This window comes from Thermoanaerobaculia bacterium, from assembly GCA_018057705.1.
Classification (GTDB): Bacteria; Acidobacteriota; Thermoanaerobaculia; order Multivoradales; family JAGPDF01; genus JAGPDF01.
The window spans coordinates 44408-101087 of sequence record JAGPDF010000003.1 but is presented as its reverse complement, the minus strand read 5'-3'; the positions used below and the strand labels follow the sequence as shown (position 1 = coordinate 101087).

General features: G+C 68.2%; 50 protein-coding genes (1 of these 50 only partly in view). 24 read left to right on the top strand and 26 right to left on the bottom strand.

Going from position 1 to position 56680, the window contains the following annotated elements:
- On the bottom strand, positions 1 to 961 hold the 5' portion of the coding sequence (locus tag KBI44_01770; GenBank protein ID MBP9143188.1) for a restriction endonuclease. It extends 350 nt beyond the left edge of the window; the window shows 961 of its 1311 coding nt (coding positions 1-961); the start codon lies at positions 959 to 961; its stop codon lies beyond the left edge, outside the window.
- A 98-nt stretch (positions 962 to 1059) separates the two neighbouring features.
- Between KBI44_01770 and KBI44_01765 the strand changes: the two genes are divergently transcribed.
- Positions 1060 to 1626 carry a sigma-70 family RNA polymerase sigma factor gene (locus KBI44_01765; protein ID MBP9143187.1) on the top strand — a complete coding sequence of 189 codons (567 nt, stop codon included), beginning with the start codon at positions 1060 to 1062 and terminating at the stop codon, positions 1624 to 1626.
- 3 nt (positions 1627 to 1629) lie between these two features.
- On the opposite strand, the gene KBI44_01760 is transcribed toward KBI44_01765, so the two are convergent.
- Genes KBI44_01760 through KBI44_01750 form a run of 3 tightly spaced genes read right to left on the bottom strand, consistent with a single transcriptional unit; the run spans position 1630 to position 5362 of the window.
- A complete protein-coding gene (locus KBI44_01760) occupies positions 1630 to 2883 on the bottom strand; it encodes a hypothetical protein (GenBank protein ID MBP9143186.1) in 1254 nt (417 codons plus the stop codon).
- Entirely contained in the window at positions 2880 to 4115 is a 1236-nt protein-coding gene (locus KBI44_01755) for a hypothetical protein (protein ID MBP9143185.1), read from the bottom strand. Before KBI44_01755 ends, KBI44_01760 begins: the two co-directional genes overlap by 4 nt.
- Positions 4112 to 5362: a hypothetical protein gene (locus tag KBI44_01750; protein ID MBP9143184.1), complete on the bottom strand. Its 1251-nt coding sequence runs from the start codon at positions 5360 to 5362 to the stop codon at positions 4112 to 4114. The genes KBI44_01755 and KBI44_01750 overlap by 4 nt, the downstream gene beginning before the upstream one ends.
- A 170-nt stretch (positions 5363 to 5532) precedes the next feature.
- On the opposite strand from KBI44_01750, the gene KBI44_01745 reads away from it, so the two are divergent.
- The gene (locus KBI44_01745) at positions 5533 to 6078 is read left to right on the top strand and encodes a hypothetical protein (GenBank protein MBP9143183.1); all 546 of its coding nucleotides are present in this window, start codon (positions 5533 to 5535) and stop codon (positions 6076 to 6078) included.
- 291 nt (positions 6079 to 6369) lie between these two features.
- On the opposite strand, the gene nrfD is transcribed toward KBI44_01745, so the two are convergent.
- From nrfD to KBI44_01710, 7 genes are all read right to left on the bottom strand, one after another.
- The gene (nrfD, locus tag KBI44_01740) at positions 6370 to 7602 is read right to left on the bottom strand and encodes a polysulfide reductase NrfD (protein ID MBP9143182.1); all 1233 of its coding nucleotides are present in this window, start codon (positions 7600 to 7602) and stop codon (positions 6370 to 6372) included.
- Complete coding sequence (locus KBI44_01735) at positions 7599 to 8459, bottom strand: 4Fe-4S dicluster domain-containing protein (GenBank protein ID MBP9143181.1); 861 nt, start codon at positions 8457 to 8459, stop codon at positions 7599 to 7601. The genes nrfD and KBI44_01735 overlap by 4 nt, the downstream gene beginning before the upstream one ends.
- A gap of 7 nt (positions 8460 to 8466) precedes the next feature.
- Entirely contained in the window at positions 8467 to 9027 is a 561-nt protein-coding gene (locus KBI44_01730) for a cytochrome c3 family protein (protein ID MBP9143180.1), read from the bottom strand.
- A 31-nt stretch (positions 9028 to 9058) separates the two neighbouring features.
- Positions 9059 to 10255 carry a response regulator gene (locus KBI44_01725; protein ID MBP9143179.1) on the bottom strand — a complete coding sequence of 399 codons (1197 nt, stop codon included), beginning with the start codon at positions 10253 to 10255 and terminating at the stop codon, positions 9059 to 9061.
- Positions 10252 to 11079, bottom strand: a complete 828-nt coding sequence (locus KBI44_01720) for a response regulator (GenBank protein ID MBP9143178.1) — start codon at positions 11077 to 11079, stop codon at positions 10252 to 10254. The genes KBI44_01725 and KBI44_01720 overlap by 4 nt, the downstream gene beginning before the upstream one ends.
- Complete coding sequence (locus KBI44_01715; GenBank protein ID MBP9143177.1) at positions 11076 to 12593, bottom strand: HAMP domain-containing protein; 1518 nt, start codon at positions 12591 to 12593, stop codon at positions 11076 to 11078. The genes KBI44_01720 and KBI44_01715 overlap by 4 nt, the downstream gene beginning before the upstream one ends.
- Before the next feature lie 314 nt (positions 12594 to 12907).
- Positions 12908 to 14158, bottom strand: coding sequence for an alpha/beta hydrolase (locus KBI44_01710; GenBank protein ID MBP9143176.1), 1251 nt, complete (start codon positions 14156 to 14158; stop codon positions 12908 to 12910).
- A gap of 157 nt (positions 14159 to 14315) precedes the next feature.
- Here KBI44_01710 and KBI44_01705 point away from each other — a divergent pair, with 157 nt between their 5' ends.
- The 6 genes from KBI44_01705 (at position 14316) to KBI44_01680 (ending at position 19004) form a co-directional block, all read left to right on the top strand.
- On the top strand, positions 14316 to 15254 hold the full coding sequence (locus KBI44_01705) for a cytochrome C-binding protein (GenBank protein MBP9143175.1): 939 nt from the start codon (positions 14316 to 14318) through the stop codon (positions 15252 to 15254).
- A 25-nt stretch (positions 15255 to 15279) separates the two neighbouring features.
- Positions 15280 to 16248 carry an MBL fold metallo-hydrolase gene (locus KBI44_01700; protein MBP9143174.1) on the top strand — a complete coding sequence of 323 codons (969 nt, stop codon included), beginning with the start codon at positions 15280 to 15282 and terminating at the stop codon, positions 16246 to 16248.
- Between the two features lie 88 nt (positions 16249 to 16336).
- Positions 16337 to 16801 carry a hypothetical protein gene (locus KBI44_01695; protein MBP9143173.1) on the top strand — a complete coding sequence of 155 codons (465 nt, stop codon included), beginning with the start codon at positions 16337 to 16339 and terminating at the stop codon, positions 16799 to 16801.
- Between the two features lie 150 nt (positions 16802 to 16951).
- A complete protein-coding gene (locus KBI44_01690) occupies positions 16952 to 17392 on the top strand; it encodes a hypothetical protein (GenBank protein ID MBP9143172.1) in 441 nt (146 codons plus the stop codon).
- Positions 17389 to 18363 (top strand): polysaccharide deacetylase family protein, encoded by a 975-nt coding sequence (locus tag KBI44_01685; GenBank protein MBP9143171.1) that lies wholly within the window; start codon positions 17389 to 17391, stop codon positions 18361 to 18363. Before KBI44_01690 ends, KBI44_01685 begins: the two co-directional genes overlap by 4 nt.
- 104 nt (positions 18364 to 18467) lie before the next feature.
- On the top strand, positions 18468 to 19004 hold the full coding sequence (locus KBI44_01680) for a YcxB family protein (GenBank protein MBP9143170.1): 537 nt from the start codon (positions 18468 to 18470) through the stop codon (positions 19002 to 19004).
- A gap of 65 nt (positions 19005 to 19069) precedes the next feature.
- On the opposite strand, the gene pepT is transcribed toward KBI44_01680, so the two are convergent.
- Both pepT and KBI44_01670 read right to left on the bottom strand, forming a co-directional pair.
- On the bottom strand, positions 19070 to 20320 hold the full coding sequence (pepT, locus tag KBI44_01675; protein MBP9143169.1) for a peptidase T: 1251 nt from the start codon (positions 20318 to 20320) through the stop codon (positions 19070 to 19072).
- A 57-nt stretch (positions 20321 to 20377) separates the two neighbouring features.
- Positions 20378 to 20803: a putative toxin-antitoxin system toxin component, PIN family gene (locus KBI44_01670; GenBank protein ID MBP9143168.1), complete on the bottom strand. Its 426-nt coding sequence runs from the start codon at positions 20801 to 20803 to the stop codon at positions 20378 to 20380.
- Between the two features lie 372 nt (positions 20804 to 21175).
- On the opposite strand from KBI44_01670, the gene KBI44_01665 reads away from it, so the two are divergent.
- A complete protein-coding gene (locus KBI44_01665) occupies positions 21176 to 21940 on the top strand; it encodes a class I SAM-dependent methyltransferase (protein ID MBP9143167.1) in 765 nt (254 codons plus the stop codon).
- A 108-nt stretch (positions 21941 to 22048) separates the two neighbouring features.
- On the opposite strand, the gene KBI44_01660 is transcribed toward KBI44_01665, so the two are convergent.
- Positions 22049 to 23059: a DUF4397 domain-containing protein gene (locus tag KBI44_01660; GenBank protein MBP9143166.1), complete on the bottom strand. Its 1011-nt coding sequence runs from the start codon at positions 23057 to 23059 to the stop codon at positions 22049 to 22051.
- 403 nt (positions 23060 to 23462) lie between these two features.
- Here KBI44_01660 and KBI44_01655 point away from each other — a divergent pair, with 403 nt between their 5' ends.
- Together KBI44_01655 and KBI44_01650 are read left to right on the top strand one after the other, a co-directional pair.
- A complete protein-coding gene (locus tag KBI44_01655; protein ID MBP9143165.1) occupies positions 23463 to 25136 on the top strand; it encodes an SDR family oxidoreductase in 1674 nt (557 codons plus the stop codon).
- 63 nt (positions 25137 to 25199) lie between these two features.
- Positions 25200 to 26735, top strand: a complete 1536-nt coding sequence (locus KBI44_01650; protein MBP9143164.1) for a CSLREA domain-containing protein — start codon at positions 25200 to 25202, stop codon at positions 26733 to 26735.
- 115 nt (positions 26736 to 26850) lie between these two features.
- Here the strand turns inward: KBI44_01650 and KBI44_01645 are convergent, their stop codons facing one another.
- Positions 26851 to 27228, bottom strand: coding sequence for a cupin domain-containing protein (locus KBI44_01645; GenBank protein MBP9143163.1), 378 nt, complete (start codon positions 27226 to 27228; stop codon positions 26851 to 26853).
- A gap of 177 nt (positions 27229 to 27405) precedes the next feature.
- Here KBI44_01645 and KBI44_01640 point away from each other — a divergent pair, with 177 nt between their 5' ends.
- The gene (locus KBI44_01640) at positions 27406 to 28440 is read left to right on the top strand and encodes a hypothetical protein (protein ID MBP9143162.1); all 1035 of its coding nucleotides are present in this window, start codon (positions 27406 to 27408) and stop codon (positions 28438 to 28440) included.
- Positions 28441 to 28458: 18 nt separating this feature from the next.
- Here KBI44_01640 and KBI44_01635 read toward each other — a convergent pair whose 3' ends face one another.
- On the bottom strand, positions 28459 to 29613 hold the full coding sequence (locus KBI44_01635; GenBank protein MBP9143161.1) for a hypothetical protein: 1155 nt from the start codon (positions 29611 to 29613) through the stop codon (positions 28459 to 28461).
- 135 nt (positions 29614 to 29748) lie between these two features.
- On the opposite strand from KBI44_01635, the gene KBI44_01630 reads away from it, so the two are divergent.
- The 3 genes from KBI44_01630 to KBI44_01620 all read left to right on the top strand — a co-directional run bounded on the left by KBI44_01630 (position 29749) and on the right by KBI44_01620 (position 32645).
- The gene (locus KBI44_01630; protein MBP9143160.1) at positions 29749 to 31011 is read left to right on the top strand and encodes a vanadium-dependent haloperoxidase; all 1263 of its coding nucleotides are present in this window, start codon (positions 29749 to 29751) and stop codon (positions 31009 to 31011) included.
- A 192-nt stretch (positions 31012 to 31203) separates the two neighbouring features.
- Entirely contained in the window at positions 31204 to 31776 is a 573-nt protein-coding gene (locus KBI44_01625; GenBank protein MBP9143159.1) for a hypothetical protein, read from the top strand.
- A gap of 203 nt (positions 31777 to 31979) precedes the next feature.
- Positions 31980 to 32645, top strand: a complete 666-nt coding sequence (locus tag KBI44_01620; GenBank protein MBP9143158.1) for a class D sortase — start codon at positions 31980 to 31982, stop codon at positions 32643 to 32645.
- A 43-nt stretch (positions 32646 to 32688) separates the two neighbouring features.
- Here KBI44_01620 and KBI44_01615 read toward each other — a convergent pair whose 3' ends face one another.
- From KBI44_01615 to KBI44_01600, 4 genes are all read right to left on the bottom strand, one after another.
- A complete protein-coding gene (locus KBI44_01615) occupies positions 32689 to 33825 on the bottom strand; it encodes a DUF4388 domain-containing protein (GenBank protein ID MBP9143157.1) in 1137 nt (378 codons plus the stop codon).
- Between the two features lie 187 nt (positions 33826 to 34012).
- Entirely contained in the window at positions 34013 to 34495 is a 483-nt protein-coding gene (locus tag KBI44_01610) for an EVE domain-containing protein (GenBank protein ID MBP9143156.1), read from the bottom strand.
- A gap of 55 nt (positions 34496 to 34550) precedes the next feature.
- Positions 34551 to 36656 carry a M56 family metallopeptidase gene (locus KBI44_01605; protein ID MBP9143155.1) on the bottom strand — a complete coding sequence of 702 codons (2106 nt, stop codon included), beginning with the start codon at positions 36654 to 36656 and terminating at the stop codon, positions 34551 to 34553.
- On the bottom strand, positions 36649 to 37098 hold the full coding sequence (locus KBI44_01600) for a BlaI/MecI/CopY family transcriptional regulator (protein MBP9143154.1): 450 nt from the start codon (positions 37096 to 37098) through the stop codon (positions 36649 to 36651). Before KBI44_01600 ends, KBI44_01605 begins: the two co-directional genes overlap by 8 nt.
- 368 nt (positions 37099 to 37466) lie before the next feature.
- Between KBI44_01600 and KBI44_01595 the strand changes: the two genes are divergently transcribed.
- Both KBI44_01595 and KBI44_01590 read left to right on the top strand, forming a co-directional pair.
- Complete coding sequence (locus tag KBI44_01595) at positions 37467 to 37664, top strand: hypothetical protein (protein MBP9143153.1); 198 nt, start codon at positions 37467 to 37469, stop codon at positions 37662 to 37664.
- 334 nt (positions 37665 to 37998) lie between these two features.
- The gene (locus KBI44_01590; protein MBP9143152.1) at positions 37999 to 38688 is read left to right on the top strand and encodes a hypothetical protein; all 690 of its coding nucleotides are present in this window, start codon (positions 37999 to 38001) and stop codon (positions 38686 to 38688) included.
- Between the two features lie 333 nt (positions 38689 to 39021).
- On the opposite strand, the gene KBI44_01585 is transcribed toward KBI44_01590, so the two are convergent.
- Positions 39022 to 39954, bottom strand: coding sequence for a transposase (locus tag KBI44_01585; GenBank protein ID MBP9143151.1), 933 nt, complete (start codon positions 39952 to 39954; stop codon positions 39022 to 39024).
- Between the two features lie 360 nt (positions 39955 to 40314).
- On the opposite strand from KBI44_01585, the gene KBI44_01580 reads away from it, so the two are divergent.
- Complete coding sequence (locus KBI44_01580; GenBank protein ID MBP9143150.1) at positions 40315 to 41631, top strand: GTPase; 1317 nt, start codon at positions 40315 to 40317, stop codon at positions 41629 to 41631.
- Positions 41632 to 41677: 46 nt separating this feature from the next.
- Here KBI44_01580 and KBI44_01575 read toward each other — a convergent pair whose 3' ends face one another.
- The gene (locus KBI44_01575; protein ID MBP9143149.1) at positions 41678 to 42892 is read right to left on the bottom strand and encodes a GGDEF domain-containing protein; all 1215 of its coding nucleotides are present in this window, start codon (positions 42890 to 42892) and stop codon (positions 41678 to 41680) included.
- Positions 42893 to 43039: 147 nt separating this feature from the next.
- Here KBI44_01575 and KBI44_01570 point away from each other — a divergent pair, with 147 nt between their 5' ends.
- The 5 genes from KBI44_01570 to KBI44_01550 all read left to right on the top strand — a co-directional run bounded on the left by KBI44_01570 (position 43040) and on the right by KBI44_01550 (position 46513).
- Entirely contained in the window at positions 43040 to 44113 is a 1074-nt protein-coding gene (locus KBI44_01570; GenBank protein MBP9143148.1) for a DUF2911 domain-containing protein, read from the top strand.
- Between the two features lie 45 nt (positions 44114 to 44158).
- Complete coding sequence (locus KBI44_01565) at positions 44159 to 44344, top strand: CPXCG motif-containing cysteine-rich protein (protein ID MBP9143147.1); 186 nt, start codon at positions 44159 to 44161, stop codon at positions 44342 to 44344.
- Between the two features lies 1 nt (position 44345).
- Positions 44346 to 44732: a hypothetical protein gene (locus tag KBI44_01560; GenBank protein ID MBP9143146.1), complete on the top strand. Its 387-nt coding sequence runs from the start codon at positions 44346 to 44348 to the stop codon at positions 44730 to 44732.
- Between the two features lie 267 nt (positions 44733 to 44999).
- On the top strand, positions 45000 to 45707 hold the full coding sequence (locus KBI44_01555) for a sigma-70 family RNA polymerase sigma factor (GenBank protein MBP9143145.1): 708 nt from the start codon (positions 45000 to 45002) through the stop codon (positions 45705 to 45707).
- Complete coding sequence (locus KBI44_01550; GenBank protein MBP9143144.1) at positions 45704 to 46513, top strand: hypothetical protein; 810 nt, start codon at positions 45704 to 45706, stop codon at positions 46511 to 46513. The genes KBI44_01555 and KBI44_01550 overlap by 4 nt, the downstream gene beginning before the upstream one ends.
- Here the strand turns inward: KBI44_01550 and KBI44_01545 are convergent.
- The 3 genes from KBI44_01545 to KBI44_01535 form a co-directional block, all read right to left on the bottom strand.
- Complete coding sequence (locus KBI44_01545; GenBank protein ID MBP9143143.1) at positions 46510 to 49086, bottom strand: CHAT domain-containing protein; 2577 nt, start codon at positions 49084 to 49086, stop codon at positions 46510 to 46512. The two genes, KBI44_01550 and KBI44_01545, sit on opposite strands and share 4 nt — an antisense overlap.
- Positions 49087 to 49218: 132 nt before the next feature.
- Positions 49219 to 51030 (bottom strand): hypothetical protein, encoded by a 1812-nt coding sequence (locus tag KBI44_01540; GenBank protein MBP9143142.1) that lies wholly within the window; start codon positions 51028 to 51030, stop codon positions 49219 to 49221.
- A 76-nt stretch (positions 51031 to 51106) separates the two neighbouring features.
- Positions 51107 to 53395 (bottom strand): hypothetical protein, encoded by a 2289-nt coding sequence (locus KBI44_01535; GenBank protein MBP9143141.1) that lies wholly within the window; start codon positions 53393 to 53395, stop codon positions 51107 to 51109.
- A gap of 327 nt (positions 53396 to 53722) precedes the next feature.
- Between KBI44_01535 and KBI44_01530 the strand changes: the two genes are divergently transcribed.
- A complete protein-coding gene (locus KBI44_01530) occupies positions 53723 to 54796 on the top strand; it encodes a hypothetical protein (protein ID MBP9143140.1) in 1074 nt (357 codons plus the stop codon).
- A gap of 121 nt (positions 54797 to 54917) precedes the next feature.
- On the opposite strand, the gene KBI44_01525 is transcribed toward KBI44_01530, so the two are convergent.
- The gene (locus tag KBI44_01525) at positions 54918 to 56354 is read right to left on the bottom strand and encodes a glutamine synthetase (protein MBP9143139.1); all 1437 of its coding nucleotides are present in this window, start codon (positions 56352 to 56354) and stop codon (positions 54918 to 54920) included.
- Between the last annotated feature and the right edge of the window lie 326 nt (positions 56355 to 56680).

The following is a 56680-nucleotide window of genomic DNA, read 5'->3' as shown; positions in this document are numbered from 1 at the left end:
GTGGAATGTGCTGCTCCTCGAAATCGTCGAGACTCGAAACGTAGTGAACCGCTTCGAGCGTGGGCAGGTCGGCCGGAGCGGGTAGCAGGTTGTCCACCACCAGGAGACTCCTGGCGGCGTGGTAGTCGAGGTCGAACTCTCTGGGAAAGCAGTCGGGATACTGCGACTGCGAAAGGACGAGATCGCAGTACTCCGCCACCGCGTCCGGGACGAGCGCAAGATAGGCGGCACGGATGGCGTCCACGGCGTCGTTCGTCGCCGCCTTCCGCGCCAGGAAGTCGCGCCGGCGAAGCTCCCAGGCCGCAACGTTGAATGCATGCGCCTCGGTGCGGAGAGCGACCATCTCGAAGTGCTTTCTCGAGGACTCGGCGTCGGCGTTCCGGAGCTCTTCCGCGATCTTTGCCCAGCGGGCGTGGTCGGTCTCGAACCGAGCGCGGCAGCCGGCGATCGTTCGCGCCCTGCGAGCGGGGAGGACGCGGTCGAGGATGCCCAGCGCAGGCAGGTAGGCAAGGTCGGTGGCCTGCGGCTCAGGCGGTAGTTCGCGCGAGTCCGCCGGCGCCGGAAGGGGCGCGATCTCGGGTCGCTTCTCGTCGAACGTGCCCTTCTCCTTGAGCTTCGTCCAGTCGACGGGGTCGTAGACGGCGAGCGCGAACTTGAGCAGCGAGTCGACCTGGACGAGCTCCTGTCGCTTGAGGTCGCTCCTCGCAGCGGCAAGGGCCCGTCTTGCGTCCGCGGAGCGCCTGCCGTGAAGCCGGGCCGCCTGCTCCCGCCGGCGGCCCTCGACCACGTGCCAGCGAGCGTCCCAGTCCGCCGCCTGGACCTCGGCTTTTCGCCGGACGACCTCCTCGCTTCTGCCGCGAATCAGGCGGTGCTTGCCCAGCCCGTCGTGCCGGAGCTCCAGGGCACACGAGGGGGGGCCCGGGGAGTCGCCGCTGACCGTGAAGGGTCCGATATGGCTCACATACGAATAGAACGATCGACGGCGCCGAATCGAACAGATTGAGGCGGAATGGGTGCCCTTCGCGTAGAGTCCGCACGGGGGACCGATTGGAGCCGGCGATGGAACTCGAAGGGCCTGGGGGAGGGGCGGGAGAGCATCTGCGGCGGGCGCAGCGGGCGATCCTCTCGCTCTTGCCGTTCGTCGAGCGCTTCGCGCGGGGACGGCTCCCCCAGCGGGCGCGACGGCGCATGGAGACCGACGACCTGGTCCAGGAGACGCTGGTGAATGTGCTCCGTCAGCTCGGAGAGCTCGACACCGCCGATCCTGAGAAGCTCCGCAACTACCTCCTGCTGGCGATCCGCAACCGGGTGCGGGACGAGATCCGGCGCGCCGAGCGGGGCGAGGTTCGCAACGGGGCCTTGGCGGAAGGTCCGGACTTCGCCCCCAGCCCACTCGACGACACGATCGAATCCCAGGAGCGCCGTCAGTACCGCGCTGCGCTGGTGAAGCTCCCCGAGGCCGACCGCGACCTGATCATCGGGCGCATCGAGCTCGGCCTGCCGTTCGAGGAGCTGGCGCTCGCCACCGGGCACCCCACAGCCGCCGCCGCCCGCATGGCCACGAAGCGCGCCAGCCTGCGCCTGGCACGTGAGCTGGGCGAGCTCCAGGCGCCCCAGCGGACCTGACCCTCACGGCGTCACCGCCGACCAGCGCTCGGTGTTTTCCGACAGATCGAAGCCGTCCCAGAACAGGACCTCTCGGTTGGAGAAACAGAGGAGGCGGAGCGACTGGCTGCACGGTGTGCTCCAGAAGGCGCTCCATTCGGCGCCGTAGGCGAAGTCGGAAACCCCGTAGTCGCCGTCATCGCCGGGATCGGAAGATGTCCAGCCGTCGCAGTTGATTCCCGAGGAGGAGCCACCACCGAAGCTGCCGGACCAGTGCCAGTTGAGCTGCGCCAGATACTGCCCCTGCTCGTCGACGTGGAGGGTGTTGGCGGAGCCGCTCGTGAGCAGGTCGGCCTTCGAGTTGGCGAGCCGGAAACCGTCCACCCGGCGCAACGGCGTGTCCTCGAGCGTCAGGCGACTGCTCGCCGCGACCGGATCGGTCGACAGCCAGGCGACGAATGCCTCGGGCGAGGGCAGATGAGCCGCCGCGGCGAGATTGCGGCAGATCGCATCGCCGGCAGCGAGACCGGTCGCCGCGCCGGCTTCGGGCCACGCGCCCAGATTGCCGCTGCCTAGCGCTGAGGTCGAAAAGACCAGCGCCGCCGGCACCCAGGGGACCGGAGTGACCTCGCTCGTTCCGGACTCGACGCAAAGCAGCCGCCGCAGGCGATCGCAGTCGTTGGTGAGGTCGGAAGTCCACCAGTAGACCGAACGCTCGGGCGTTCCCGTCTTTCCCGTAGCACCATTGGTGCCGACGACCCAGCCGGCGCAGGTCCAGTCGGAGGCGGTTCCGTCCTGTCCGGTTCCGGTCCAGTAGTTGCCGGAGTCCTGCGAGAGCTCGTTGCCCAATTCGTCGAAGTGGATCGGCTGGTAGATCTCCGGGTGGAGCGGGTCGGTCAGCTCATCGACCGTTCCAGAAAACCGGCCGACACCGTCGTAGCGGTACCACGGGCCCGCCGGTACCGGTGTCCCGACGCAACCGGTGCCCTTTCGTCCGGTCTGTCCCTGCACGTGGCAAAAGGCGTCCGTCGAAGCCGTCGATAGCCAGGCGCGAAAGCCCGAGAAGTTCGGTAGACCCCCCAGGAGCGCGCGATTCTTGCAAATGAGGTCGCCTGCAGCGAGTCCGGAGAGCCCGCCGGAATCGGACCAGGAGGTGAGGTTGCCGTTGCCGGCGACCGAAGTGACGAAAGCCCGGCGCTTGACCGCACTGGCGGGAGCGGCGAGAGCGATAGCGAGAGCGAGAGCGAGAGCGAGAGCGAGAGCGAGAGCCACCCTCACGGCACCACCGCCGACCAGCGCTCGGTGTTCTCGGACAGATCGAAGCCGTCCCAGAAGAGGACCTCGCGGTTCGAGAAGCAGATGAGGCGCTTCTCGGTGCCGCTGCATGTGCCTTCGTCCCGGTCGGTCCAGGTGCCATCGTAGGCGCGGTAGAGCAAGCCGTAGGTCGCCTCGTCAAACGCCGAGACCGACGTCCAGCCAGCGCAGTTCGCCAGACCCGGCGTTCCATCGGGGAGCGTTCCGGTGAACGCCAGGCGGTAGGGCGAGGCGTACTGCCCGAACTCATCGACATGCAGCGTGTTGTCGGCGCCATTCGCCAGCAAGTCGGCCGCGGAACTGGCGATCCGGAAACCGTCCACGCGCCGATACGGAGTGCCGGCGAGCGTCATGCGAGTTCCGGCGCCAATCGAATCGGTCGAGAGCCAGGCGAAGAACGACGCGGGTGACGGCAGATGCGCGGCCGATGCGCGGCTCCGGCAGATCGCATCTCCGGCGGCGAGGCCGTCCTCGCCATTGGCGCCGGGCCAGGCGGAAAGGTCGCCGTGACCCTGGGTGGAAGTGGCGAAGACGAGAGCCGCCGGAATCCAGGGAACGGGCGTGACCTCGCTCGCCCCGGCTTCCAGGCAAAGAAGTCGGGACGTTCCGGCGCAGGAGCCGATTGTTGACGACGTCCAGCCGCCGGCGGACTCTTCCGCCGCCCCGCCCTTGCCCGAGGCCCCGCTGGAGGCCACGACCCAGCTGCCGCAGATGTCTGCCGCGACCTCTCCGGTTGAGTCCGTTCCGGTCCAGTAGCTCCTCTCGAGAGTCGTCGCATCGTTGCCCAGTTCGTCGTAGCGGATCGGTTGGTAGATCCGTCGCTCAGGGCCGGTGAGCTCGTCGAGCGTGCCGGTGAAGCGCCCCACGCCGTCGTACCGGTACCACGGCCCGGCAGGCTCCGGCGTGCCGACACAGCCAGGGTCCTTCTTACCCGTCTGGCCTTGGACGTGGCAGTAGGCGTCGGTCGCGGCCGTCGAGAGCCAGGCGCGGTAGGCGGTGGGATTCGGCAAGCCGCCAGCGGCGGCGCGGACGCGACAGATGTTGTCGCCCGCGGCGACGCCGGAGAGCCCGCCCGAATCGGCCCACGAGTGCAGATTGCCGGTGCCGGTGACGGAAGTCACGAATGCGCGGCGTTTGACGGCGTTGGCTGGAGCGGCGACGACGAGAGCGAGAGCGAGAGCCAGGGCGACTCTCACGGCACGACCGCCGACCAGCGCTCGGTGTTCTCCGAGAGATCGAAGCCGTCCCAGAAGAGGACCTCGACGTTAGAGAAGCAGGCGAGCCGGTGGGTCAGGTCGCAATCGTAGGCACCGATCTGCGTCCAGACTTCCGAGTAGGCCGCGTTGCCGAATCCAGTGTGTCCATCGTCGGTCGCTACCGCCGAGCTCCAGCCATCGCAGTTGTCGACGGTGGCGGTGCCGTCGCCGTCCGTTCCGGTCCAGAGGTTCGTGTAGGAGAGATAGCGGCCCGCCTCGTCGACATGCAGGCTGTTGTCCGCCCCGGTAGCCAGCAGGTCGCTCTTCGAGTCGGCCACGCGAAACCCGTCGACGCGCCGGATCGGCGTGCCGGTGAGCGTCAGTCGGTCGCCGGCATCGGTCGCGTTCGTCGACAGCCAGGCGAAGAACGAACCCGGTGAAGGCAGGTGGGCAGCGGTGGCCAGGCTCTGGCAGATGTTGTCGGCCGCCGCGAGACCGGTCTCTCCCCCGGCCTCGGGCCAGGTCGAGAGATCGCCGGACCCCGAGACCGAGGTCGTGAAGACGAGCGCGGCCGGAACCCAGGGGACCGGCGTCACCTCGCTCGTCCCGCCTTCCAGGCAGAGGAGTCGGCGCTCGTTGTCGCATGCGCTGATGAGGTAGGCCGTCCAGTCGTCCCAGGTCCGGTCCGGGAGTCCGGTGGATCCGGCGGCCCCCGAACTGCCGACGATCCAACCCGAGCAGGTGTCGGGACCGGCCTCGCCGGTCTTCGAAGTCGAGGTCCAGAAGCCATCCCCAGTGCCCGAGAGCTCATTGCCGAGCTCGTCGAAGCGGATGGGCTGGTAGATCGCCTGGCTCGCGAAGTCGGTGAGCTCGTCGATCGAGCCGCTGAATCGGCCGACGCCGTCGTAGCGGTACCAGGGGCCTGCGCCCGTCGCGGTGCCGACGCAGCCATTGGCCTTCTTGCCGGTCTGCCCCTGGACATGGCAGTAGGCGTCCGTCGACGCGGTCGAGAGCCAGGCGTAGTAGCTGCCGGGGTTCGGAAGGTCGGCGATGAAGGCCCGGGCGCGACAGATGTTGTCGCCGGCTGCGAGGCCCACTCCGCCGCCGGCGAGCGCCCAGGAGGCCAGGTTGCCGTTCCCGGCGACCGAGGTCACGAAGGCGCGGCGTTTGACCGCCGCGGACGGCGCCGCGAGTCCGATGACGACAAGTCCAGCCACGACAGCGATGCGGGCACGATTCGAGAACATGAGATCCCCCTGCCTCACTACCGTTGAGTCGGGCTACGAGGGGACAACTCGTGCGTTGCACCGCCCTTTTGCTCCGGCCGAGAGGGCGTTCGACCCTGGCGAGCGTGCAGGACAGGGTCTGGCCCGGAGGCCGGCCGAAAGTCGGTTAGCCACGCAGGAGGAGTCGAATCATGAAGATCCTGGTGCTGAGCGTGGGAGTCGTCGCGTCGCTGGCAGGTCTCGCAGGGTCGGCGGCGGTCGCGGCGGAGTGTGCAGCCGATACGCGAAACCTGCTCGCGAACCGCAACTGCGGATTTGCGCAGGACATAGAGGGTTGGACCGGCGTCCACGAGGAGTCCGCGAGCCATGAGCGCACGGACGGCGATCCGGCGAAGGGAGCGCTTGCCGGGACCGACCGCCAGGGCAGCCTGCGTCTTCAGGCGCCCTGCATACCGGTCAAGCCGGACACCGACTATCGGATCGCGGTGCGCCTCAGGATCGCTTCGGGCGATCTCTACGTCTGCGGCTACACGATCTTCCAGGGGGACGACGCTGCCTGCGAGAACGCCTCCGAGCCGCTGGTGGCCGACGCCCGGCCGCCGAAGACGAGCTGGCAGCAGATGAGTGGCGAGACGCGTACCGGAGCCACCGCGAGATCGGTCCAGCTCCGGCTGGAGTGCAGCGGCGAGCAAGGTTTCCGTATGCTGTTCGACGACGTCGTCTTTGCCGCGAAATAGGGCTCAGCCTCGCGCCTGCAGAACGCTGGTGTGTCGCGAAGGCGCCGGGTGCAGGACGCCTTCGCGGGTAGCTTCCAGGGTAGACGCGCGCGAACCCCGGAGGCACTGGAGCCGTCGGTCGGCGTCAGGGCTTGCGGCCTGGGGCCGAAAGGTAGCGCACGAAGACGACGAAGAGGACCAGGAACGAGGCCAACAGAAGGTACTCGAGGCCCTTGGTCTCGAAGATGTTCACGTAGCGGTAGGTTTCCATTCAGCCTCCTTCGCGGACTCGGCAGGCGCTCGCTCGGGTGCTCATGACTCGAGGGGACGCGGGTTGGGCAGCTCGTGCGCATCGCGCAGGATCGGCAAGCGAAGCACGATCCAGCGGAAGACCCAGACTTCGGTGAAGAGCACCGTCAGGGTCACGACGAACTCCTGCCAGCTCGGGAAGTAGCGTTCGGCGAGCTGCCAGTTGAAGGCGACGATCGAGATGTTCAGGCGATTGAGCAGCAGGCCGACGAGCGCCCCGGCCGCAGCCAGCCGCAGGAGTCCCGGCCGGCGGTGGCGCACCGCATAGGCGAACATCACGCACGGCACGAGCACGAAGCCGATCACCTCGACGAGGTACCAGGCCCCCCACCCGGTCGCCAGCAGATCCCATTGGCGCTCGTGCAGGAAGATGAGCAGCTTGAAGAAGTAGTAGACGAACAGGGCGATGGCGGTACCCTTGCCGAGCCCGAGCATCAGATCGTCGAACGAGCCGTGCTTCTTGGGATCCGTCTGCTTGCCGAACAGCCGGTGGGTCAGGGTGCCCTCGAGGATGACCATCGACAGGCCGCCGAAGATGCTCGAGACGAAGAAGAGTATGGGAATGAACTCGGTGTACCAGAGCGGATGGATCTTCGGCTTGGCCATCAGGAAGAGGGCGCCCAGGCCGGCCTGGTGAAGGGTCGACAGCGTCACCCCGATGATCACGGCGCCCAGAGCCAGAGAGGCGAGGACGCGCCGCGCGCGCTTCCAGCCCAGCCACTCCGCGAAGGCCGGCGAGAGCTCGATCATCTCGACGAGCATGTAGAGCAGAAAGCTCCAGGCGACCTGGAAGAGCACCGAGTTGTAGCCGAACGAGTTGCCGATGACCGGGTTGATGACATTCCAGGGCCGGCCGAGGTCGAGCACCAGAGCCCCGGCATAGAAGATGTAGGCCAGCAGGCCGTTCAGCACCGTGGCGCGGATGATCGGATGGTATTTCTCGAGCCGCATCACGTAGACGGCGAAGGCCAGCGTGTAGGCGCCGCCGGCGAGGGCGACCCCGGTCACGACGTCGAAGCCGATCCCGAGGCCCCAGGGGTGCTCCTGAGTCAGGTTGGTGATCGAACCCAGGCCGTAGATGAAGCGCTGGATGAGGACGCCGATCCCGAGCAGGATGACCGGAATCGAGATGACGTTGAACGGGGTCAGCAGCGGCCCCTTGGGTTTGAGCTCCGAGAGCAGGAAGCGCAGGAGCGGGAGGCGGTCGGGAGCGGGCGAGATCGGCATCGTAGTCATGACTCGCTGGGCTCCATCGCCTCGTCCTTCTTGTCGGCGAGCAGGTGGAGACCGAACTGCAGGGCGGGAAGTCCGAAGAGCACGAGGGGAACCCCGTAGAGGAAGTCGCGGGTGTACTCCGGGTACGGCGTCGTGCCGAGATCGGTACGGAAGCCGATCTCCTCGAAAGGCACCGCCGAGAGGTAGAGCCAGCCGGTCCCGCCGACCTCGGACTCGCCATAGATCTGGTGTACGTAGCGGTCGGGGTGGTGATAGATGCGCAGACGGGCGATCTCCATCAGCTCGCGCTTGGTGCCGAAGGTGAGGGCGTCGGTCGGGCACGAGCCCACGCAGGCCGGCTCCAAACCCTGCTCGAGCCGTTCGCTGCACATCGAGCACTTCTGGATCTTCGGATTCCACGAGTGATACTCGAACTTCGGGATGTCGAACGGGCAGGACACCAGGCAGTAGCGACAGCCCATGCACTTCCTGGGGTGCCAGACCACCGGTCCGCTGCGCGTCTTCTCCATGGCGTTCGTCAGGCAGGCCGCGGCGCATGCCGGCTGCCAGCAGTGCAGGCACTGCTTCTTGACGAAGACTTCGCCCTTCGACGTGGCGAAGCGATTGACCACCGTCCACTGGGTCTCGGTCGTCGGGCGCAGTGCGGCGAGCGCGCCGTCGTTCTCGATGTCCGGCACCGGCAGGTCGTGTTCCACGGAGCAGGCGCGCTCGCAGGCGCGACAGCCGATGCAGCGCGTGGTGTCGACGAGGACGCCGACGAACTCCTCGGGGTTGCCCTTTTCGGCGGCCTCGGCGCGTCCTGCTACCAGTGTCGAGCCGGCCACGGTGCCGATCTTCAGGAAGGTGCGTCGATTCATGGCTTCCTCACTTGCTCGTCGCCGGGCCAGCCGGCGGCGCCGGCGGGGCCTTCGTCGTCTGGGACTGCGGCTCTCGGGAGCGCTGGTGGCAGAACCCGCATTGAGTGCTCGCTTCGGATCCGGTGCCGCGGTCGTGACATTTCCAGCAGCTGCGGTGAATCGCGACCTTCACGGTCGGCATCTCGAGGGTGAGCCCCGAGGTGCGCTCCGGGTGGCAGACCACGCACTTGCCCGCGGCCGCTGGAGTCGCGCTTCCCGTGTGGCAGACGGCGCAGTCGACCCAGAAGCCGTCGAAATAGTCCGGGTGCGGCAGCTCGAGACTCGCCGCCACGGTCTCGTGATGGCAGGACACACATTCGGCGCCGAACTCCTCCGTGTGGAGCCTGTGCTGGAAGACGACCTCGCCGACCGAAGAGGCCCAGCGGACGGTTTCGGGAGAGGCCGGCGAGGGCAAGGGTGCGGGGGTCTCTGCCTTGGCGTCGGCGGCCGATGCAGCCGCTGTCGCCGTGGGCAACAGCAGACAGAGGGCGGTCAGGAGGTGCGACCAGGTGGCAGTTCGCGTCGTCATGGAATCACCTGTCCGGATTCCGTGCGCCGGCTCATACCTTGACTGTCTGGGCAGCGGTCTCTGGCAGCCGCGCCGGCTGTAGAAAGGTCTTGTCGAAAGCGCGACAGGCGGCACGTTGCGCCGTCCCGTTCGTGTGCGGGCTCCTCCTGTCGACGGCAGGCTCTGCTGCGAGCTCCTCCGTCAGACGGTCGGTGAAGCGGCGGGCCTCGTTCTGGTACCAGCTGACGGCATCGGCGCCGATCATGAGCTTGCCGAGGTCGGCGGTCAGCTCCTGCGGGTCGATCGTACAGACCCAGCCCTGCTCGTAGGGACGCAGACGCATGAGATCGAGCTGATAGTCGAGATCGTGGTTGACGTGCACGACCTTGCCCGAGAGAGGAGCCGCGAAGCGCAGCTCCTGCCCGTCCCCTCCGATACTGAGAGCGAAGAGAGCATCTCCGCGACGCACCGCTCGCCCGGGTTCGGGCAGGCGGATCGCGGTGACCGGTCCCACCGACTTCTGAACGAAGTCGTCGAGCCCGACTCGGGCCTCGCCCGTCATCTCGATCTTCACCCAGCTGTGCTCCGGCGAAACGTAGATGCCGCCCGGAACGTTGACCACTCGCGGCGAAGCGACGCCGGCGGAGGAGGGCGTGACCAGGCGGATCTCGGGCGGAGTCAGGCGCTCGCGACGATCCTGCCGGCGCAGCACGAGGCGGTTCGCGAACTCGACCAGCTCATCCTCCGTGAACGGCTTCTGAACGTAGTCGACGGCGCCGAATCGCATGGCGTCCACCGCCGACTCGATCGTGCCGTAGCCGGTGATGATCGCGATGTCGATATCCGGTCGGAGATGGTGGACTCCCTTGGCGACGTCGAGCCCGTCCATGCCCGGCATCTTGAGGTCGGTGAAGACGAAATCGTAGTCGTTCTTGCGCACCAGACTCAGGGCCTCCTGGCCGGACTCCACGGTGTCGACCGCGAAGCCCGCCAGGACGAGAATCTTGCGGAAGCTGTCGAGGATCACCGGCTCGTCATCGACCGCGAGAATCCGGCCCTTCGGCGAGGCGACTTCGACGCGCTTCAGGCTGAGCGCCTCCTCGGCGAACTCGAGCTTCAGTCCGATGTCCAGCGCCTGCTGGCGCTCACGACGCGCGCGGGTTGCCTGCATCTGCTTGAGGGTCAGCCGGAGAGTAAGGTCGACGACGGCGAAAACCACGACCGTCAAGAGAACCATCAGAAAGATCATCGCTTCTCCTTCTCCCCGCCGCTTCCAGCCGGAGCGAGAACGGCGCCGGCGCGGCGCGTGAGGGCGTCCAGTTCCGCCTCGAGGTCGGCCGGCGCGACACGCACCAGCCAACCCGAGGAGAACGGGGCACGATTCAGTAGATCGGGATCCGCGAGGATCGCCGGGTTGGTTTCGAGCACAGTGCCGCTCACCGGAGCCCAGATCCGGTGGATCGAAGCGTCGGCCGTGGCAATCTCCGCGCAGGCGAGCCCCTGGGTCAGACGCGCGCCCTTCTGGGGCAGGACGATCGTGCGGATCTCGGCGAGCAGGCCGGGCCAGCTCTCGGCGAGCCCGAAGGTCGCGACTCCCTTCTCGATCGTGACCCAGGCATGCTGGCCGAGGAAATAGCGCTCGCGGCTCGCCTCGCTGCCCGGTTGCGGGATTTCAGCCGGGACGGCGGACCAGCTGCCCAGCTCGACCGCCTTGAGCGCTCGGCGTACGACGCCGAGCAGCTCCGCCACGTCGAACGGCTTGGGGAGGAAGTCGAAGGCGCCCTTCTTGAATGCGGCGAGGGCGTTCTCGATGGTGGCGTAGCCGGTGATCAGGATGACGGGAAGATGGGGCCGCTCGCCCGTCACGCGCTCGAGCAGGTCGAAGCCGGAGAACCCCGGCAGCATGAGATCGGACAGCACGACGCGATGATCGACTCTCCGCAGGCGTGCGAGCGCCCCGTCGACATCCTCGACCCGATCGAGGGAGATCCCCTCGGGTCGGAGGATCCTCGCCGCTGCCTCGCGCACGACGGGCTCGTCCTCGACCAGCAGCACGTCGAACGGGGCTCTCATGAGGCGCCTCCGGCTGCCGGCTGCGATTGTGGCTCGAGCGGCAGCTGCACGGTGAAGGTGGTGCCGCGGCCGACCTTGGTGTCGACCCGGATCGTGCCGCCGTGCTCGGTGACGATTCCCCAGCAGACCGCGAGGCCGAGTCCCGTCCCCCGGTTCTCCTTGGTGGTGAAGAACGGCTCGAAGATGTGGGCGAGGTTCTTTTCCGAGATTCCCGTGCCGTTGTCGGCGACCTTGATCTCGACCGACTGGCGGCCCTCGACGCTCTTCAGGTCGGTGGCGACGAAGATCTGCCGGTCGCCCGCCTCGAAGGCATCGGCGGCGTTGACGAGGAGGTTCAGGATGACCTGCTGCAGCTGGGTGGCGTCGGCCGGGAAGAGCGGCAGGTCGCTCGCCAGGGTCCTGGTGAGGTGAATGTTCTGCACCCGAAGCTGGTTGTCGACGATGGCGAGCGCGCGCTCGACGATGGCGTTCAGGTCGACCATGGTCTTCTTCGGCGGCACCTGGCGCGAGAAATCGAGCAGGCCGCGGACGATGTCGCGGCAACGCTTGGTTTCGTGGACGATGGTCTCGAGATCGCTCCGGGTCTCCGCGTCCACGGCGCGCTTCAGCAGGAAGCTCGAATAGGTGAGGACGCCGGTGAGCGGGTTGTTGATCTCGTGGGCGATACCGGCGGCCAGCCGACCTACGGAGGCCAGCTTGTTCGATTGGTAGACCATGTGGCGGGCTTCGGCGAGGTTGGTCGTCATCTGATTGAACGAGGTGGCCAACTGGCCGAGCTCGTCGTGGCGCACGACGGCGACGCGGTGGCCGAGCTCGCCCGCCGCGACGCGCTCGGTAGCGCCGAGGAGCGCGCGCACGGGCTTTCCGACCCAACGATGGAACAGGGTCGCGAGGAGGAGGCTGATGGCCGTGATTCCGGCGAGCGCGAAGGCGAATGCCGATCGCCGCCCTGCACTCACGGCGGAATCGACCTCGGCGAGCGAAACGGTGACGTCGAGAACCCCGAGCACCTGCTGCTGCGGCGGATGAGCGTGGCATCCGGCGTTGGCGCAGATGGGCTCGTTGGGAATCGGCGTGATGACGCCGAGCTGCCGATCGCCGCCCTCGGCGCGGAAGACGCGTGTGCGGCGGCCCTCCGAGAGCTCCGCAACGGAGGTGCCGTCGCTGTGACAGCCGTCGCAGGCCTCGTTGTGCTGATCGACCGTCGTGCCGACGAGGGCGGCGTCTGGCGAGTAGATGACCTCACCCTCCTTGTTGTAGACGCGGATCTTTTCCAGCCCGTCCTGGCGCCCGATCTGCTCGATGATGCGGTGCACCATGTCGCGTTCGTTGAGCAGCATCGCGTGGCGGGTGCTGTTGCGTATGGTGTCGGAGAGGATGAGAGCCTGGCGCTCGACCAGCGACGCGAGCTCGCGTTCGTGGGCCCGGCTGGCGAGCCAGGCGGAGGTGCCGAAGACCGCCAGCGAGACAACGCCGACAGCCACCATGACGCGCTGGGCAATGCGCGGTTTCATGGCCGCTCGAGGGGCGAGTCAGTTCGGCGTGAAGTTGCGGGCACCGGCACGGGATCCTCCCTCCCGGAATGGAGGCGGCGAAGGAGGGGAGCACCGGTGGGCGCCCTGGAGGCGCGGAACTTCGGGAAGGCTATATCGACGTCCGGTGACTTGCGCCGGAACTCAGATCCTGCCAGGGCGTTTCAACCGGAGGTCCCGATTCGGTCCCGTCCCGTCTCGGGGCGGGAGCCGGTGCCATCGTCGGCCTCCGCTTGCCATGGTCTGCGCCGCAGCGCGGCACGGCAACACCCCGCGGGAGTGGGCCTCCTCCTGCCTCAGAGGGTGGCTACGGGCGTTTCCGCAAGCCAGGAGCGGAGTTGCTCGTATGCCTCGCTGCGATCGAGCAGGTCGAGGTGGTTCCTGCCACGGAGAATGCAGCGGCGGTCCGCCGGAATGGCGAGCGCGCGCGCCGGATCGGTGTCGTCGCCGAGCGCGCTCGCCAGCGGCACGAGACCGTCGCCGAGGACGGCCTTGGCGGCCGCCATCGCGCTGGCGGTGACCGCCGCTTGGGGACTCTTGGCGAGTGTCGCAGCGATCGCATAGCAGGCGACACCCCGGGGAAGGGGCACGATCTCGCGATGGCCGCTGCCGGGAGCGAAGCGGTCGCCTCCCCGTAGCGCCGTCACCTGGCCGAAGCGCAGATCGGTGATGCCGGCGCTGCGGATCCGTCCCAGGCGGGCGAAAGCCGCAGTGTAGGAGGAGGCGTCGAGCGCGAGGGTCACCCAGTTGCCGCCGCGCTCGAGCGGCGCGCCGTGATGCGGCGTGCCGAGAAAGACGATCTGGCGCAGTTTGCCGAGCCAGGCGAGCTTCTCGCGCTCGGCGACCTGGCAGGCGCTACGCATCACGAGCCCACCCATGCTGTGCGCGATGACGACGATCTCGCCCAACGGCCCACCCCAGTCGGCGACGAAGGAGTCCAGGCGCATGGCCAGCTCGTTGCCGTTGGTCGCGACCGGCCGGCCGCTGTTGTAATGCAGGTAGACGGGCGTGAAACCGAGCTCCGATGCGAGGCGGGCGCCGTGGTCGTGGCCCTTTCTCGACCACTGAAGATCGCTCCTGCAGAGGCCGTGCAGGAGGAGGAGCATCCGGTTCCCCCTCTCCTGCTTCGCGTCGAGCTCCCGTCCGTGGCGCCGGAACGTCATCGGGATGGCGAGCGGGTTGCCGGTCGCCTCGAGGTGGTCGCCGAGCACGCCGTTGAGCGCCGCGAGGATGGCGTCGCGATGGGGTGACACGGGAGCGCTCGACGGAGGAACCGTTGCAGGCTGGGTGAGCAGGAGCGGTTGCAGCTGGGCGAGTCCGCCGTCGACGCTGTGGCCGACCCAGTGGGTGATCCGCCGCACGGTCCGGTAGACGAATCCGGTGATGCCGCGCATGCGCTTCCGGCGCGCCGGATCCGGCTTGCCCACCTCCGGCACGCTCGTCACGCTGCGGTGAACCTCCTCGACCAGATCGGTCATCGCGACGGTCGCCTCGACCGCGAGCCGGGAGAATCCGCGAAGATCCGACATCGTCCGCGCACGCTTCATGCCGCAAGCCTACGCCGTTCGTGGTGGATGCCGGGCTCCAGGCCGTAGTCGCGACTCCCCGGCGATGGACGGTTTGTGCGAGAGTTCGCGCCACCCGATGTCCTTGCCGTCGCTCATCCGTCGCTTCGTGAGGTGCGCCCTCGCGCTGTGGACCTTCCTGCCGGCGCCGGCGTCGCCGGTGTGGGGCGACGAAGGCCCGCCGTCGTGGGCCTACCCGGAGAAGCCACCGGACTTCCTGCCGACGCCGGACGACGGATCTCTCCGCCGGGTCCCTGGCAGCGCGGCGTCCTTCACGCTCACCCAGCTGCGCGATCTCTTTCGCGCTCCAGACTGGCACCCTGCCGACCACGCCCCCATGCCCGATGTCGTCGCCTACGGCCGGAGGCCGGAGGTCTATGCCTGCGGCTTCTGCCATCGGGCGGAGGGCACCGGTGGTCCCGAGAACGCGCGTCTCGCGGGTCTGCCGGCGGCCTACATCGTCCAGCAGATGGCCGATTTCAAGAGCGGTGCGCGCGGGACCTCGGTGCCGAACCGCCTCCCCACGTCGGCGATGATCGCCGTCGCCAGGGCCGCGACCGACACGGAGGTCGCCGCTGCCGCCGCTTACTTCTCGGCCCTTGCGCCACGACGGTCGATCCGGGTCGTCGAGACCGCGGCCGTGCCGAAGACCTACGTCGCCGGATGGTTCCTGGCCGCAGCGCCGGCCGGCGCGCGCGAGCCGATCGGTGCCCGGATCCTCGAAGTGCCGGAAGACCTCGAACGGTTCGAAAGTCGCGACTCGCGGGCCGGCTTTCTCGCCTATGTGCCGATCGGCAGTATCCGGCAGGGCCAGGTCCTCGCGGAACATGGCGGCGTCAGCGCAGGCGACCAGCAGACGGTGCCGTGCGCCACCTGCCACGGTCCGGGGCTCCGGGGGCTCGGCCCGGTGCCCGGCATCGCCGGACGCTCGCCGAGCTACGTCGTCCGCCAGCTCTGGGACTTCCGGCACGGCGCCCGGGCCGGACCGTCGAGCGTCCTCATGCGGCCGGTGGTCGAGAAGCTCACCCTCGACGAGATGATCGCGCTCGCCGCCTACCTCGCCTCTCTCCCGCCCTGAGCACTGCGCATGTCACACTTCGCCGGTGACGGATCCGGTCGACACGCTGCATGCGCCGCACTTCGCGAGCGGGCGCTTCTTCAATCCCTGGGGAGTCGGCAAAGCGACCTTTCGCGACCTCGTGCGCTGGAAGCTGCTGTCGCGGAACCGCTACGACAAGAGACGCCCGCCGCGCGTGCCCCGGGTCGCGAACGACGGGGCGGACCTTCGCCGGCGCGCCGGCACTCCCGGGGCGACCTGGGTCGGGCACGCGACCTTTGCGCTTCAGGACGGCGGGAACGTCCTGCTGACCGATCCGCACTTCGGCCCGCGGGCGCTCTTGCCGCGCCGCCGGGAGCCCCCCGGCGTTCCGCTCACCGCGATTCCGGAGGGCGCGGTGGCGGTGTTGTCGCACAATCACTATGACCACCTCGACCGCTGGAGTCTCTCCCGCCTGCCGAAGGGGATCGCTTGGCGGGTGCCGCTTGGGCTCGGCCGGTTCGTCAGGCAGTTCGGCTACTCCGACGTCGAAGAGCTCGACTGGTGGCAGTCGACCGAGTGCCGCGGCTTTCGCCTCACTCTCCTGCCGGCGCAGCACTGGTCGCGCCGCCTCTCGCAACCCGACGAAACGACTCTCTGGGGCTCGTGGCTCATCGAGAGTCCCCGTATGCGAACCTTCTTCGCCGGCGACAGCGGGTACTTCCGGGGCTTCGCCGAGTACGGGAGGGTCTTCCCAAACCTCGATCTCGCCCTGCTGCCGACCGGCGCCTACGAACCGCGCTGGTTCATGAAGCCGGTGCACATGAATCCGGAGGAGGCACTCGCCGCTTTCCAGGATCTCGGCGCGGCGCACATGCTGCCGATGCACTGGGGCACTTTCGACCTGACCGACGAGCCGATCGACGAGGCTGACCGGGTGATCGAGCGGCTCCTCAGACAGGGATCGCCCGACCTCGCCCGCCGCGTCCACCGGCTGGCGATCGGGGAGCGATTCCGGCCGGCGGAGGCGGGTTGAGCTGCCGGAGAAGCGGGGCGAGGGGGCGGCAGTCGCGGGGCGGCCGATCTAGAATTCGCGGCAACGACCGGCCCACCGGAGGCAGAGATTGACCAAGCCAGCCCTGAATGCAGTTGCCGTCTCCCTGACGCTCTTCTTGCTGCCGATGTCGCCAGTGACCGCTGGCGTCGAGTTCGACGCGCTCGCCAGGTGCATGGAGGATGCGACCACGGCGCGGGACGAAAACGATCTGGTGCGCTGGCTCTTCGCCACGGCCGCCCTGCACCCGGTGGTGAGCTCGATCTCCGTGGTGTCGCCGGAGCAGCGCACGGCGATGGCGCGCACGGTGGGGAGGCTCTTCGAGCGCCTGCTGACCGAGTCGTGCCGGCCGCAATTCGCCGCGGCGCTCGAGCGCGACGGCCAGGGGACGGTCGAGAACGCCTTCCAGGTTCTCGGGCAGGAGGCGATGCGCGCGCTCATGGCCGATCCGAACGTGGCCGAGGGCTTCGACGCGGTGGAGACGTTCATCCGCAAGGACAAGCTCGAGCTCGACGCCAAGCCGGCGGTGCCATGAACCGCTAACCACGGTTGGCGCTCCTGCAGGTCTGCGCCGCGCTCGTCGCCCGCAACCGACTGGCGAGCTGTGCGAGACTCACCCCCAGGCAAGCACGCCAGGGGAGGGCAGGCGATGCGACAGCGGTGGGGGAGTCTCCTGGGAGGTTTCTTGGTTTTCGTCGCCGGGTTCTACGCCGGAGGCTACTTCGGCGCGCATCGGCTCTGGGCGATCACCGAACCGGTGATGCGAATGGAGGTTGCAGCTTCGATCCACTTCGGGATCGACGAGTTGATCTATCTGCGCACCGACCAGGCGGACAAGGCGCTGCGGCGGATGGAGCAGCGCCTCGACGGGGCGATTCTCGGCGTGTCGCGGGAGCGCTCGCCGCATCAGCTTTCTCCCGATGAGCGCCAGTCGCTGCTGCTCGCGAAGCGCTACCGCGCCCGCTATCCGTTCGCGGAGGCGAGTCCGGAGGCGGAGGCCGCGCTGTCCGCGGTCGCGGACGGGACGCTCGACCCCATGGTTGCGAGAACCGCGGCGCGCGCCTTGCTGACGGAATCGGAGGCTGCGACGATGAAGCTCGATCCTGTCGGATCGACGAAGCCATGAAGTGGAGCGTCTGGCTGACGTGCGCGGCGCTGGTGGCAACGCCTGTACCCGCTGGTGGCGAGGCGCCAGGGGAACCGCCCCGGCGTACCCTGGCAGTGACGATCGACGACCTGCCGGCGCCGCCGGCCGGGGTGGTGTCGAACGAGCCGGCGGCGCTCGCGGCGATGACCGCCAAGCTCCTCGCGGCGCTCGCGGAGCATCGGGTGCCGGCGGTCGGCTTCGTCAACGAGGGCAAGCTCTTCGCCTCCGGCGAAAGCGCGGCTGGGGTCGCGGCGCGGACCGCCGTTCTTCGGCAGTGGATCGACGCCGGACTCGAGCTCGGCAATCACACGTATTCGCACCGCAGTCTCAACCGCCTGCCGCTCGAGGAGTTCGAGGCCGACGTGCTGCGCGGCGAGCCGGTCACCCGGAGTCTGCTGGCGGAGAAGGGCAGGACGCTGCGCTATTTCCGCCATCCCTTCCTGCAGGTGGGGCTCGAGCTCCCGAAGCGCCGGGCGTTCGAGAAGTTCCTCGCCGAGAAGGGCTACACGATCGCGCCGGTGACGATCGACAACGACGAATACGTCTTCGCCTTCGTCTACGCCGACGCCCTGCGGCGGGGTGACCAGGCGTTCGCCGGCCGGGTGGCCGCCGCCTATCTCGACTACATGGATCAGGTCTTCGGTTTCGTCGAAGAGCTTTCGCACCGCGTCGTCGGGCGCGAGATCGCGCAGGTGTTGCTGATTCACGCCAACGCGCTGAACGCCGATCATTTCGGTGCGCTGGCGGACCGGATGGAGAAGCGCGGCTACCGCTACGCGACTCTCGACGAAACGCTGCGCGATCCGGCCTACACGCTGCCCGACGACTACGTCGGCGCCTGGGGGATCTCCTGGCTCCACCACTGGGAAGTGACCGCCGGGAAGCCGCGCTCGCCCTCTCCCGATCCTCCGGCCTGGATCCAGCAGGCCTACGACGCCCTGCCGCGCTGAGCACCGACCTCCGGGACCTGCCCGCTCGGACCGGGGCTGCAGTCCGTTCCGGGCGTCTGCTAGCGTAACGATTCCATCGTGACGCACTACAGTTGGGAGATTCGATGTCGGAAGTGGTCCAGGCAGGCGATTCGCGAGCGGTGAGCTACAAGAACTCCCGATGGGACCTGGTGCTCTTCAACCTGTTGATGCTCGCCCGCGCGCGACCGAACCAGCTGATTTTCGCGGTGAACTACCTGTGGATCGGCCTTTTCGCTTTCGGTGTCAACGGATTCACGATCGACGCGGTTGTCCTCTTCCTGATCACGGCTCTCCTCGTGACAGTGGCAGTCGTGGTCTTGACCCTCTTGGCGATTCTTCTGGGCGTCTCGGCACGTCGGAACCGCGCGGTGCTCGCGGACCACACGGTCACCCTCACTCCGGAAGGCGTCGTGGAAACGACCGTCTTCAACCGGAATGAGATTTACTGGGCGGGCGTCGACAGGATCATCGATTGGGGGGGATATGTCTGTCTCCACCCGGGTCAGTTCTCCGCCTACATCATTCCGGTTCGAGCCTTCCTCGGGGACTCGCGCCGGCGCGACTTCGTCGACTACGCCAAAGAGCAGATCGAACGCGCCAAGGCGAAGCGCTCGACCTGACAGTCTTCTCGGGTACCGACATCCCGACGGTGCTTCGGAGATCGGGCCCTTCGACTGCTCGCCTCCTAGCTCGCGCGCTCTTCCCAGACCTGGACGAGCTGGATGACGGTCTCGACCGCTTTCTCCATGTCCTGGACCGAGACCCATTCGAGGCGGGAGTGGAAGTTGTGCTCGCCGGCGAAGAGGTTCGGGGTGGGCAGGCCCATGAACGACAGTCGCGAGCCGTCCGTGCCGCCGCGGATCGGGCGCTCGCGCAGGGTGAGGCCGGCGCGCCGGATCGCTTCGCGGGCGTTATCGACCACCTGCGGATGCTGGTCGAGGACCTCGCGCATGTTGCGGTAGCTCTCCTCGATCTTCGTCTCGACCGAGGCGCCCGGCCAGTCGGCGACCGTGGTGTGCGCCAGGTTCTCGAGGAAGGTCTCCTTCTCCTTGAGGCCCGGCACCTTGAAGTCGCGGATCAGGAGCTTCACGGACGTGCGCTCGACGCTCGCCGCCACCACGTAGGGGTGGACATAGCCCTCGTAGCCGCCGGTCGTCTCGGGTGAGAGGCGGTCTTCGGGCAGGCGCTGAATGAAGTCGGCGGCGATCTTGATGGCGTTCACCATCCGCCCCTTGGCGTAACCGGGGTGGGTATTGAAGCCCTGGAACGTGACCGTCAAGGCGTCGGCGCAGAAGCTCTCCATCTCGAGCTCGCCCAGGGTTTCACCGTCGAGCGTGTAGGCGCAGGCGGCGCCGAACTTCGCGACGTCGAAGTGCTCGGTGCCGCGGCCCACCTCTTCGTCGGGGGTGAAGCCGATGCGGATGGCGCCGTGCGGAATCTCCGGGTGCTGGATCAGGTACTCGGCCACGGTGACGATCTCGGCCACGCCGGCCTTGTTGTCGGCGCCCAGGAGCGTGGTTCCCGAGGCGGTGACGATGTCGTTGCCGATCTGCTCGGCGAGCCACGGGTTGTCGGCGAAGCGCAGCACGGCGGTAGGGTCGTCCGGCAGGACGAGGTCCTGGCCGCTGTACCTGGCGTGCACGATCGGCTTGACGCCGGCGCCGGGCATCTCCGGAGAGGTGTCGACGTGAGCGAGCAACCCGATCGTCGGCACGTCGGCCTTCCGGGTGGTCGCCGGAATCGTCGCCATCACGTAGCCCCACTCGTCGATGGTTGCGTCGGCGAGGCCGATCGCCTTGAGCTCCTCGACCAGCGGACGCAGGAGGTCGTACTGTTTCTCGGTGGAGGGGTAAGTCGTCGACTTTTCGTCAGACTGGGTGTCGATGCGCACATAGCGCAGGAATCGTTCGAGGACGCGTTCGCGGAGGTCGCTCATGGTGCTCAGAAGCCTAGCGCAGCCTTGCCGTGGTGCGCGATCGGGGGCGTCGAAGGCTCAGCGTGAGGCGAGGCGAAGCGCCAGAAACCGGCCAGGCGAGAACGCTCGCGAAGCGACGAGACGCGCCAGTGCCTTGTCGCCCGTTACGAGAACGGCGCCGGGATCGACCGCGAGCAGCGCCACGACATGCTCGTCGCCGCTCGGGGAGAGTCCAGCGGCAAGTGGGGTGATCTCGCGAAGCGCAGCATGCAGCACGAGGTCTGCGAGGACGCGGTCGACTTCATCCGCGGAGAGTCCATGGCTGCGGGCAATCTTCGGCCGCAGAAGTACTTCGCGATACTCCGTCAGAAGCTCGACCGAAAGTAGGAAGCGCAGAGATCCGGAGAGCATGAGGTCGAGAATGCGCGCCGTCGGAGACGATTCGTCGGCGGTCATGAGGCCAGCGGCGACGACATTCGTGTCGACGACCGCCAGCACGCTCATCGCGCTTTTCGAGAGGCTTGGCGGCGGCTGTCTGTGCTCCTGGACCGCGCGGCAGCGGTTTCACCGAGGGCGAGGCTCAGTGCCTGGCCGGCTGGTAGCGCCGATCGCAGGCGCGCTTGGCGCACGAGCTCGACGGCGGATGCCTCGGGCTTGACACCATAGGCGACCAAGCTCTCGGCGATCAACTTGCCGATCGTCTCGTTGCGCCTCGCAGCCGCCTCCCTGAGCGCCTGGTGAAGTTCCGCGGGAAGGGAGATCGTCAACCTAGCCATGTGTGCATTGTAGCACCAAAACACCAACGCACCACAGGGTCGGGGATGCCGGTCTCCCAGTTCCTGCCCTCTTGCATCAGAAGATAGTGTCGGGCCTTCGATGCCGACCGAGGCCACCCCGTTCCCGCTCCTCCTGAACTACGACAGCGCCGTCGATTGGCGGGAGCGCCTCGAGCACGAAGGGCCGTTTCTGCTCGGTGCGCTGGGCCAGGCTCCCAGCCGGCGGGTCGTCGATCTCGGCAGCGGCACCGGGGAGCATGCCCGCTGGCTCGCCGGGAAGGGCTTCGAGGTGGTCGGAATCGAGGGGGTGCGTGAGCGCTGGGAACGGGCGAAGGAGCTCGCCGTGCCCGGCGTCGAGTTCCTGGTCGGCGACCTGGGGGCCGTCGAGGCGATGGTGCGTGGGCAGTTCGGCGGCGCCCTCTGCCTCGGCAACACGCTGCCGGCGCTCATTGGGGCCGAGGCGGTCTCGCGGATGTTCATCGGGCTGCGGCGCCGCTTCCTCCCCGGCGGCGTCCTCGTCCTTCACCAGTGGAACTACGACGGGCTCGCGAGCCGCGACGTTCGCGAGCTCCCCGAACGCCGCCTGCCGCTGGCCGGCGGTGAGCTCCTCTTCCGCGCCGCGCTCGTCCTCGAAGCCGACGGCATCGCGACGGTCACCGAGCGCGTCCTGCGGCGGCCGGCGGCAGAGAGCTCCGACCCGGTCCTGCTCCACGAGCGCCATCGCTACCTCCAGGGCTGGCGTCACGGCGAGCTCCTGACGCTCCTCGATGTAGCGCGCTTTCGCGAGGTCCAGTGCTACGGCGGCTTCGCCGGCGAGCCCTACGATCGCGATCTTTCCGCGGAGCTCGTACTCGTCGCGAGCTGAGGCGCCGGACCGCCAGAACCCTCGCGGACGAACGAAGGGCCGGCACCGATCGTGCGATCGGAGCCGGCCCGGGGACAGCGAGTTTCCGCGTGCAGATGCCGAGGGCGGTTACTGCGGAAAGGCCTCGATGTCGCCGTCGCTGCCGAAGTTGCCGAGCGGATTCGAGTAGGTCTTCTGCACGTCGTCCACGGTGTCGGTCACGGTGACGGTGTACTGGACGTTCGAGGCGGAGCCGTGGAACAGCCAGAAGGCGTTGTTCACATCGCGGCCGTCGATCACCTTGATCAGGAGCTCGATGTTCTCGGGCGAGAAGAACCAGAACTGCCCGGTCTGCGAGGTGGTGTGGAAGATCTTGGCGACGCCCGAGTTGCCGGCGAAGTCGGTGAAGGTGGCGTCGATGCGGAAGCGGTCGTCGTCGCCCAGGTAGAGCGTGCGGTCGGCCGAACCGTCGGCGACGAGACCCGAGGCGTAGGCGGTGTAGACGACTCCGTCGGCGAGGGCGAGGCCGCGCAGCTGCAGGACCTCGGTCGTGGTGCCGGCCACCCGCACCTCGAGATCGTAGGTTCCGGCGGGAACGGTGATCGTGGCGTTGGCACCGAACGGGGCGCCGGCGATGAGGACCGGGCCGTCCACCAGGGCGATGTCGACCGCCGGAGCGTCCGGCGAGCCGTGGAAGAAGCGGACGCGCGACGATCCCGCCGCCGGAGCGGAGTTGTCGTCGACCAGGACGGCGGGGTAAATGTCGGCGAGGAAGCCGCTGGCGATGACGGTGTAGTCCGTGCCGGCGGTGAGGGCCACGTCGGCATCGATGACGTACGGACCCGAGTCAGCGGCTCCGGCCGGCGAGACCTTGACGTTGTAGCTCCCGCCGGGGACCGAAAGGTAGTCGGAGATGGCGCCGAACGGCACGTTGGAGAGGGCGACGCCGCCGTTGACGATGATGTCGACGTTGGGGGCGTCCGGAGAGTTGTGCACGACGCGCAGCCGCGCCACTCCCCCCGGATTGGCGGTGGCGTTGTCGATGGAAAGCAGCGCGTTGAGCGGCGTTGCAGCGTGGGAGGCCGCAGCGAGGGTCAGCGCCAGGATCGAGAAAGCGACGAGCGAGCGTGTGAATTTCATCTGGTTCTCCCGGTTCGAGCTGGTTGCAGAAATGAGGCGGCGTCGCGCCACGATCGCCTCGGTTCGCGGGGGACGTCGCCCGCTCTCTTGTTGCAGGGGGACTTCCCCCATTTGTAGACCTCTACGTCGACCGCGTCGACCCGGATGAACTCCCGCGAAACGAAACGAAGCGGATCGGGCGCGCTGCCGGGCGGCGCCGGGCTGCGCAAGACAGCGTGCCGTCCGGACACGTAGACTTGGGCGGATGACGCAGCCACCCCACCATCCCGCGAGCGCCGGAGTCGATTCTTCGGCGCCGGGCGCCGCGACCGCCCAGGCCGTGGCTTCTCCGCCAGCCTCTTTGCCCGACACGCCTGCGTCGCCCTCTCCGGGACTGGCGTCCGACAGCCCGCTCCTCGAACGGATGCGGGCGGCGGCAGCGCTGCTGGAGGCGGTCGAGCACGACCGCGGGCTGCTCGCCCGGGTGCCCGAGGAGGATCGCCAGCGGCTGCTCCGGGCGACGCGCCAGGTCTCGCACCCGGATCCGCGTGCCCGCCGGCGCCTGGTGAAGGCGACGACCCGCGAGCGCCGTGCGCAGCAGGTGAAGAAGGACGAGACCCTCTTCCACGCTGCGGGGATCCGTGAGCTGCGCCGCAAGCCCCCGGTGACCTCGCCCAACGTCTATCCGCCGCCGGACTTCGTGGCGCAGGATGCCGACGTTGCGGCCGACCTCGCGCTCGACGCCGCCCTCGCCGCCCTGCCTGCCGGTGACCTCGCTTCGGTGGCTCCTGAGGGTCCAGGGGCTTTCGAGGGCCCGGGAGCCCCGAGCCTCGCCGATGATTCCGACACTGCCGGCCCGGGGCGAACCGGCGCGAAGGTCCTGCTCGAACCGCGCCATTGCTACACCTGCAAGGAGCACTACCGCACGCTCCATCACTTCTACGACCAGCTCTGCCCGGATTGCGGCGACTTCAACTTCGCGAAGCGCGTCGAATCGGCGGACCTGCGTGGGCGCGTCGCCCTGCTCACCGGCGGCCGGGTCAAGATCGGCTACCAGGCCGGCCTGAAGCTCCTGCGGGCCGGCGCGAAACTGATCGTGACCACGCGCTTCCCGCGCGATTCCGCGATGCGCTACTCGCGTGAACCCGATTTCGCCGCCTGGTCCGATCGCCTGGAGGTGTTCGGCCTCGATCTGCGTCACACGCCGAGCGTCGAGGCGTTCTGCCACCTTCTGCTGACCCGCGACGGAGGTCACCAGCGGCTCGATTTCATCGTCAACAACGCCTGCCAGACGGTCCGGCGGCCGCCCGAGTTCTATCGCCACATGATGGCGAGCGAGGTCGCGGCGTTCGACGGCCTCGACTCGAGCCAGCGCCGGATTCTCGGAAGTTACGAGGCATTGCGCGATCCGCAGCGCCTGGCGGCAGCCGGCGATCTCTCCCGTTCCTCCGCGCTCGAGTACGGCCTGTCGGGGGCGGGCGGCGGCGTCGGCCTCACGCATGCCGCGGAGCTGTCCCAGCTCGCGCTGCTCCCGGACGAGCACGCCCCCGAGCCCGGACTCTTTCCCGAGGGGCAGCTGGATCAGGATCTGCAGCAGGTCGACCTGCGCGGCCGCAACTCCTGGCGGCTGGCGCTCGCCGAAGTCTCGACGGTCGAGCTCCTGGAGGTGCAGCTGGTGAATGCCGTGGCGCCGTTCGTGCTGAACGGACGCCTGAAGCCGCTGATGCTGCGCACCGTCAACCGGGACAAGCACATCGTCAACGTCTCGGCGGTCGAAGGTCAGTTCTACCGCAACCTCAAGACCACCCGCCATCCGCACACCAACATGGCCAAGGCGGCGCTCAATATGATGACCCGCACCTCGGCTGCGGACTATCAGCACGACGGCATCCACATGAACAGCGTCGACACCGGATGGGTGACCGACGAGGACCCCGCCGAGATCGCGGCGCGCAAGCTCGCCGACCATCGCTTCCATCCACCGCTCGACATCATCGACGGCGCCGCGCGCATCGTCGACCCGATCATCGCCGGCGTGAACACCGGCGAGCACCTCTGGGGGAAGTTCCTGAAGGACTACAAGCCCACCGACTGGTAGGAGTGCCCGGACCGGATCGGAGTAGACTGTCGCCACTTTTTCAGCATTCGAGGAGAGTCGTTCATGCGAAGGTCGGCCCGGTCCGCGGCACGCTCCAGTTGGCTCCGCCTTGCGCTGCTCGTCGCGCTCACACCAGCCGTGGCCGGCGCCACGAGTTTCAACATCACGACTTTCGCGGACGACGATCTCGTCAACGGCAACTGCACCCTTCGGGAGGCGATCCGAGCTGCCGACCTAAACGCTGCGGTCGACGCTTGCCCGGCTGGCGATCTTTCCGACCTCATCACGCTGCCCATCGGCACGTACCCGTTCAGCGGCGAAGAACTGCTCGCGAACGGTGGCGATCTCACGATCCGGAGTGCGACGCTCGACCCGCTCACCGTATCGATCGATCTCGGCGCCGCCGGCAGGTTCCTCGCTCTTGGGGGAGGGGGGAGCTACGTTCTCGCAGGTCTCGAGATCAAGAACGGCTCGGCGGCTGCGCCGTTCTACGGAGGGGCAATTTGGGCCACTCACGTCTCGTTGGAGATCTACAACTTCCGCTTTCTGTCGAATCACTCGAGCGGGAGGGCCGGTGCCCTGCTTTTCACCTCCGCCTTCCCGGGAGCGAACTTGTCGCTTCACGACGGCACGTTCATTGGCAACCAGGTGACGGCCTCGGGGGGGCCCGAACAACTTGCCGGCGGCGCCTACGCCAGGGCGGCGAACGGCGCTGCGGTCGACATTCGGGATGTCAGTTTCGTGAACAACACCGCCTCGGACACGGCCAGTAAAGCGGGCGGCGGAGGGCTCGTCCTGTATTCGACTGGTTTCGGATCGTTTGCCTCCTGCATCCGCTGCACTTTCTCGGGCAACTTCGTCTCGGCCCCCCTCGAGAACAGTTTCTACGATGCGCAGGGCGGTGGGGCAATGGTGTTTGCATTGGATGGCGCCCGAAGCCAGGTTGTCGACAGCCGCTTTACGGGGAATTCGACAAGCGGTGGGGGGGATCGGAGCAACGCGCTCAACGGGTGGGCCTGGAACGGAGGAGAGCTGTTGCTGGAGCGGCTCTACTTCTACGCCAACACCGGGGCGTACAGCACACTGGCCTACGACATAAGGCTCTATCTCGACGGAGCCTCCAGCAGAGGGTCGTTCTACGATTCGCAGATCACCTACGGGACCTCTGCGGGGCTCTATGTTTATTCTCCCGGTGTCGTAGCTCTCGGTCATCTGACGATCGCCGGCTACAACGGTATCGGGCTCGACGTCACCTCCGACATTTCGACCGGACAGGTCTACCTGGAGAATTCCATCGTGACCTCCAACGCCACGGATGTCGTGGTGCAGCCGGGCTCGGCCCCCCTCATCCAGACGGCGAACATGATCGGCCTCGACCCGCTGTTCGTGAACGCGATCGGCGGCAACTACCACCTGACCGCGGCCTCGCCGGCGATCGACGTCGGAGCCAATGGCGCGAGCACCGTGCGGCCGTTCGACCTCGATCACAGCACGCGGATCGTGGGTAGCGCGACGGACATGGGCTGTTACGAGTACGGCAGCCAGTTCGCCGACAACTTCGAGGCGGGCGACGCCGGCTCCTGGTCGCCCGCGCCCTAGGCGCTGGGACCCTCCGGCACCCTTCGCCGTCGATGCGCGAGTCCGCCTGCAACACCGGCGAGCACCTCTGGGGGAAGTTCCTGAAGGACTACAAGCCCACCGACTGGTAGGAGAGCTAGTGCGCTCCGGCCAGGCTGTCGACCTTCGTGCGCTGGATCGCGCCGTCGGGGTGCTGCGGCGGCGAGTAGATCGTGTAGAGCTTGAGCAGTTTGGTCGACGAGGCGTTGACGACGTTGTGGAAGGTGCCGCCGGGCACGACCACGGCGTCTCCGGCGCGGACGATGTGCTCCTCTCCGGGTCCGAAGACGAAGCGTGCAATGCCCTCCTCGACGCGGAAGAACTGGTCGACGTCGGCGTGTATCTCGCGCCCGATGTCCTCGCCGGGGGCGAGCGCCATCACCACCAGTTGCTCGCGCTTGCCGGTGAAGAGCACGTGACGGAAATGCGTGTTCTGCACGGTGATCGTCTCGAGAGAGCCGACGAACGGTTTCATTTCTGCATCCTCCCGCGAGCCTCCAGGCGGCTCGCCTTCTCGATGGTAGGCCGCTTGCCAACGCCGTCACCACCCGGGTGGGTGGGCGGCATGGCGGAGAGCCTGCCGGTCAGTGGCAGACAGTCCAGCCTGGTGGGTTAGCATCTACGGCAGAAACCGTTCACCGGAGGAAACGCCATGACGACTTCCTTGCTGCGATGCGGGTCCGTGTTCGCCTTGGTCGCAGGCTTCATGACTCTGGGTCCGACGCCCGCTCCGGCGGCCGACCCGGGACAGCGCGAGGCGCTGGAGGCGGCGGGGCTGTCCGACGCCCCCCCGCTCGCGGGTCAACCGGCGCCGGGCCCGCGCTCCGCGCTGGGTGCCGGAGTCGATCTGCTCCTGATCCCCGACTCGACCGCCGACCGGGTCATGGCCTTCGATCCAACGACCGGGAATCTGGTCGACGCCAACTTCATCCCTGCCGATGTCACCAATCTCTCGACTCCCAAGCACGCTTTCGCGCACGCCGACTCCGCCAGCGTGCTGGTGGTCGACCAGATCGACGACCGGGTGCAGCGCTATGACGCCGGGAGCGGCGCCTACATCGGCGGCTTCGCGCCCGCGGGCGGCGTGAACACCGCCGTACTCGACAACGCAATCGCTGCCGCCTATCGTCCCGGCGGCGGCAGCCTGGTGGTCTGTGTGCAGTCGGGGGCGAACGGCAACTCGGTGGCCGAGTTCGATTCGACCGGGGCCCATGTCGGCAACTTCATCGCCATCGGGTCGGGCGGACTGGCCGGTCCGTTCGACGTCTACTTCCGCGCCGCCGACGTGCTGGTGAGCTCGATCAACACCGACCAGATCCTGCGCTACGACCTTGCAGGTGCCTTTCTGGGAGCCTTCGCCTCGGTGAACAACTTCCCGCAACAGATCGCCGAAGCCGCCAACGGCAACATCCTGGTGGCCAACTTCGGCGGCACACAGGAAGGCGTCGTCGAGCTCACCTCGGCCGGTGCTTTCGTCGCCGTTTACAATCCGGCCGGCGTTGGCGGCAACCGCGGCGTCTACGAGCTGCCCAACGGCAATATCCTGACCACCAACGGCACCGGCGTCTACGAGATCTCCCGTGCCGGCGCCCTCGTCGACACCAAGATCACTGGGGTCAGTGCCCAGTACATCGAACGGGTGCAGGGGCTGACGCCGGTCGAGCTCCTGGGATTCAGCGTCGAGTAGAACGCCTTCGCCGGCCGCTCAGGGTGCGATCGCGCTCCAGACCGAGGCGTCGCCCGTGGCGAAGCCGTCGCAGAAGAAGTCCGGGGCCGGTGCGTCGAAGATCGAGCCCGGAAGGTGCGGTGGGCCCGAGCCGAGATAGAAGAGCCAGGGCCAGGGTGCCGTCCAGAAGCCGTCGCTGGGGCAGTTCCAGATGTAGCTCCGGTCGACTGTCAGCGTGCCGGTGAGGTTGTTGCTGACGAAGAAGATGCCGCCTCCGCCCTCGTTGGCATGGTTGTCGTGGATCGTCGATCCGCAGACGGTGAGATGGAAGTTGTTGCCGTCGTTGTAGATCGCACCGCCGCTGCCGCCGCCGGGTGTGCCGGGCTGCTGAGGGTTCGCACCGTTGCCGGTGGCGTTGTTCCAGGACAGGTCGCTGTTGAGTACCGTGTAGGAGACGCCGATCGCGGAGAGGGCGCCGCCGTTCGAGCACGTGTTGCCGAGCCCGGGCGCGCCGCCGAAGGTGCTGCCCACAACGTAAAGCGGCAGGTCGTTCCACTGGTCGAAGGCGCGCACGGCGGCGCCGCCGACGTCCGGACCGACCGCGTCGCAGACGTTGTTGCGGAAACGGCTGTTGACCACCTTGAGGCGCCCGCCACGCGCGAAGACGGCGCCGCCGCCGTCGGGCGTCGCGCCGGTCGAGTTGCCGTGCGCGAAGGTCAGGTTCTGCAGCGTCAGCTGCGGATGATCCTGGTTGTCGCAGTGTGGCGTCGTCCAGACCAGCTCCGGGTCGCAGGTGTTCATGTAGAGGATTCGCCGCACTCCACCGCCGTCGAGCGTCACGAGCCCGCCGCCGTCGATGACGATGATGGGCCCGGTGTTGTTGTAGATCCTGGCGGTCTGGGAGAGGACGATGGTCACCGGGTCGGGACCGCAATCGAAGGTGATGACGCCACCGAGGGCGATCGTCGCGACGACTTCCGCCGAGGTGCAACTCTGGGGCGTGCCGTTGCCGATGACGTGGTCGGGTGCCGACGTGTCGACCGCCCGCGCTTCCGGCGGCACGTAGCAGCCGCCGCAGGGGCGCCCGGCGGCGTCGGCGGCGGGCCCGCAAGAGAGCCAGAGCCCGAGGACTGCGGCTGTTCTGCGTGAGCGCCGCAGCGCCGAGGCGAGCTCCGCCGGCTGGATCGTCCGCACGGCTGCAATGTCTCATTCCTCCATTCGCGGAGAAGTGCAGCAGTTCACTGCGCGGCGACCCGGGACGTCCGGATGTCACCCATCGGCGCCGCCCTGCGTTTTGAAGAGTGAAGACCCGACCCAAAGGGGGATCGCATGATGATCTGTGAATGGAGCACCGGACTCGCCGGGAGGTCCGCCGCCCTGGCGTTCATTCTCGCGCTGGCGTCTGGGGCGAAGAGCTTGCCGGCCGACACCGTGACGACCTGGATGGATGTCACCGAGCACGCGCTGAGCGAAAGCGACGGCGGGACGGCGACCTCGCGCACCGCCCAGACTTCGCGTGTCCCGGCGCAAGTCGCGTTGGCCCTGTTCGAGGCCACGAATGGCATCGAGCGCCGTTACGTCCCCTTTCTCGAGCTGCCACCGGCGCCGCCGGGCGCCTCCGCCGAGGCCGCTGCCGCGGTGGCGGCCCATACCGTGCTTGCGGCGGTCTATCCCGATCACCAGAAGACGTTCGACGATGCGCTGGTCATCTCCCTCGCCGGGGTGCCCGACGGCGAGAGCGAAAAAGCAGGGAGCGAGTTCGGCAAGCTCGCGGCCGCCGCGGCGATGGAGCGCTCGGCCCTGCCGGTGGACGCCGTGCTCGAGCCCTACCGGCCGCTGACCGAGCCAGGCGTCTACATCGACCCGGGCCTGCCGTCGATCCTGCCGTTCGAGACCGCACTGCCGACCTACTTCCTCTCTCGCATCGACGAACTGCGTCCGGCGGGCCCACCGCGCCTGGACAGCGAGCGCTACGCCCGCGACCTCGACGAGGTGCGCCGGCTCGGAGCCAAGGAGAGTCAGGAGCGCCCGGTCGACAAGGGCCTGCTCGCGCGACCCTGGCTGTGGATCAACTACCAGCCGATGATCGCCCGCATCGCCAACCAACCCGGGCGCAGCCTGAGCCAGAACGCGCGCCTCTTCGCCCTCACCAACATGGCGATGGAGGATGCCTGGTCGGCGATCATGGAGGCGAAACTGCATTTCGCCTCCTGGCGCCCGATCACCGCGATTCGCAACGCCGATCGCGACGGCAACCCGGCGACGAGCCGCGACGCCGCCTGGGAGCCGCTGCTCAAGACCCCTACGCACGGCGACTATCCGTGCGGACACTGCGGCGTCTCGGCGGCGGTCGCGACCGTGCTCGAGGCCGAGACCGGAGCGGCGCCGGCGGGCGGGGTCCGTCTCCACAGTTGGGACGACAACCCGGGCTTCCAGATCGTTCTGCCGACCTGGAAGGCTTTCGTCGACGAGATGTCGATGTCGCGAATCTATGCCGGCGCCCACACGCGCTCGGCGAACGAAGACGCCGAGGCGATGGGCCGCGCCGCCGCTCGAAGGGCCCTGCAGCAGATGCGACCGCGGAGGGAGTAGCCGTGGGAGGAATCTTCAATTTCCCTCTCCGGGCTCGCGCCGCACTCGCAGTTGCGTGAGCAAACTCAACGTTTACAGAGAGATGCGAAGTGGAACAGGAGTTGCTTTGAGACCTTGGCAGCGGCCCAGCGCCGAGTCGGGCGGCCTCCGGTCGTCTCGATTCGAAAGCACCGCGCTTCCAAGGAGATGATCATGAACCACCGCCCAACCGCAGCATTTCTCTTTACCCTGGCACTCGCTTCCGCAGCCGTTGCACAGACCGATACCGCCGCCAAGCCGACCGATTCGGGCATCATGGACACCAGCCTGCAGGTCACTGGTGCGGTGGTCTCGAGCGACGCCAACCGCCTGGTCGTCAAGACCGACAACGGTCAGGAGATGGTCTTCATCATTACCGACAAGCAGGTCGACGCCTCGATGTTCCGCACCGGCGATCGCGTGACGGCGAGCTACACCACCCTCGCCGGAACGGGCGCCGTGGTCACGAAGGTGATCTCCGCGTCGGCGCCGGTCACGACGACGACGACGACTTACGTCGCCCCGGCCGCGTCGGCGACCGACACCCGGGAGACGGACCGGACCGTGACGAAGCCCACCCTCAACACCACCACGACGGCCGTCGCGCCGGTGGCGGAGAAGACGTCCGAGAGTGAGCAGCGGGCCGACCTCCTGCCGGCGACCGCCAGCCCGATGCCGCTCGTCGCGCTGCTCGGACTCCTCGGCGCCGGTGGCGCCGCGACGATCCGTCGCTTCCGCGGCAAGTGAGCCTGCCGGTCGGCCCGTGAGCGGCCGACCCGAAACTGCCGAACCCGCCGGAGCGTCCGTTCGCGGACGCGCCGGCGTCTTCGCTTCCTGACGGACAGGCCGCGATCGCCGTGATCGCCGCGATCGCTCCAACTCATCTGATGGCTCCGACCGCTCCGACCGCTCCGACCGCTCCGACGTAGCCGGTAACTCCGAGGGTTCCAATGGCGCTGAGAAGACGACGCTCTGCCTGGGGGTGGATCGAAGCCGCGCTCTGGACGGTCGCCGTCGCCAGCGCTCTGCTCATCTCATTCTCGGTGGCGGATCGCGCTCTCTTCAGGGCTCGCCAGGGTCGCGCCCTCGACGAAAGCCTGCGCGCTGCAGAGGCGAGCCGAGCCGCGCAAGACGAGCCGGGCGCGAGCGACCCGAGCCGGTCGGGCGACCGGATCCACCCTCGCGCAGCGAGCCGCGCGCGGGAGCTGCCGTTCGTCGCCCAGCTCGAGATTCCATCGATCGCGCTCTCGGCACTCGTCGTCGACGGTGTCGACGCGCAAACGCTGCGCCGCGCGGTGGGACGGATCCCGGCGAGCTCCCGCCCGGGAGAGCCGGGGGACGTCGCCCTCGCCGGCCACCGCGACACCGATTTTCGCGGACTGGGCGAGCTCGACCAGGGGGATCCGTTGATCCTGCGGACCGGGGAGGGCGAGTTTCGATACGAGGTCGAGTCGATTCGCATCGTCCCGCCGCAGCGCATCGACGTCCTGACGCCGGCGGATCACCCGACACTCACCCTGGTGACCTGTTATCCCTTCCACTACGTCGGCCCGGCGCCGCTGCGTTACGTCGTCCGGGCGCGGGAAGTGGCGCGACCGAGCCGTCGGACGATCTGATGCTCCGCCCGGGTCGGGTGAGGGGCGTCGGGAGCGGTTCGGATCAGGCGAGCAGGCCGAGCTCCGCCTCGATGGCGCCGGCGACCTCCTCCTTGCCGATCTTGCGCAGCAGGTCGCGGCTGGCGGTGGCGACCTTGAGGAGCTCTTCGGCGCGTTTCGCCTTTTCGATCCGCAGGACATGGACTTCGCCCTCGGGGCCGAGCCCCTGATAGGTGAGCTCCGCCAGGCGGCTGCGGATCTTGGCGAGATCGAGGGGCGGGCTGGCCGTCCGCGCCAGCGGTTCCGACGGACGCGAGGAGGGCTCCGGCGGACGCACCGCCGGCGCCAGCGGACGCGTCGCCGCCGAGGAGATGCGCGCGCTCTCGCCGCCGCCGAGCAGCAGCACGACGCGGTCGAGGAAGGCGCGGGCCTGGTGCGGCCCCAGGATGCCGGAGACGGACTTTTCGGCCTCCCGGACCAGATCGAGCAGCGCGTCGAACGTGCGGCCTGATTCGTACTCGGCGCGGTAGAGGCGCAGCGCGCCGTCGAGCTCGGGCGAACGATGCTGTTCATCGAGCAGCTCAGCGGCGACGCGGTGGATCTCGAGGGCCAAGCGGTCCTGTTCGACTCCGGAGAGGCGCCGGACGCGATCGAGCGGCAGCTGACGCAGATCCTCACGCAGGCCGAGAACTCTGGAAGTCAGGAGACCGTGGACCACCTTGCAGGTTTCGAACACGCTATGACCGAGAGCCGCGGCGATCTCATCGATATTTCGCCGCTCATCGACCCGAGTGACGATGGCCCACTCCTGTGGCGTCAGCGAGATCGAACTGGAGGCGTTCGGTTCGAAGATGAGCACCATGCGGGTCGAACCGATCTTCTTCGCCAGCAGTTTCCATTCGTCGATCTGCCGCGCAGCCTCCAGCAGGAGGTTGGTGTTCGAGGTTTCGATGGTGCGCGAGGCCACCTGGGCGTCCTGGGTGAACTCGAACTCTCCCGCCAGCCAGCGCGCGAGCTCGAAGAACGCCTGCTCGCCGGCGAGTGGGCCGCTCGTCGCATGTGAAATTCTGCCCTTGTCGATGTGAATCTCGCCGCGGGCGTCGGCGTTGTGCAGCGTGATCACGCCGGTCTTGCTCGATACCGCCACGAGCTGAAGGATGTCGGTCAGCGGAAGTTCGGCAAGTGATCCCCTGAATGCCATCTGACTCTCCTAGGTACCCGCCGCCAGCGACTGCACACTCGAGGCAGGGGAGGAAACCGAAATTGCGCTTCGGTGACACACGAGCGGACGTCCCTGGCGCAGAGCTGCTGCCGTGAAAATAGTCGTCAAAGAGGGGAAGGTCAAGGTCCAGGTCGGAACCGCGGCTGTGCGGGGGCTCCCGCTCGGGTCATCGGCGGGGCCGGCCGGCGCGTCGGGCGAGGCGCACGACGATGTCGTACTCCGCCCGGGTCACCGGCTGGACCGAAAGGCGGCTGCCCTTCTGCGTCACCAGCATCTTGTCGAGCCCGCGCGTCGCCTTGAGCGTCGCCAGTGGAAGGGTCGCGGCGAAGCGCTCGACGAAACCGATCTCGACCGAGTACCAGACGGGCTTCGTCTTCGTCGAGGCCGGGTCGAAGTACTCGTGTCCTTGTCGCCACGCCGTCGGGTCGGGAAATCCGGAGCGGACGATCTCCGCCAGGCCGGTGACGCCCGAGGGCTCGGCGTTCGAGGCGTAGAACAGTACGCCGTCGCCAACCTGCATGTCGTCGCGCAGGAGGTTGCGCGCTTGGTAATTGCGCACCCCCTCCCAGGTCGTGCTTCGATCGCGCTCGAGGTCGCCGATCGTGTAGGCCTCGGGCTCGCACTTCATCAGCCAGTATCGTCGCGGCATCGGCAGCTCCGGCAGGTCGTGAGCGCCGATCTTAGATCGTCGCGCCCCGTCGGGTCTAAATCGACATCGCGTCGTCGAGAGCCCGGAGCGCCTCGCCGCGTTCGAAATCGCTCATTCCACGCGCGACGTCGCGGTAGCGACGGTTGAGGTCAGGGTCGGCTGCGACGCTCCCGGCCACCAGCTCGAGAACCGTGCGCTTCTCGAAATCGGAACCCATACCGGAGGCGAGGTCGAGCACCTCTGCGAGGCCGGCGCCGTCCAGCCTGGCTCCGTCGAGGAGCGCGACGATCGCGGTGCGGCGCTCGAAGTCGGAATCGAGCTCGCGGGTGGCGGTCAGGTAGGCGGCCGCGACCTCCGGGTCGCCGCCGCGGGGGGCGACACGCTCGAGCAGCGAGCGCAGCTCGAAGTCCGAACCGAGCTGCTGCGCCGTCGCGAGGAGCGCAGTCACTCGTGCGCCGTCGAGCTCCTGCGTTGCAAGCCCCAGCTCGAGCGCGGTGCGCAGCTCATGGTCGGAGCCGAGCTTGGCGGCACTCGCCAGGGCGCGTTCGAACTGCTGCGCATCGAGTTGGACGGTGCCCAAGAGTTTTCCGAGGTAGGTGGACTTCGCGTGGTCGCTCACCGCGAGATCGACCTCGGCGAGCACGAGCTCGGGCCCGCCGCGGGCAAGCAGGCGACCGACGCGGGCGTCGGCGTCGAGTCCCGACTCGCGGAACATCCTGGGCAGCGCTGCGGCGAGCCACTGGCGGGCTTCGGCGTCGGGAACGACCTCGTCGCCGTCGCGGAAGAAGGTGCGTTCGAGAGTGTCGCCAGGGGACTTCACCTTGTAGACGTGCTCGACTCCGCCGGACTTCTCCGTCAAGGAGAAGGTGCCGCCGGCGGACAACGTCGCGACGTCCGACTCGTCCGCCGTGAAGGTCACTTCGCCGTCGGAATCCATGCGCATCGAGTAGCCGGCGCGGCGGACGGACATCCGGGTGTCGCCGTCGTCGGAAATCGAGATCGACGTCGAGCTCCCGCCGCCGATCTGGCCGAAGCCCGCCGGCCCGCAGCCCGGGAGGAGGAAGATGCCGGCTGAGAGAACCGCGAGGGCGCCGGCGCGTGCCGGCCACGTGCTCTTCGGATGGGTCATGGCGGATCCTTTCAAGAGGCGATCGATGCGTTCGAGGAGCGGACAGTCGTGGCGGGAGCCGGTCACCATGCCGGCGCTCCACAGGGCGGTACGGGTGGCGAAGAGGCGCTCGGCGCAGGCGGCGAGCGACTCGGCGAGGGCGCGCGGATCGCAGAGCAGGCGGGCGGCCCAGGCGTCGGCTTCGAGCTCCGCGAGAGCGCCGAGTCGGCGGCGTGCCAGGCGGTGGAGCGGCTGCAGCCAGAGAAGCGCATCGAGCGCCAGCGTGAGCACCAGCCACTGCGGATCGCGCCGTACCTGGTGGGCGAGCTCGTGCGCGAGCACCGCGCGTCGCTGGCGGACGTCGAGCTGAACGGATACCCAGGGCGGCAGGACGATCTCGCCGTTCGGCAGTGCGACCGGTCCGGCGATGGCGGCGGTCACGGAGAGCGCGGGCACCGACCGCCGCTGCGTGTCACAGATCGATGCCAGCTCGCGACGCAGAGCCGCGTCACCGGGCGTGCGGCCGGCGAGGTCGCGCCGCGTCCGCCAACCGTGCGCTGCGAGGCGCAGGATCAGCAAGGCGGCTCCGGCGATCCAGAGCGCGGCGATCAGGCGCGGCAAGCGCAACGACATCCATTGGCCGGACGAACCGGCCCGGTTCCCGGCCCCGGCCGAGTCCGTCGGGCGCGGCGCCGGTAGCGCCGGCTCGCTCGCGGCGCTCGTTGCGACGGCTGCGATGGCTGCGTCGGCTGCGATGGCGGCGCCGAAGGTTGCGGCATCGGCGGCCCCGACCTCCCGGGCGACCGCCAGCGGCAGGGTGCGGGGGGTGAAAGGGAGCCACGACGCCATCGGCGCGCGCGCCGCGACACCGGCACTCTGGGCCGTCGCCGTGACGAGCGCGCCGACCATGGCCGCGCGCCAGAGGAGCTCGCGGAGCGCGGGGGAACGCAGCCAACGCCATCGGTCGATCGCCCAGGCGATGCCGAAGAGCACGGTGGAGTGGAGGAGATACGTACCGAGCCAGGTCGCGAGCGGCAGCAGTGGGTCAGACATCGGCAATCTCCGAGGTATCCGGGGTTTGCGGGGTCTCCGGGGTCTCCGGCGGTCGATTCGCGGTTCTGGCGGCGCGCAGGCGGGCGCGGACGGCGGCGAGATCGCCGGAGGAGACTTCGTCGGTGCTCACCAGGTGTGCGACCAGCGCCGTCCTGTCGCCGCCGAACAGCGACGCGACGAGGTCGGCGACCATCGAGCGCTGGACTTCGGTCTCGCTCATGCTGGCGCTGTAGATCCAGGTGCGGCCGTCACGGCGCTGAGCGACGACGCCGCGCTTCTCCAGCCGCGTGAGGAGTGTCGCCACCGTGGTGTGCGCCAGCCCGCGCTCGGCGGCAAGGTCGGCGACGACGTCGGCCGTCGTCGCCTCGCCGCGGCTCCAGAGCACGCGCATCACCGCGAGCTGCAGATCGGAGAGCTGAGTCTTGCGCTGCCGCTTCGCCATCGAATCTCCTCTCGCCGGACCACAACTACACTTGTAGTACGACAACTGTAGTTTGAGGTTTCGGGAGCTGTCAAGCCCCATCTCCTGATGGAAGGCTCGCTGGTCGATACGCGAGGGGTCGCGGGAGGTTGCCCATTCCGGCGCAGAGGGTCACTGGGGAGCGGGACGAGGGTGGCACCTCCCGTGAAAAAGGTGCTGAAAAAGGTGCTGCTGAAAAAGGTGCCACCCGATTTCTGAGAGGTGCCACCCGATTTCCTGCCTGAAAGGTGCCGCCTGGCGTGGCTGGAAATCCTCCTGCTCCAGGAAGGCCTGCGGCTCGAGCGCAAGCCCCTTGCGCCGTGCCTTGGACTCGAGGGTCCGGTCGTGCGATGCGCACGCATCTGCGCACCGAGCTCATCGCGGAGGCGCTCGGGATGGCGCTCGAGCGGAGAAAGCCGCAGGACGTGATGCACCACTCCGACCAAGGCTGCCAGTACACCTCGATCGAATTTGGCAGGCGCTGCTGCGAGGCGCATGTCCGCCCTTCGATGGGCACGGTCGGCGACTGTTTCGACAACGCGATGTGAGAGAGCTTCTTCGCCACACTCGAATGCGAGTTGCTCAATCGCAGGATGTTTCGGACCCCGGTCGAGGCCCGAATAGCGGTCTTTTTCCTTGTCGAAGGCTTCTACAACCCCCGGCGCCGGCACTCGGCGATCGGGAACATCAGCCCGATGTGCTTCGAAGCTCGTCACGCCGACTCGGGCTTAGCCGCCGAGGTCGGCGGCACGCCACGCTTCCGTGGGACTGAAGAAGAGCTGATGGAGCCCCCCCGGGGCTCCACTACAAGCCCACAACCGTTCGTATGAGTGAAAGCCGTAAACTGTCCACCGAATCGGGGCAGCTCCAGGAGACTCATTGATGACTTCGCGCATGTGTGCCGTTCTAGTCTTAGCCCTTGCCGCGGGTGGTGGCCAGGCTTCTACCTCCGAACCGTTGAATATGGGGCCCGACCTCTCGACGCGCCTTTTCGTCTCCGGTGACGAGATTGCAAGCGGAGAGTGGGAGCTTCTGCCACTAGACCAGCGCTGTCGGGGCTGGATCGTGGCGTACAAGTCAGTTCCCGCGAGACAAGGGGTGCCAGAGGTTTTTTCGGTCGCGCCGGAGGCCGGGCTGGACCGGATCGCAACGCTGGAAGCCCTAAGGTCAGCGGGCGAGGTCTTGGTCGGAAGAATTGCAAACATTGAAGTGGGAATGCACTGCATTTCGGGGAAGGTGGTACGCCGAATTGATATCGATGTCGAAGAGGCACTAAAGGGAACCTACACACCAAGCGATCGACTCTCAGTCCTGGAAGAGGGCGGCTGGTTCGACGCTCAGGGGGCGAGGTTCCTGTCCAAGAAATCGACCTTCCATCCGTCGGCGGAAGTCGGCGATCGCACGCTCGTCGCGGGCTTTCGCCCGGGCCCTGGCGCATTGTCGTCCTTCAATGCCCTTGTTCGGTTTCGTCTGACGGGCGACGTCATTGAACCAACGGCGCTGACTTTGATTGCTGACGATGAGCCGCAATCGCTTTCTCGCGTGGCGGCGATTCTCAGGGCTGAAGAATGACCTCGTCGCGCTCGAGAATCGTGCTGAAAGAGGTGCTGAAAGAGCTGCCACCCGATTTCCTGGGGAAAGAGGGAAAGAGGTGCCACCCGATTTCCAGCGGATTTCCTACTGCTTCTGATAGGTGCCGGAAGCACTAGTGCATTCTTAGCTCTTTCGGAATTTCAGCACGATCCAACGGGACGTGGAAGCTGCGGACTGAACTCTAGGCAAGCAGTCACGCCCCTTTTTCGCTCGGGTTCGGCGCGGTGTTCTCTCAGGATCACGGACTTTCGTCCTTGATAGGCCTTGCCTCCTCGATCCGCCTCGCGATCTGGGAACCAACTCGGAGGGTCGCTAGCCGCTTCGTGCCGCGGCTCGGACCGGGAGCGGCGGTGGAAACGCGCCCGGTGGGAACTCGAAGTCCGTCGCGCCCGTGCGTAGCCGGTTCGCGGCATATCGGTAGGCATCGCGGAAGGCGAAGTAGGCCTTGCGAATGCTGCGGCGCACCGCCGGAGCCACGGCATGCACCAGCGGGGCTGGACCCTTCTTGATCCGGTTCGGCTCGTGATGGGGATTCTGCCGGCAGACGGCGTCGGCGCCGAGCGGAGAGGTCCCGGTCGCCTCCTGCTGCAGTCGGGCGTCCGTCTCGATCGCATCGATCATCTGGTGAACCCGAGCTCGATACTCCTCCGGGGGGATCGATTCCCAGCACGGAAGGGGAGTGAGCTGGAGCTCCTCCTGCTCCATGAAATCTCGCGGCTCGAGCGGAAGCCCCTGGCGCTGTGCCCTGGACTCGAGGGTGCGGTCGCGCCAGCGGCCGGAGAGGGGCGTCCCCTCGGTCAGGGCTTGGGCGCAATGGACCCCGGGCCAGTCGAACGGCGAAGCGACGAGCCCTTCCTTGACACCTTGCGCCAGGACGTACGCAAGCCGGGCCACCTGGGCCGCTTCCTCGTCGGAGACGATAACCGCCTTATATCGCCCGCCCCAGAACTTCTCGCGCCAGCGCGCGAGGCGGCCGGCCTCGCGGGCGAGATTCGAGTTGAGGTAGTTCATGAACTCGGCAAGCTGCTGGGCGTCGGTGACCGAGAGTAGGAGGTGGTAGTGGTTGGAGAGGAAGGCCGGGGCGTGGATCGGAACCGATGCCAGACGCGCAGCGCGGGCGAGGACGCCCCGGATGACGTCGTTGAGGCCCGCCGAAGGGCGCAGCAGCAGACGGCCCTGGAGGGTCCGACAGGTGACCTCGACAAGCGCTCCTCCGGGCGGGATGTAGCGTAGTCTTCTTGGCATACAGGTGAAGGACGTAAATCGGCTCGGCAATCTGGCGGCGAAGGCTGGAGTGGCCGACTTTGGAAATCGGGTGGCACCTCTTTCGGAGGCACCTCTTTCGGCCGTCTTTGCTTTGGAGATCGGGGGGAGCTCTTCTCACTTCCTTCGCAATAAGTGGAGTGGCACCCCTTCCGGAGAATCGGCTGGCACCCCATCTGCCCATCTGCCCATCTGCCCATCCGCACCACCCCATCCGCACCCCAGTGACAGCGGCCGGGTGGTCAGCCCTGCCTCGGCGGCTCCAGCCCACCCGCGCGGGTATGGGGCGGGGGTGGGGCGGCAGGTATCGTCCTCTCGAGGGTACAAAAGGGAGGCTTTCGCATGCGACGTCGACGTGTACTGATCCTGGGAGCAGCAGGGCGCGATTTTCATAACTTCAACGTTCTTTTCCGCGACCGCGAGGAGTTCGAGGTGCTCGGCTTCACCGCGGCGCAGATCCCCGATATTGCCGGTCGTACCTATCCGGCGGTGCTCGCCGGCGGGCTCTATCCGAAGGGCATCCCGATCGTCGCCGAGCAGGAGCTCGAGTCGCTGGTAGCGGCCGAGAAGATCGACGAGGCCTGGTTCTCCTACTCCGATCTCGCGCACGTCGACGTCATGCACCTCGCGTCGCGGTCGATCGCGGCGGGGGCGCATTTCGTGCTCGCCGCGGCGCAGAAGACGATGCTCACTTCGGTCAAGCCGGTGGTGGCGATCACGGCGGTGCGCACCGGCGTCGGCAAGTCGCAGACGACGCGCTACGTGTCGAAGATCCTCAAGGCGATGGGCAAGAAGGTGGTCGCCGTCCGCCATCCGATGCCCTACGGCGATCTCTCGGAGCAGATCTGTCAGCGCTTCGCGACCTATGCCGACCTCGACAAGCACAAGTGCACGATCGAGGAGCGCGAGGAGTACGAGCCGCACATCGACAACGGCTTCGTGGTCTACGCCGGCGTCGACTACGAGAAGATCCTGCGCGCCGCCGAAGAGGAGGCGGACGTCATCCTCTGGGACGGCGGCAACAACGACACATCCTTCTACACCCCGGCGCTCCAGATCACCCTGGTCGATCCGCACCGGCCGGGGCACGAGGCGACCTACCACCCCGGCGAAGTGAATGTGCTGCTCGCCGATCTCATCCTGGTCAACAAGGTGAACACCGCCGATCCGGCGAAGGTCGCCGAGGTCGAGGCGACCTGCCGGAAGCTCAATCCTCGCGCCACGATCCTGCGCTGCAACTCCGAGATCCGCGTCTCCGATCCGGCGGCGATCCGGGGCAAGCGGGTGCTGGTCGTCGAGGACGGTCCGACGCTCACCCACGGCGGCATGAGCTACGGCGCCGGCTGGTACGCCGCACACGACGCCGGGGCGGCAGAGATCGTCGATCCGTCGCCGTACGCCGTCGGCTCCCTGGCGGCCACGTACGCCAAGTACCCGAATGCGAAGGGCATCCTGCCGGCAATGGGCTACGGCGACGAGCAGATCCGCGACCTCGAGGCGACGATCCGGGCGACGCCGGCCGACGTCGTCGTCGAGGGGACGCCGATCGAGCTGGCGCGCGTCCTCAAGACCGACAAGCCGATCGTCAACGTGACCTACGAGCTCGTCGAGCGCGAACCCGGCACGATCGAGCGCGCCTTGAAGGCGGCAATCGGATAGGTCCCGGGCAGTTCGCGAACGCGCCGAGGGGGTCTAGGTCAACGGCTCAGGCCGGAGTGCCGAGTGGCGGCGAACGGTGCGCGACGACGCGGTCGCGTCCCTCGGCCTTGGCGCGATAGAGCGCCGCGTCGGCATGGGCGATCGTCATCTCCAGGCTCCGGTCCGGCCGATGCTCGGCGAGCCCGAAAGAGAGGGTGACGGGAAGCTCGAGGTCGCCGACACGGATCGCCTCTTGCCCTGCCTTGCGGCGAATCAGCTCGGCCACCTGCGACGCGCCGTAGACGTCGGTCTCGGGCAGCAGCAGAATGAACTCCTCGCCGCCCCAGCGTCCGACGAGGTCCTGGCTGCGCAGGGTGCCGCGTAACAGGCTCGCCAGACCCTGCAGGGCGACGTCGCCAGCGGCATGGCCGTGCCTGTCGTTGATGCGCTTGAAGTGGTCGACATCCGCCATCACCACGCAGAGCGGTTTCCCGGAGCGGCAGCTGCGGTCGATTTCGGCGCCCCCTTTTTCCAGAAAGCCTCGCCGGTTCAGGAGGCCGGTGAGGGCGTCGGTCCGGGAGGCCTCTGCCAGCAGTGCATTGGCGGCCTGCAGCGCGAGGGTCCGCTCTTCGATCCGGCGCTCGAGGTCGCGGCGCAGGGCGCCGAGCTCCCGATGGTCGCGATCGAACCGCTCGCTGAGGGATCGGGCCGAAGCGAGAAAGAGGACGCTGAATCCCAGGAGCGCCAGGGCGGGGATCCTCGGCAGCCAGGCGAGCTCCATGGCGATGTCGACGAGCAGGCAGAGGATGAGAAACAGGATGCCCCGGGCGACAAGGCGGGAGTCCGGGTCACCCTCCCTGCCGGTGCGAAAAGCCCGCGCCATCGCGCCGGCGAGCAGCAGGCCGCAGCTGAGGAGCGCCAGGGGCAGCGGTGCTCCGGCATAGAACGGCAGCGGCGAAACGACCAGGGCGAAAATCTGCAGGCCACGCGCGAAAGCGCCTGTCGGCTGGCGGCCGAGCGCCACGACCAGCTCGTAGATGCAGACCGTGGCCCCGGCGACGGCGAACTGGTTGAGCGAGCCGAGGAACGGGTCGGAAGCCGGCGCGAGGCGACGCATCAGGAATCCGGTCCCATCGACCAGGAGCGCCATGGCGCTCGCGCCCGCCAACCAGAGGTAGCCGGGGCGGTCGCGCCGCCGGAGCCAGAGGTCGAGGTGGGCGGCCCCGAACAGCAGGTAGAGACCGGCCCCGAAGGCGTCGAGGAGCTCGTGAAGGTAGGCCACCTGTGCCCATTATCTACCCGACCCCGATCGGTGAGCGGAGGCGGTCGCCCGCGCATCGAACCAGAACTTCCGGCGTGTCCGGCCCGTATGAGGAAGGAGGCCCAGACCGCTTCCGCACCGCAGACCGAATCCTGAGGAGGCTTCGCGATGTCATCCCGACCGTCCGCCGCATTCGCCGCCGCCATCACCGCACTCGCAGTCAGTCTCGGCAGTATGGGCACCGACCGCGCTTTCGCCCAGGGGCCACCGCTCACCCTGCCGCAGCCCTCGCAGGCCGCGACGGTCTCGCAGACGGTTGGACTCACCGAGGTCACCGTCACCTACCACCGCCCGCGCGTCCAGGGGCGCGAGATCTGGGGCAAGGTCGTGCCGTACGGTGAGGTCTGGCGGGCGGGCGCGAACGAGAACACGACGATCGCGTTTTCGACGCCGGTCGAGGTCGAAGGCCACGTCCTTCCCGCCGGAAGCTACGGTTTCCATACGCTGCCTTCTGCGGGCGCCTGGCAGCTGATCTTCTCTGCGGTCGACACGAACTGGGGGAGCTTCTCGTACGACGAGAAAGAGGACCTTCTGCGGGTCGAGGTGACGCCGGAAGCTGCGCCGCACGAAGAGGCGCTCGCCTACACCTTCGACGACGCGACCGCCCGGGAAGCGACCGTCGCGCTGCGCTGGGAGAAGCTCCGGGTACCGTTCAAGATCAGGGTCGATACGCCCGAGATCGTCTATCGGAGTCTCCAGCGCGAGCTTCGCGGGCTGCCGCAGTTCTTCTGGCAGCCCTGGAATCAGGCCGCGACGACGCTGCTCACCAACAAGATCCATCTGGACGACGCCATGGTCTGGGTCGACAAGTCGATCGCCATCCAGAAGAACTTCGCCAACAGCTTCACCAAGTCACGCCTGCTCGCCGAGAGGGGCGACGGCGCCGCAGCGAAGAAGCTCATGGACGAGGCGCTCCCGGGGGCGAACGAAGCCGAGCTCAACGCCTACGGCTACCAGCTGCTCGGCGGCGCCAACAGTGCCGACGCGATCGCGATCTTCCGCGAGAACGTGAAGCGTCATCCGGGATCCTGGAACGCCTACGACAGCCTCGGTGAGGGGCTGGCCGCGACGGGCAAGAAAGTCGAGGCGGCCGCGATCTACAGGAAGGCGCTGGCGATGGCCCCCGAGGCGCAGAAGGCGCGCATCCAGGGGATCCTCGACGGGTTGCAGAAGTCGTCCTGACGGGGAAACCCCGCTGCGCCCTGCCGTCCCATAGACTGTGGGCGCATGGACGACGAGTTCCTGATCACCTGTCCCTACTGCGGCGAAGAGGTGGAGGTTCACCTCGAGCCGGACCTCGAGGGTGCCCTGGTGCAGGATTGCGAAGTCTGCTGCAACCCCTGGCTGCTTCGCATCTCGGGCGCCGCCGGCGCGCGCCGTGTCGACGTGGCGCGCGCCGACGGGTCAGACTGAAATGAGCGCTGGCTCGGGACCGCCGGGGCGCTCCATCGGGTGGTACCGGTGGCTCGGACTCGCGGCCTTTGCCGCTGCCGTCGCGAGCTTTCTCGCCGCCGCCGTGGCCGAGCTGTCGTCGCCCGGCTCGCCTTCGAACCGGCCGCTCTTCTGGACCGCTGTGGCGGTGAATCTCTTCTGTCTCGTGACGCTGCCGACGCTGCTGATCCGCGCCATCCGGTTCCGCGGCCTGGCGACCCAGCAATGGCGGGCGGTGATGATGCGCGCCGTCTGGGGAGGGCCGTTCGGCACCCTTGGTGCGCTCTGGGACCTCTGCACCGATCCGGCTGACGCTGGCGCTTCGGGCCGCCCCGACCCGCGTTCCGGGAGCCAGGATGGAACCCGATGAACCGTTCGCCGGAGAGTGAACTGTTCCACGCACCCCCCCGGACTGTCTCAGGAAAGCGTGAGGCCACTTCCACTCGCCCTGCCGCTCGCGTCCTGCAGTCCCGATTCGGGTGCCGCGGCGCCGGCTCGACTGTCCTCCGGCCGGCCGAGCCTCCGGTCCGCTGCCGGATCCGACCCGGCCGGGCAGCGCTCCCGGCTCCTGCCCTTCGCCAAGGCTCGCGGAAGGCAGCTCCCGGGTTCGATCGGAAGAGCTGAGGAGCGTCCGGGGATGGAATCGATCGCCAGCTGGAGCGACGAGGAGATCGTGCGGGAGGCGCGGGCCGTCCGGCAGGATCCCGAGCTCGCGGCGCGCCACCTCGACATTCTCTTCCGGCGCTACCAGACCCGGGTCGCGGCCTGGTGCCTGCGGATCAGCGGGCGCCGGGAAGAGGCCGCCGATCTGGCGCAGGAGGTCTTCGTCCGCGTCTACGAACGCCTCGACACCTTCCGCTTCGAGAGCTCGTTCGCGACCTGGCTCTACCTCGTCACTCGCAGCGTCACGATCAACCGGTCGATCTCGAACCGGCGGCGCGATGCCGATTCGATCGACGAGGAGGGATTCATCGAACCGGCGGCGCCGGGCCCGAGCGTCGAGGAAGAGGTCGGCCAGGCGCTGCTCGTCGGGCAGCTCCGGGCCGCGATCGCCTCCGATCTCGAGCCGCTCGAAGCCCGGATCCTGCACCTGCATTTCGTCGACGGACTGACGCTGGCGGCCATCGACCAACTGCTCGAGCTCGGCAACAAGTCGGGTGCCCGGGCCTACCTGGTCGCCGCCAAGCGCAAACTGCAGCGCAGCTTCAAGGCGTCGGCTGCGGGCGCGAACGCTTTCGGCGCAACCCGTCCGCCCAATTCAGCCAGCGAGGCCGCTCGCGGCGCAGCCCCCAAGCCCGGCAAGAGCCCGAGCCGTCCGGAAGACCCCCAGGGAGAGTTGTCATGACGACGATCGACTTCGACCGCAATCGGCTGCTGCGCCAGGCTCTGCAGCCCGGACCCGACTGCCCGCCGCTCTCCGAGCTGCTCGAGACGCTGTTCGCCGGGGCAACGACCCCCGAGGCCGAGGCCCTGCGCGCCCACGCAGCCGGGTGTTCTGCCTGCTCGGCCGAGCTCGCGCTCGCCGGAGCGTTCACCGCCGCGCCGCAGAGCGCTGCCGAAGCGGCCGAGATCGCCTGGGTCGCGGAGCAGTTGGCGGTCTCGCCGCCGGCGCGCGAGACCCCGCAAGTCCCCCTCGCTCCGCAACTGGCTCGCGTCCTGCCGATGGCTCCGGCGGTCGCGGCGCGGGCGAAACGGGCGAAGGTATCCGCAGGCCGGGGCGAGATGTCGCTCTGGAGCCGATGGGCGGCGGCCGCTCTGATCGTGATCGGGCTGGGGCTCACCTTCGAATGGGGCCACAGGAACCTCGCGCCGGCTCTCCCTGACGCCCCGGATGCCCTGAGCTCCGACGTCGTGCGCAGCGGAGAGGTTCTCCTCGATGCTCCCGTGGGAGTGGAGAGCGCCCAGCCGTCCGGGTTTTCTTGGCGCGCGGTGCCCGGGGCCGCGAGCTATCGCGTCGAAGTGCGCGATGTCGCCGGCGATCTTCTCTGGCAGGGCACCGTGGAAACGCCGCGAGTCGCCACACCTCCCGAGCTCGCGACGAAGCTCGAGTCGTTCGTAACCTATCGCTGGAGCGTGACGGCACTCGATGTCGCGGGCAACGCCGTCGCCCAGTCCTTACCCGCTGCTTTCCGCCTCGAGCCGGCGAACTAGCCCAGAGTTGAAGCCGGGGATCGCCCCCGGCCGCGCCGCTGCCGCAGCATGAGCGTGCCGCCCAGGGTAAGCGCCGCGAGCGCTCCGCCGAGCCAGCGCCAGGTGGCCCGCGGCGGCGCGATCGCCCCCGGGTCTCCGAGAAGCACGAATCCGGCCCAGCCCGGAGCCTCGGCCCAGCGCGGATCGCGGGCGAGGCGGAGCTTGGCGCGGCGCAGCGCGGTCGCCGGCCGGACTCCCCGGGCGAGCTCGAAGTAGAACTGCTCCATGAGGGCTGCGGTCGCGGCATCTCCTACTTCCCAGAGAGAGGCGACCACGCCCCGAGATCCAGCGCCGAGAAGGGCTCCCGAGAGGCTGGCGAGGGCGCGCCCTCCTCCTGCTCCGTCGCCGCCGGTCATCCCCGTCTCGGCGACTGCAGTACGGCAACCGGAGAGGACCGCGAGATCGACCTCCAGGGGCATTCGCGCGAGCTCCGCCGCGGTCACGAGGCCGTCGTCCGCGGTGGCGAGCGCGGGATCGCCGGCCGCGCCGCTGGGATCGGCCACCCGATCCCCGGGGGCGAGGAAGAGCGCGACGCCCCCGGCGATCGATTCGTCGACGACGGTGTGCGCCGCGATGTGCAGAATGCGAACCCCTTCGCCGGCCAGCTCGCGCAGTTTCGTTTCCGTTGCCGCGCGCCCGAGCTCGACTGTGCTGGGCTCTCCCAGGCGCGCCGCTGCGTCGCGAGCTTCGCGAGCGGCGCCTGGGAGCGGTGGCAGGCCGAAGCGCTGCGCGAGGAGATCCGCCAGCGAGCTCGAGCCACCGGCCGCAGGGCGAATCGGAAGCTCTGGATCGGCCAGGGCGGCGACGTTCCAGCGCGCCGCCCTCGCCGGGCTGCGCAGGTGCGCGAGCACCGAGAGACTGGGCAGATAGCTCACAGCGAGCCGCTCGACGAGGTTCCTCCCCGAGCGCTCCGGATCCGGCAGGAGCTCGAACGGGAGATAGAACAGCCGACCGTCGGGCACGATTCGCAGCTCGGATCCGGCCGGCAGCCGCTCTGGCAGCAGCAGATGGCTCAACCGCGCGAGCACGTCGGTTGGCGCAGGTTCGGCGCGTGCCAGGGGGCGATGTACGAGGGTGACGAGGGCGCGGATCTCAGCCGGTTCGCCCGCCGCAGCGATTCGCCAGCGGCCGTCCTCGTGCTCGAAGCGCCAGAGGTGGCGTTCGCCGAAGAAGTAGACGAGGGCTGGTCCGAGGCGAGCGCTCGAGGCAGCGAGCCCGGCAGCAAGGAGAGGCGCACCGGATCCGCCTCCCGCCAGAGCGTCGAGCAGCTCGCGCGCGCGCGCCTGCTCGGCGATGGTGAGCGCTTCGAGCGCGGCGCGCTCTTCCTCCGGCCCCTCGAGCTCGAGGGCGCGTTCCGCCAGGAGGTCGACCGCGGCGGCATAGACCGCGCGTTGATCCGAAAGCAGGCCGCCGCGCAGCGCGGCATCGCCGAGCGCCGCTCCCGTCGACTCGATCCCGGCGATGGCGGCGCGCAGGTGAACGAGCGCCAGCGCGGGATCGCCGGCGTCCCGCGCGACGCGCCCGAGGCCGGCCTGCGCTGTCCAACGGCCGGCCATTGCGTCGGAGGCGACGGCCGCGACCATCGCCTCTTCGAAAGCCGCCCGCGCGGCGGAAAGGCGGCCTGCCGCGCGGCGCAGGTCGCCGAGCGCGCAGAGAGTGCGGATCTCCTCGCCGCGGTCGCCGCTCTCGCGGGCGAGCGCGAGAGCCCGGGAGAGCTCCTCGTCGGCGCGCTCCGGCTCGCGCAGGTTGAGCTGGTAAGCCAGGCCGCGGTTGAGATGCACGTTGGCGAGCGCCGAGCGGTCACCCAGCCTTTCGTAGACGAGACGGGCGCGTTCGAGGAGCGTCAGGGCGCGTCGGGGGTCTCCGAGATTGCGGTAGAGCACCGCCAGGTTCACCGCCAGCGCGGCCGACTCGCGGCGCGCGGTGTTCTCGTCCCCGGCGGCGAGGAGGTGGTCGGCCACCGGGCGAATCTCGGCGAGTGCCTCGGCGTAGGCGCCCAGCTGCTCGAGTGCGACGCTGCGGTTCATGCGCACATAGTCGAGCTCGGCCGGGGCCCACTCCGCGTCGCTTTCGGCGAGCGCGCGGCGGGTGACCGCCTCCTCGGCGGCGAGCCAGGCGAGCGCGGCGGCGTAGTCGCCGCCGCCGATCGCGAGTGCTGCGAGATTCGACAGCACGAGTGCCTCCGCCTCGTGCTGTCCGACGCTCCGATGGAGTGCGAGCGCCTCGCGATAGCTCGCCTCGGCGCTTCGCCGGTCACCGGTCATCTCGAGGGCGAGGCCGAGGCTGGTGAGCGATCTTCCGAGGTCGCCGTCTGCCAGTCCGGATTCGACGGGGCGGCGCAGATCGGCAGCGTCCCGACAGTGAGGAAGCGCCTCGGCGTAGCTGCCCGTGTCGTTCAGGCGTTCGCACTCTTCTCGCGCGGCCGATTTCCGGTCGGGGGCACCGGCGCGCGCGGGATTCGCGGACGACGCCAGAACGAGAAAGACCATCGGCCAGGCGAACAGGGGGCGAAGCAGAGAGTGCGGGAGTGGCACCCGGGCATCCTATGGCGAAGGCGGCGGCGGACAGCGGGCGGCGTGGCGGGCCCAAAAAGACAGCGGCCCCGGAGAGAAGATCCGGGGCCGCCGAAGGTGAGGGGTGAAGCGGGGGCGAATTCCGTGGGAAGGTTACTGCGGACAGGCCGTGAAGGTCGCGACGTCCTGGATCGGCTCGGCCGCGAGGCCGAGCGGATTGCGATACTGCTTCGAGATGCCGGTCTGCGTGTCGGTCACCGTCAGAGTGAAGTCGACGTTGGTGGTCGCCGAGAAGAAGACCCAGTAGGCGTTCAACCCGGGGACGTCGCAGCCGTCGACGACCTTGAGCAGCATCTCGACGTTCTCCTGGTTGAAGAACCAGAAGAGTCCGGTCTGGTTCGAGTAGGTGACCGCCTTGCCCGCGCCGGTGCCGACGTTCGGTGTCCGGTACGTGATCTGGGCGGCGAACCGCCCGCCGAGCAGGCACATGTTGGTCGCGCTCGGGACGCAGTTGGCCTGCGAGCCGTCGTCGTCGAGCAGGTTGAGCAGCGCCGAGCCGCGGACCGAGTCGATGCCGGCGCCGCCGGTCGCCCGGGAGAGGTCGAGAAGGATGGTCTCGCTGCCCTCGGAGAGCGTGTCGTTGACGATCGGCACCTGGAACGTCCGGGTGCTGCCGTCGTTGGAGCCCCAGGAGAAGGTCCCCGAGACCGCCTCGAAGTCGTCCCCTGCGGAGGCGCTTCCGGCTGCCGCCGAATAGTCGACCGAAACCGCTCCGGACTCGCCCTGCGAGCGCTCGACGGTGATCACCGCGAAGGACTGTCCCTCGATCACCTGGTAGCTCGCTTCGCCGAACTTGAAAGTGCCCGGGCGACTGTTGTTGCCGCCTCCCGGAGGCACACCGCCGGTCTCCGTGATGACGAGGACGGCCGTGCCGCGCTCGGCGTCGATGATCGCGCCGCCGGTCGGATTGGAGAGGATGAGATTCACCGTCTCGTTGCCTTCGGCGACCCCGTCATTGATCAGCGGAACGGTGAAGGTCCGGGTCGAGCCGTCTCCGGGTCCCCAGCTGATCGTGCCGGCGACCGCGACGTAGTCCGACGAGTCGCTCGCCGTGCCGTTGGAGGTCGAGTAGTCGATCGAGGCCGAGCCGGTCTCACCGTGCGACCGCTCGACGGTGATCACTGCGACGCCGCCGCTCTCGAGGCCGAGGAAGGTGTTCTCGTCGAACTTGATGACGCCCGAGCCGTCGCCCGTGGAGCCGCCGCTGCCACCCGAGCCGCCGCTGCCACCCGAGCCGCCGCTGCCACCCGAGCCACCGGAGCCGCCGGAACCGCCGCTGCCACCCGAGCCACCGCTGCCGCCGGAGCCGCCGCTGCCACCCGAGCCGCCGGAGCCGCCGCTGCCGCCGGAGCCGCCGCTGCCGCCGGAGCCGCCGCTGCCGCCGGAGCCGCCGCTGCCACCGCTACCACCGGACCCACCCGAGCCGCCGCTGCCACCGCTGCCACCGGACCCACCCGAGCCACCCGAGCCACCGGACCCACCGTCACTCGCGAGTATGGTCACGCTCGCGGTGCTGCGCGTCGGGTCGATCGTCGCGCCGCCGGTGGCGTTCGAAAGCGCCAGCAGCAGGGTTTCGCCGCCTTCCGGGGAGGCGTCGTTGAGGATCGGCACCGTGATGGTCTTGTTCCCGCCGTCGCCGCTGGCCCAGGAGATCGTCCCGGAGACAGCGGTGTAGTCGGCGCCGGCCGTAGCCGTGACGTCGGCGGAAGAATAGGCGACCGTGATGGGGCCATCTTCTCCCTGCGAGCGCTCGACAACGACGATGGCGACTCCGGCCTCCTCGAGGACCGAGACGCTCGACTGGTCGAATTTGACGGTCCCGGGCCCGCCGGCCGAGACGGACTGGCTCAGAAAGGCCAGACCGACTCCGAGAAGGCCGCCGATGAAGCGCTTGGAGTGATTCATGATCGTTGCTCCTCTTGGGTTGCGGATTGTCTCGGGCCGAAGCTGCTCGGGCGTCGCGACTTTCCTGTTCAGGTCGTTAGACAGGGTGGGAGGGGGGCTGGAACAGCGGCTTCGCAAAGGCGAATCGCAGCAGAACGAAGAGCAACGTCAGCAGGGTCGCCAGGGAGATCAGCGTGTACTGCTCGTCCCTCCAGGTGGGCATGCCCGCAAGCGGTGCCAGCGAAACGAAGAGGCCGAACGCGCCGAGCAGGAGCAGCGCGATACCGGCCTCCCGGCGCGCCGTCCAGAGCAGTGCAGGCACGACGAGGAACGCGTAGTAGTAGGAGGTCAACTCGACGGCGAAGGGGATGAAGGCGACTCCGAGCGCCGCTCCGATCCAGAGCTCGCGGTGCCGGATCGCCCCGAGGGCCACCGCCAGCAGCGCCGCGAGAGCGATACCGGCAGCGAGTGCTCGCGACCGGCCCCAGGCGGCCAGGCGCGCCTCTTTCCAGCGTTCCCACGGCTCCGGGGCACTCTCCGAGTGGAGCTCACGCCCGACTTCCGCCGGCCGAAAGCTCACTACGGTGCGCAACCCCATGTGGTTGGTGAGCGGAGTGTGCTGATGCTTGATCGTATTGGCGAAGAACTGGCGGTAGGCCGGGGGGCCGCCGTTGACGACGAGGCTCGCGGGGATGAGGACGGCGGCGGCGACCAGCGCTCCCGCGACAAACCGAACGGAAGGTCGCACCGCCTCGGACGCCAGGGCAGTGCGCAGACGCTCGAGGGGTCGGCCGGAAGCCGCCCGCCACTGGCGGACCAGCTCGGCGAGCAGGATGGCCGCCGGACCGACCGCGAGGAAGATCGGGAAGATCCGCAGCAGGGCGGCATAGGCGAACGCCGCGCCACCCAGGTACGGACGTCCGCGGCGCAGGCAGGCGACCGCGGCGACGGTGAAGAAGAGCCAGTCCCAGCGCAGGTAGGCGCCACCGGTCCAGAAGAAGCGTGCCGGGAAGTCGGTCGCGAGGACGAGCAGGGCGACCGCGGCGCCGGGGACACCGAAGGCCCAGACGAGAACGGCCGCCATCCCCGCGAAATAGAGCGGATCGATGAGCGCGAGCGTTCCGATCTGCCGGTCGCTCGCCGGGCCGAGGTTGGCGAGCAGGGAGCCGGCGATGTTCCAGACCGGCGTGGCGTTGAAGCCGTGGTCGGCGAAGATCTCGTCCCAGCGCCCGGCGCTTTCGCGGTCACGGAACCAGGCGACGTCCTGGCGGAACTCCCGCCAGCGATCGGGCGTGAACCGGGTCGTGCAGCGCTCGGGATGGGCGAGGAGCTCGGTGGTCGGCTCGAGCTCGTTGGTGCGGAGGTCTCGCACCTTGCGCCTTTCGGCGTGCGCCAGGCGGGCGGCGAAGATGGCGTCGCTGTCGGCGGCTTCGCGGGTGGCGTCGGCGACCGTGGCGCAGTCGTAGAGGCGGTCGTAGGAGAGCTCGCGGAAGTACTTGGCGCCGAGGTAGTAGTGGAAGGTGTCCCAGCCGTGGACGAACGAGCCGAAATGAAAGGCGCCGAAGTTGAAGTACGTGAGCGCCGAGACCAGCCCGACGGTAGCGAAAAGCCACCGCCGAGCGGTCTTCCGGGGCGCCCGTTGTTGGGGCTCGCGGAGATCCGCCCGTTTCGCCGACCGCCTGTCGTAGATCAGCAGTCCGAGGCCGAGAAGGGCGAGCGCCAGCTCCCACCAGCGGCTGGAGACGTCGTTCCAGTGGCGGCGGCTGCTCTGCGGCGCGCGTGCTGGCGGCGCGTCGACGACCTCCAGATGGGCCTCCCAGCGGTCCGCTTCGACGCAGAAGGCCTGAAACTCCGAGATGGAGGCCCGGCCGTCGCCGCTCGATGTGCTCAGGCGGAGGAATCGTAAGGGCGAGGCCGCGACGCTCAGGGCGCGCAGGCGGAGGCCGTGGACCCCGTCGAGGCGTGGAATCTCTCCCACCCGGACGAAGCCGACGCCGTCCATCGACCCCTCGACGAGGTAGCTGTCGTTGGCGTCGGCCTGGACCAGAAGCGAGCGCACCGTGGCCTCGGAACCGATGTCGAAGGTCACCACCGTCTCGGCGGCGGCCATGCGGAAGGCGAGCTCCGAATCCCACACGCCGCCTTCGGGTGCGATCCGGCCGTCGGTGAGAATCGAGCCGCTTCCTCGAAAGGGCGCCGGGGTGGCTGGAGCCGGCGAAGCCAGCGGAGCGAGTGGCGCGAGTCCGGCGAGCAGGGAGGTCGCCGGGCAGACGGCAGCTGCCGGCTTCGGAGTTTCCGCCGCGAGGGCGGGCGAGGGCGCAACGAGGAGAAAGGCAGCAACGACTGCCCAGCCGAGTTGTGCCGTTTTCGAGGAAAGATGCCGCAAAATGAGAAGTCCTCCGGTTTGTCCGTGAGCCGCGGGTCGGTGACACCCGGAGGCGTCCACTCATCGACTTGGACAGTCGAAGGAACGCATTGGAACATGTCCAGCGGAAGACTTGCCCACCTCGGCGACCGGGTAGTGGCCGCTGCGAGACGAGGGCGCTCGTGAAGCGCTCTGTTCCACTGGCCGCGCCTGGCTGTCTGTCTTCTCGAGGTGGGGTCTCCCGGCTGCGCGCCGCTCGCCTCGAGGCAGGCGCCGAGTTCCTTGCGGGGCTCGACGGCTTCCCCTAGAGTGACAGCATCCGCGGTCCCTGCGGAGGGAGTGAAGAAGATGCAGCTGACGAACAGATTCAGGTCCGAGGGTGGTCTCTCCACCGCAGGCAGGCTGAGCGCGGGGCTGGTCCTGGCCGCCCTCTCCATCACCGCTCCTCTGGCAGCGATTCCGGTCGAGCCGCTGATGCTGCGGGTCCAGGACGCCGTGGGCGCGCCAGGGGAGGAGACCGCCATCGTCGTGCGAACCTATGCTTCCCGCCCGGTGAGGCGCGGCAAGCTCGCCTCGGGCATCACCCCCGGTCTGCAGGTCGGCGGCGGCGCGGTCCGGTTCGTCGGCACGACCCTGCCGATCGAGAGCTGCGTTTCGGTCGTCATCTTCAGCGTCGACAACGACGCCGTGCCCCAACCGTGCACGTTCGACCTGCCGACGCAGACGTTCGATGTGGACTTCGAGTCCCTCTCGGCGACCGTGAACGCCCAGGACGGCGTCTTCGGCGTGATCTACGTGAGGCTCGCGCCGGACGTCGTCCCCGGCTCCCAGTACACGATCGCCCTCGACCTGGGTCTCACCTTCCTCGACGATCCCGAGGACGACCCCGTGCTCCTCGAGACCCGCGAGGGAACCCTGACGATCCGCGCGCCGACCGCCCCGGTGGAGTTCTCGGTCGATGGCGGCAAGGTGCATCCCGGCTCCGGAGCGGTGATCGAGATCGGGACCGCGGAGCCGTTCGACCTGCAGGAGGGGCGGCTGGTGATCACCTACGATCCGGCGATCGCCACGGAGCTGCCGGAAGTGACCGCCGACCCCCGGCACGGAGATGTCAGCCTGACCGTGACGCACCTGCCGCCGGGCAAGATCCAGATCGACTTCGACTCTCCGCTCGAGAACTTCAATTCGGTGCCGGGCGACCTCCTGGTGATGCACTTCGGCACGCCACCAGACGTACCGATCGCCACGATCTCACCGCTCGCGATCCTCACCGGCCCCGGCGAGAGCTCCTTGATCGCCCCCGGCTCGATGCCCCTGCAGGTCGCCTGGGAGGCGCAGGGGATCGAGTTTGCCGTCGACCACGGCATCTTCAACGACGGCTTCGACGGCGGCGACAGCGGCTTCTGGTCCTACATCCCCTGACGGGACACCAAGCCGGGACACACAAACGGGACACGATAGAGGGACACAATACCGGGACACGATGAGTATCGTGTCCCGGTATTGTGTCCCGGGCCTCCCGGGCCTCTTCCGGCTCCGGCTTTTAGAACTGTGACCAGAGGTACTGGTTGGTCACCTCGTGGTGGAACTGGATCTCGCTGCGCTTGACGCGGGTGCCCAGGGCCTTGGGGCAGCGCTCGGCCGAGGCGAGCTTCAGGTCCGCGTACTTGCCGTGGACCTCCTCGCCGATGAGCTCCATCGCCCAGCGGCTGCCCTTGAAGAGGCGCAGCCCGTCGTAGATGTTGTCGGGCAGGAAGCGCGTGCGCTGGCGCTTGCCGTCGTTCTCCTCCGCCGCCAGCGGACCTTCGATGCCGGTGCGGACGACCGAGTAGATCGCGAGGTAAGGATTGGCGTCCGGGGCGATCGAGCGCACCTCGACGCGGGCCGACTTCTCGTTGCCGAGGGGAATCCGCACCATCGAGCCGCGATCGATCGCCGAAGCTTTGATCTGGTTCGGCGCCTCGAAGTGCGGGTCGAGCCGGCGATAGGAGTTGACGCTCGGGTTGAGGAAGAGGCAGATATCGTTGGCGTTGGCGAGGATGCGCTCGATGAAGTTCCAGCCCAGCGCCGTCAGGCCGTCCTGCCCCTTCTTGTCGTGGAAGAGGTTCTTGCCCTTGCGGGCGAGCGAAACGTTGGTGTGCATGCCGTTGCCGTTGACGCCGGTGACCGGCTTGGGCAGGAAGCAGGCGGTCATGTCCATGCGCGCCGCGACCTGGCGGGAGAGAAGCTTGTAGAGCTGCACCTGGTCGGCGGCGATCGTCGCTTCGGTGTAGCTGTAGTTCATCTCGAACTGTGAAGGGGCCACCTCGGGGTGATCCTTCTCGTTGCCGAAGCCCATCGCGCGCTGGACTTCGGCCGCGGTGTCGATGAACTGGCGGAGGGCATCCCCGGGCAGCGAATGGTAATAGCCGCCGGTCGAGATGAAGTCGAAGGTGCCGGTCTCGTGGTAGTGCCTTTCCGCATCGCGGCCCTTGAAGAGAAAGCCCTCGATCTCGTTCGAGGCGTAGGCCACCGTCTGGTCCTTCTTCCACAGCTGCTCGCCGAAGGCCTTCAGCCGGGCCCGCATGTCGCCGCGGTAGGGGCTGCCGTCGCGCTCCTGGACCTCGCCGAAGACCAGGATCTTGCCGGCGCCGAAGATGTCCGAGGGCAGCCAGTAGAACGCCGCCCAGTCGATCGCCAGGCGCAGGTCCGATTCGGCCTGCTGCGAGAAGCCGCGGATCGACGAACCGTCGAAGGTCAGGTTGTCGGCGGACCCGAGCAGGAACTTCTTGTCGTAGTCGAGCATGTGGAGGCGACCTTCGAGATCGGTGAAGCAGACCGTCACCGCCTTGATCCGGCGCTCGTCGGTGAGGTACTTCATCCGCGCCTCCTGGATCTTCGCCGGATCCTTCCTCGCCAGGCGGTCGGCCTTGGCCGCGAGGTTCAGCTCTTCGAGCTTGTCGTAAGGGATTTCGAGGAAGTCGCGGAGGGCGGTGGTCATGTCGATCTCCTTAGAAATTGCGTTTTTAGTATTAAGAATGCAATTCTTAAGTTAAAAACTAGCACAATAAGAAAGAAAAGCAAAAGCTTCCGGTAAAGGAAAAGAGGCGCGTACCGATCTGCGGTGACGGAGGCGGGGCGCCTCGAAGCCGACGGGATTCGAGCATCGCAGGGCGTGAGATGGGAGGAGAGGGCCCCAGGAGCGCCCGAGAAGCGCAGGATCCCGTCGGCTTCGAGGTGGCCCGCCGGGCGGCGCAAGATCCCCTCGGCTCGGAGGTGGCGCGCCGGGCGGAGCCGGGTCCGCGCTAGAGCTTCTCGCGGGCGAAC

Bases quoted from the DNA above. Each gene is read 5' to 3' on its own strand.
- KBI44_01765 (MBP9143187.1), top strand. From the start codon at position 1,060: ATGGAACTCGAAGGGCCTGGGGGAGGGGCGGGAGAGCATCTGCGGCGG.
- KBI44_01750 (MBP9143184.1), bottom strand. From the start codon at position 5,362: ATGTTCTCGAATCGTGCCCGCATCGCTGTCGTGGCTGGACTTGTCGTC.
- KBI44_01745 (MBP9143183.1), top strand. From the start codon at position 5,533: ATGAAGATCCTGGTGCTGAGCGTGGGAGTCGTCGCGTCGCTGGCAGGT.
- nrfD (MBP9143182.1), bottom strand. From the start codon at position 7,602: ATGACTACGATGCCGATCTCGCCCGCTCCCGACCGCCTCCCGCTCCTG.
- KBI44_01735 (MBP9143181.1), bottom strand. From the start codon at position 8,459: ATGAATCGACGCACCTTCCTGAAGATCGGCACCGTGGCCGGCTCGACA.
- KBI44_01730 (MBP9143180.1), bottom strand. From the start codon at position 9,027: ATGACGACGCGAACTGCCACCTGGTCGCACCTCCTGACCGCCCTCTGT.
- KBI44_01725 (MBP9143179.1), bottom strand. From the start codon at position 10,255: ATGATCTTTCTGATGGTTCTCTTGACGGTCGTGGTTTTCGCCGTCGTC.
- KBI44_01720 (MBP9143178.1), bottom strand. From the start codon at position 11,079: ATGAGAGCCCCGTTCGACGTGCTGCTGGTCGAGGACGAGCCCGTCGTG.
- KBI44_01715 (MBP9143177.1), bottom strand. From the start codon at position 12,593: ATGAAACCGCGCATTGCCCAGCGCGTCATGGTGGCTGTCGGCGTTGTC.
- KBI44_01710 (MBP9143176.1), bottom strand. From the start codon at position 14,158: ATGAAGCGTGCGCGGACGATGTCGGATCTTCGCGGATTCTCCCGGCTC.
- KBI44_01685 (MBP9143171.1), top strand. From the start codon at position 17,389: ATGAAGTGGAGCGTCTGGCTGACGTGCGCGGCGCTGGTGGCAACGCCT.
- KBI44_01680 (MBP9143170.1), top strand. From the start codon at position 18,468: ATGTCGGAAGTGGTCCAGGCAGGCGATTCGCGAGCGGTGAGCTACAAG.
- pepT (MBP9143169.1), bottom strand. From the start codon at position 20,320: ATGAGCGACCTCCGCGAACGCGTCCTCGAACGATTCCTGCGCTATGTG.
- KBI44_01670 (MBP9143168.1), bottom strand. From the start codon at position 20,803: ATGAGCGTGCTGGCGGTCGTCGACACGAATGTCGTCGCCGCTGGCCTC.
- KBI44_01665 (MBP9143167.1), top strand. From the start codon at position 21,176: ATGCCGACCGAGGCCACCCCGTTCCCGCTCCTCCTGAACTACGACAGC.
- KBI44_01660 (MBP9143166.1), bottom strand. From the start codon at position 23,059: ATGAAATTCACACGCTCGCTCGTCGCTTTCTCGATCCTGGCGCTGACC.
- KBI44_01655 (MBP9143165.1), top strand. From the start codon at position 23,463: ATGCGGGCGGCGGCAGCGCTGCTGGAGGCGGTCGAGCACGACCGCGGG.
- KBI44_01650 (MBP9143164.1), top strand. From the start codon at position 25,200: ATGCGAAGGTCGGCCCGGTCCGCGGCACGCTCCAGTTGGCTCCGCCTT.
- KBI44_01645 (MBP9143163.1), bottom strand. From the start codon at position 27,228: ATGAAACCGTTCGTCGGCTCTCTCGAGACGATCACCGTGCAGAACACG.
- KBI44_01640 (MBP9143162.1), top strand. From the start codon at position 27,406: ATGACGACTTCCTTGCTGCGATGCGGGTCCGTGTTCGCCTTGGTCGCA.
- KBI44_01630 (MBP9143160.1), top strand. From the start codon at position 29,749: ATGATGATCTGTGAATGGAGCACCGGACTCGCCGGGAGGTCCGCCGCC.
- KBI44_01625 (MBP9143159.1), top strand. From the start codon at position 31,204: ATGAACCACCGCCCAACCGCAGCATTTCTCTTTACCCTGGCACTCGCT.
- KBI44_01620 (MBP9143158.1), top strand. From the start codon at position 31,980: ATGGCGCTGAGAAGACGACGCTCTGCCTGGGGGTGGATCGAAGCCGCG.
- KBI44_01615 (MBP9143157.1), bottom strand. From the start codon at position 33,825: ATGGCATTCAGGGGATCACTTGCCGAACTTCCGCTGACCGACATCCTT.
- KBI44_01610 (MBP9143156.1), bottom strand. From the start codon at position 34,495: ATGCCGCGACGATACTGGCTGATGAAGTGCGAGCCCGAGGCCTACACG.
- KBI44_01605 (MBP9143155.1), bottom strand. From the start codon at position 36,656: ATGTCTGACCCACTGCTGCCGCTCGCGACCTGGCTCGGTACGTATCTC.
- KBI44_01600 (MBP9143154.1), bottom strand. From the start codon at position 37,098: ATGGCGAAGCGGCAGCGCAAGACTCAGCTCTCCGATCTGCAGCTCGCG.
- KBI44_01595 (MBP9143153.1), top strand. From the start codon at position 37,467: ATGCGCACGCATCTGCGCACCGAGCTCATCGCGGAGGCGCTCGGGATG.
- KBI44_01590 (MBP9143152.1), top strand. From the start codon at position 37,999: ATGACTTCGCGCATGTGTGCCGTTCTAGTCTTAGCCCTTGCCGCGGGT.
- KBI44_01585 (MBP9143151.1), bottom strand. From the start codon at position 39,954: ATGCCAAGAAGACTACGCTACATCCCGCCCGGAGGAGCGCTTGTCGAG.
- KBI44_01580 (MBP9143150.1), top strand. From the start codon at position 40,315: ATGCGACGTCGACGTGTACTGATCCTGGGAGCAGCAGGGCGCGATTTT.
- KBI44_01570 (MBP9143148.1), top strand. From the start codon at position 43,040: ATGTCATCCCGACCGTCCGCCGCATTCGCCGCCGCCATCACCGCACTC.
- KBI44_01565 (MBP9143147.1), top strand. From the start codon at position 44,159: ATGGACGACGAGTTCCTGATCACCTGTCCCTACTGCGGCGAAGAGGTG.
- KBI44_01560 (MBP9143146.1), top strand. From the start codon at position 44,346: ATGAGCGCTGGCTCGGGACCGCCGGGGCGCTCCATCGGGTGGTACCGG.
- KBI44_01555 (MBP9143145.1), top strand. From the start codon at position 45,000: ATGGAATCGATCGCCAGCTGGAGCGACGAGGAGATCGTGCGGGAGGCG.
- KBI44_01550 (MBP9143144.1), top strand. From the start codon at position 45,704: ATGACGACGATCGACTTCGACCGCAATCGGCTGCTGCGCCAGGCTCTG.
- KBI44_01540 (MBP9143142.1), bottom strand. From the start codon at position 51,030: ATGAATCACTCCAAGCGCTTCATCGGCGGCCTTCTCGGAGTCGGTCTG.
- KBI44_01530 (MBP9143140.1), top strand. From the start codon at position 53,723: ATGCAGCTGACGAACAGATTCAGGTCCGAGGGTGGTCTCTCCACCGCA.
- KBI44_01525 (MBP9143139.1), bottom strand. From the start codon at position 56,354: ATGACCACCGCCCTCCGCGACTTCCTCGAAATCCCTTACGACAAGCTC.